Source organism: Caulobacter endophyticus (genome assembly GCF_029543245.1).
GTDB classification, from domain to species: Bacteria; Pseudomonadota; Alphaproteobacteria; order Caulobacterales; family Caulobacteraceae; genus Caulobacter; species Caulobacter endophyticus_A.
The window spans coordinates 1-57671 of the sequence record NZ_JARQWV010000003.1 but is presented as its reverse complement, the minus strand read 5'-3'; the positions used below and the strand labels follow the sequence as shown (position 1 = coordinate 57671).

At 70.1% G+C, this 57671-nt stretch carries 48 protein-coding genes; 29 read left to right on the top strand and 19 right to left on the bottom strand.

Translation table 11 applies throughout. The annotated features are described in order from the left end of the window. Positions 1-141: 141 nt before the first annotated feature. From P7A99_RS03700 to P7A99_RS03640, 13 genes are all read left to right on the top strand, one after another. A complete protein-coding gene (locus P7A99_RS03700; RefSeq protein ID WP_277792590.1) occupies positions 142-1053 on the top strand; it encodes an aldo/keto reductase in 912 nt (303 codons plus the stop codon). A gap of 263 nt (positions 1054-1316) precedes the next feature. Further along, entirely contained in the window at positions 1317-1862 is a 546-nt protein-coding gene (locus tag P7A99_RS03695; RefSeq protein WP_277792589.1) for an RNA polymerase sigma factor, read from the top strand. 58 nt (positions 1863-1920) lie between these two features. After that, positions 1921-2892: a FecR family protein gene (locus P7A99_RS03690; RefSeq protein ID WP_277792588.1), complete on the top strand. Its 972-nt coding sequence runs from the start codon at positions 1921-1923 to the stop codon at positions 2890-2892. A gap of 139 nt (positions 2893-3031) precedes the next feature. Further along, positions 3032-6007: a TonB-dependent receptor gene (locus P7A99_RS03685; protein WP_277792587.1), complete on the top strand. Its 2976-nt coding sequence runs from the start codon at positions 3032-3034 to the stop codon at positions 6005-6007. Positions 6008-6119: 112 nt separating this feature from the next. Next, complete coding sequence (locus P7A99_RS03680; RefSeq protein ID WP_277792586.1) at positions 6120-6884, top strand: Slam-dependent surface lipoprotein; 765 nt, start codon at positions 6120-6122, stop codon at positions 6882-6884. A gap of 47 nt (positions 6885-6931) precedes the next feature. Next, entirely contained in the window at positions 6932-8428 is a 1497-nt protein-coding gene (locus P7A99_RS03675; protein ID WP_277792585.1) for a surface lipoprotein assembly modifier, read from the top strand. Beyond that, complete coding sequence (locus P7A99_RS03670; protein ID WP_277792584.1) at positions 8428-9204, top strand: energy transducer TonB; 777 nt, start codon at positions 8428-8430, stop codon at positions 9202-9204. Before P7A99_RS03675 ends, P7A99_RS03670 begins: the two co-directional genes overlap by 1 nt. A gap of 147 nt (positions 9205-9351) precedes the next feature. Then, positions 9352-9978, top strand: a complete 627-nt coding sequence (locus P7A99_RS03665; RefSeq protein ID WP_277792583.1) for a DUF4129 domain-containing protein — start codon at positions 9352-9354, stop codon at positions 9976-9978. Then, entirely contained in the window at positions 9975-11204 is a 1230-nt protein-coding gene (locus tag P7A99_RS03660; RefSeq protein WP_277792582.1) for a hypothetical protein, read from the top strand. The genes P7A99_RS03665 and P7A99_RS03660 overlap by 4 nt, the downstream gene beginning before the upstream one ends. After that, complete coding sequence (locus P7A99_RS03655; RefSeq protein WP_431307638.1) at positions 11191-12147, top strand: AAA family ATPase; 957 nt, start codon at positions 11191-11193, stop codon at positions 12145-12147. Before P7A99_RS03660 ends, P7A99_RS03655 begins: the two co-directional genes overlap by 14 nt. After that, positions 12144-13457 (top strand): DUF58 domain-containing protein, encoded by a 1314-nt coding sequence (locus P7A99_RS03650; RefSeq protein ID WP_277792581.1) that lies wholly within the window; start codon positions 12144-12146, stop codon positions 13455-13457. The genes P7A99_RS03655 and P7A99_RS03650 overlap by 4 nt, the downstream gene beginning before the upstream one ends. Then, entirely contained in the window at positions 13454-14461 is a 1008-nt protein-coding gene (locus P7A99_RS03645; protein WP_277792580.1) for a stage II sporulation protein M, read from the top strand. Before P7A99_RS03650 ends, P7A99_RS03645 begins: the two co-directional genes overlap by 4 nt. Then, entirely contained in the window at positions 14458-15342 is an 885-nt protein-coding gene (locus tag P7A99_RS03640) for an RDD family protein (protein WP_277792579.1), read from the top strand. The genes P7A99_RS03645 and P7A99_RS03640 overlap by 4 nt, the downstream gene beginning before the upstream one ends. A 4-nt stretch (positions 15343-15346) precedes the next feature. Here P7A99_RS03640 and P7A99_RS03635 read toward each other — a convergent pair whose 3' ends face one another. The 4 genes from P7A99_RS03635 to P7A99_RS03620 form a co-directional block, all read right to left on the bottom strand. After that, positions 15347-16132 (bottom strand): glycerophosphoryl diester phosphodiesterase membrane domain-containing protein, encoded by a 786-nt coding sequence (locus tag P7A99_RS03635; protein ID WP_277792578.1) that lies wholly within the window; start codon positions 16130-16132, stop codon positions 15347-15349. Between the two features lie 108 nt (positions 16133-16240). Beyond that, positions 16241-17707: an N-acyl-D-amino-acid deacylase family protein gene (locus P7A99_RS03630; protein ID WP_277792577.1), complete on the bottom strand. Its 1467-nt coding sequence runs from the start codon at positions 17705-17707 to the stop codon at positions 16241-16243. Between the two features lie 12 nt (positions 17708-17719). Continuing rightward, positions 17720-19003, bottom strand: coding sequence for an amino acid deaminase (locus P7A99_RS03625; RefSeq protein ID WP_277792576.1), 1284 nt, complete (start codon positions 19001-19003; stop codon positions 17720-17722). A 5-nt stretch (positions 19004-19008) separates the two neighbouring features. Then, positions 19009-19398, bottom strand: coding sequence for a RidA family protein (locus P7A99_RS03620; RefSeq protein WP_058347523.1), 390 nt, complete (start codon positions 19396-19398; stop codon positions 19009-19011). A gap of 184 nt (positions 19399-19582) precedes the next feature. Here P7A99_RS03620 and P7A99_RS03615 point away from each other — a divergent pair, with 184 nt between their 5' ends. The 5 genes from P7A99_RS03615 (at position 19583) to P7A99_RS03595 (ending at position 28474) form a co-directional block, all read left to right on the top strand. Continuing rightward, a complete protein-coding gene (locus tag P7A99_RS03615) occupies positions 19583-20521 on the top strand; it encodes a MurR/RpiR family transcriptional regulator (RefSeq protein WP_277792575.1) in 939 nt (312 codons plus the stop codon). A gap of 542 nt (positions 20522-21063) precedes the next feature. Further along, positions 21064-23985, top strand: coding sequence for a TonB-dependent receptor domain-containing protein (locus P7A99_RS03610; protein WP_277792574.1), 2922 nt, complete (start codon positions 21064-21066; stop codon positions 23983-23985). 217 nt (positions 23986-24202) lie between these two features. Then, positions 24203-25534: a GntP family permease gene (locus P7A99_RS03605; protein WP_277792573.1), complete on the top strand. Its 1332-nt coding sequence runs from the start codon at positions 24203-24205 to the stop codon at positions 25532-25534. Further along, positions 25524-26150 (top strand): DUF1349 domain-containing protein, encoded by a 627-nt coding sequence (locus tag P7A99_RS03600; RefSeq protein ID WP_277792572.1) that lies wholly within the window; start codon positions 25524-25526, stop codon positions 26148-26150. The genes P7A99_RS03605 and P7A99_RS03600 overlap by 11 nt, the downstream gene beginning before the upstream one ends. A gap of 23 nt (positions 26151-26173) precedes the next feature. Beyond that, positions 26174-28474, top strand: coding sequence for a beta-N-acetylhexosaminidase (locus tag P7A99_RS03595; RefSeq protein WP_277792571.1), 2301 nt, complete (start codon positions 26174-26176; stop codon positions 28472-28474). A gap of 188 nt (positions 28475-28662) precedes the next feature. Here the strand turns inward: P7A99_RS03595 and P7A99_RS03590 are convergent, their stop codons facing one another. Together P7A99_RS03590 and P7A99_RS03585 are read right to left on the bottom strand one after the other, a co-directional pair. Next, positions 28663-30711, bottom strand: coding sequence for a TonB-dependent receptor domain-containing protein (locus tag P7A99_RS03590; RefSeq protein WP_277792570.1), 2049 nt, complete (start codon positions 30709-30711; stop codon positions 28663-28665). Positions 30712-30812: 101 nt separating this feature from the next. Further along, the gene (locus P7A99_RS03585) at positions 30813-31487 is read right to left on the bottom strand and encodes a GntR family transcriptional regulator (protein WP_277792569.1); all 675 of its coding nucleotides are present in this window, start codon (positions 31485-31487) and stop codon (positions 30813-30815) included. Positions 31488-31631: 144 nt separating this feature from the next. Between P7A99_RS03585 and ribD the strand changes: the two genes are divergently transcribed. The 4 genes from ribD to ribH are packed head-to-tail and all read left to right on the top strand — an operon-like array spanning position 31632 to position 34851. Continuing rightward, positions 31632-32594 (top strand): bifunctional diaminohydroxyphosphoribosylaminopyrimidine deaminase/5-amino-6-(5-phosphoribosylamino)uracil reductase RibD, encoded by a 963-nt coding sequence (ribD, locus tag P7A99_RS03580; protein WP_277792568.1) that lies wholly within the window; start codon positions 31632-31634, stop codon positions 32592-32594. Between the two features lie 9 nt (positions 32595-32603). Continuing rightward, positions 32604-33227: a riboflavin synthase gene (locus P7A99_RS03575; RefSeq protein WP_277792567.1), complete on the top strand. Its 624-nt coding sequence runs from the start codon at positions 32604-32606 to the stop codon at positions 33225-33227. Then, a complete protein-coding gene (gene ribB, locus P7A99_RS03570) occupies positions 33194-34384 on the top strand; it encodes a 3,4-dihydroxy-2-butanone-4-phosphate synthase (RefSeq protein ID WP_277792566.1) in 1191 nt (396 codons plus the stop codon). Before P7A99_RS03575 ends, ribB begins: the two co-directional genes overlap by 34 nt. A 14-nt stretch (positions 34385-34398) precedes the next feature. Further along, positions 34399-34851, top strand: coding sequence for a 6,7-dimethyl-8-ribityllumazine synthase (gene ribH, locus P7A99_RS03565; RefSeq protein WP_277792565.1), 453 nt, complete (start codon positions 34399-34401; stop codon positions 34849-34851). 65 nt (positions 34852-34916) lie between these two features. Here the strand turns inward: ribH and P7A99_RS03560 are convergent, their stop codons facing one another. The 12 genes from P7A99_RS03560 to P7A99_RS03505 form a co-directional block, all read right to left on the bottom strand. After that, entirely contained in the window at positions 34917-35420 is a 504-nt protein-coding gene (locus P7A99_RS03560) for a flavin reductase family protein (protein WP_277792564.1), read from the bottom strand. 4 nt (positions 35421-35424) lie between these two features. After that, positions 35425-36519, bottom strand: a complete 1095-nt coding sequence (locus tag P7A99_RS03555) for an LLM class flavin-dependent oxidoreductase (RefSeq protein WP_277792563.1) — start codon at positions 36517-36519, stop codon at positions 35425-35427. Between the two features lie 28 nt (positions 36520-36547). Continuing rightward, positions 36548-37195, bottom strand: coding sequence for a glutathione S-transferase family protein (locus P7A99_RS03550; protein WP_277792562.1), 648 nt, complete (start codon positions 37193-37195; stop codon positions 36548-36550). 9 nt (positions 37196-37204) lie between these two features. After that, on the bottom strand, positions 37205-38785 hold the full coding sequence (locus P7A99_RS03545) for a rhodanese-like domain-containing protein (protein ID WP_277792561.1): 1581 nt from the start codon (positions 38783-38785) through the stop codon (positions 37205-37207). Then, on the bottom strand, positions 38782-39396 hold the full coding sequence (locus P7A99_RS03540; protein WP_277792560.1) for a cysteine dioxygenase: 615 nt from the start codon (positions 39394-39396) through the stop codon (positions 38782-38784). Before P7A99_RS03540 ends, P7A99_RS03545 begins: the two co-directional genes overlap by 4 nt. 4 nt (positions 39397-39400) lie before the next feature. After that, positions 39401-41584, bottom strand: a complete 2184-nt coding sequence (locus P7A99_RS03535; RefSeq protein WP_277792559.1) for a TonB-dependent receptor — start codon at positions 41582-41584, stop codon at positions 39401-39403. A gap of 132 nt (positions 41585-41716) precedes the next feature. Next, a complete protein-coding gene (locus P7A99_RS03530; RefSeq protein ID WP_277792558.1) occupies positions 41717-42715 on the bottom strand; it encodes an ABC transporter substrate-binding protein in 999 nt (332 codons plus the stop codon). Then, entirely contained in the window at positions 42715-43557 is an 843-nt protein-coding gene (locus tag P7A99_RS03525) for a class II aldolase/adducin family protein (RefSeq protein WP_277792557.1), read from the bottom strand. Before P7A99_RS03525 ends, P7A99_RS03530 begins: the two co-directional genes overlap by 1 nt. Positions 43558-43575: 18 nt before the next feature. Next, positions 43576-44526 (bottom strand): D-isomer specific 2-hydroxyacid dehydrogenase family protein, encoded by a 951-nt coding sequence (locus tag P7A99_RS03520; protein ID WP_277792556.1) that lies wholly within the window; start codon positions 44524-44526, stop codon positions 43576-43578. Beyond that, complete coding sequence (locus tag P7A99_RS03515; RefSeq protein ID WP_277792555.1) at positions 44523-45698, bottom strand: acyl-CoA dehydrogenase family protein; 1176 nt, start codon at positions 45696-45698, stop codon at positions 44523-44525. Before P7A99_RS03515 ends, P7A99_RS03520 begins: the two co-directional genes overlap by 4 nt. Beyond that, the gene (locus P7A99_RS03510; protein WP_347276677.1) at positions 45695-46513 is read right to left on the bottom strand and encodes an ABC transporter ATP-binding protein; all 819 of its coding nucleotides are present in this window, start codon (positions 46511-46513) and stop codon (positions 45695-45697) included. The genes P7A99_RS03515 and P7A99_RS03510 overlap by 4 nt, the downstream gene beginning before the upstream one ends. Then, positions 46510-47235: an ABC transporter permease gene (locus P7A99_RS03505; RefSeq protein ID WP_277792553.1), complete on the bottom strand. Its 726-nt coding sequence runs from the start codon at positions 47233-47235 to the stop codon at positions 46510-46512. The genes P7A99_RS03510 and P7A99_RS03505 overlap by 4 nt, the downstream gene beginning before the upstream one ends. Before the next feature lie 235 nt (positions 47236-47470). On the opposite strand from P7A99_RS03505, the gene P7A99_RS03500 reads away from it, so the two are divergent. Continuing rightward, positions 47471-48307, top strand: a complete 837-nt coding sequence (locus P7A99_RS03500) for a LysR substrate-binding domain-containing protein (protein WP_277792552.1) — start codon at positions 47471-47473, stop codon at positions 48305-48307. 180 nt (positions 48308-48487) lie between these two features. Here the strand turns inward: P7A99_RS03500 and P7A99_RS03495 are convergent, their stop codons facing one another. Next, positions 48488-49849, bottom strand: a complete 1362-nt coding sequence (locus tag P7A99_RS03495; protein WP_277792551.1) for an FAD/NAD(P)-binding protein — start codon at positions 49847-49849, stop codon at positions 48488-48490. A gap of 251 nt (positions 49850-50100) precedes the next feature. On the opposite strand from P7A99_RS03495, the gene P7A99_RS03490 reads away from it, so the two are divergent. The 6 genes from P7A99_RS03490 (at position 50101) to P7A99_RS03465 (ending at position 57248) form a co-directional block, all read left to right on the top strand. Then, on the top strand, positions 50101-50946 hold the full coding sequence (locus P7A99_RS03490; protein WP_277792550.1) for a TauD/TfdA dioxygenase family protein: 846 nt from the start codon (positions 50101-50103) through the stop codon (positions 50944-50946). Between the two features lie 101 nt (positions 50947-51047). Next, complete coding sequence (locus P7A99_RS03485; RefSeq protein WP_277792549.1) at positions 51048-53663, top strand: TonB-dependent receptor plug domain-containing protein; 2616 nt, start codon at positions 51048-51050, stop codon at positions 53661-53663. 12 nt (positions 53664-53675) lie between these two features. Further along, positions 53676-54614 (top strand): ABC transporter substrate-binding protein, encoded by a 939-nt coding sequence (locus tag P7A99_RS03480; protein WP_277792548.1) that lies wholly within the window; start codon positions 53676-53678, stop codon positions 54612-54614. Beyond that, entirely contained in the window at positions 54614-56191 is a 1578-nt protein-coding gene (locus P7A99_RS03475; protein ID WP_277792547.1) for an FAD-dependent oxidoreductase, read from the top strand. The genes P7A99_RS03480 and P7A99_RS03475 overlap by 1 nt, the downstream gene beginning before the upstream one ends. Next, on the top strand, positions 56188-56574 hold the full coding sequence (locus P7A99_RS03470; RefSeq protein WP_277792546.1) for a 4Fe-4S dicluster domain-containing protein: 387 nt from the start codon (positions 56188-56190) through the stop codon (positions 56572-56574). Before P7A99_RS03475 ends, P7A99_RS03470 begins: the two co-directional genes overlap by 4 nt. Beyond that, positions 56571-57248 (top strand): peroxiredoxin-like family protein, encoded by a 678-nt coding sequence (locus P7A99_RS03465; RefSeq protein ID WP_277792545.1) that lies wholly within the window; start codon positions 56571-56573, stop codon positions 57246-57248. Before P7A99_RS03470 ends, P7A99_RS03465 begins: the two co-directional genes overlap by 4 nt. The last annotated feature ends 423 nt before the right edge of the window (positions 57249-57671 follow it).

The following is a 57671-nucleotide window of genomic DNA, read 5'->3' as shown; positions in this document are numbered from 1 at the left end:
TAGCCGCCCGAAAAGCGCTCACGGAGCCCGCCGGGGCGGCCAGCGCGGTGTTCTCAAGGAGGATATTGCCGCCGGTGAAGCTTGCGCGAGACCCGCCCCGTCGGTCATGTCGGCGTCCCGATCAGCCGTGAGTGCGTTTCCATGCTCGACGACCGCAAGCCCCACGAAGACCGCCCGCTCGGCAAGAGCGGCCTGGTCGTATCGCCGCTGGCCTGGGGCATGTGGCGCTTCAAGGGCGAATCCGTCGCCGACGCCCGCCATCTGGTCGAGACCGCGCTGGAGAGCGGCATCACCCTGCTCGACACCGCCGACATCTACGGCGCCGACACGCCCTACGGCTTCGGCTCGGCCGAGGTGTTGCTGGGCAAGGTGCTGCACGACGCCCCGCACCTGCGCGAGAAGTTCGTCCTGGCCTCCAAGGGCGGCATCATCCTGGGCGTGCCCTACAACTCCAGCGCCGACTATCTGGTCACCGCCTGCGAGGCCTCGCTGCAGCGCCTGGGCGTCGAGAAGATCGACCTCTACCAGATCCACCGCCCCGACGTGCTGGCCCATCCGGCCGAGGTCGCCGCGGCGCTGGTCAAGCTGCGCGAGCAGGGCAAGATCGACGCCGTGGGCGTCTCCAACTACCTGCCCAGCCAGGTCGCGGCCTTGCAGGCGCACCTGCCGTTCCCGCTGGCCAGCATCCAGCCGGAGTTCTCGCCCCTGGCCATCGAGCCGCTGTCGGACGGCGTGCTCGACCAGGCGTTCGAACGCGACATGGCCGTGCTGGCCTGGTCGCCCCTCGGTGGCGGCCGCCTGACGGGCGAGGGGATCGACGATCGCGGCCGGGCGGTGATCGACGCACTCGACGCCGTGGCCCGTCCGCAGCACGTCGACCGCGCCGCCGTCGCCCTGGCCTGGATCATGGCCCACCCGTCGCGGCCGATCCCGATCGTCGGCTCCCAGACGCCCGAGCGCATCAAGGCCGCAGCCGACGCCCTGCACGTCCACATGACCCGCGCCCAGTGGTACGCCATCCTGACCGCCAGCCGAGGGGTTCCGCTGCCTTAAGGTCGGATCGACATTCATATGCTTGGGCCAATTTCTCCGTGCTTCCCCGCGAAGGCGGGGATCCAAGCCGAGGCTGGAGTGATCCACGGCCGAGCCGCGTTCTGAAAATCAGCTTGGGTCCCCGCCTTCGCGGGGATCAGCGGATTTGGGGATGCCTGTCCGGCGAATGTCGGTCGTTCCCGCGCGGTCGCCTTTGACGGGCGGCGACGGGATCGCTAGATCATGGCGCGGTAATGAGAATCGTTCTCATTCGGGGTGGCGTGATGCGATCTGGCCAGAGGGGAACGGCTTCCGACCTGACCGGCCTGCTGGAAGCCCACTACGAGGACCTCCGCCGCTTCGCCGCCCGCAAGGCCCGCTCGGCCAGCCTGGCCGACGACGTCATGCAGGACGCCTGGCTGAAGCTGTCGGACCTCGCCCGCGCGCCGGGCTTCGACGGCGCGGCGGTGCGCAATCCGCTCAGCTACCTGCGGCGGATCATCGCCAACCTCGTGGTCGACCGCCAGCGCCAGGCGGCGGCCCAGGCCAGACGGATCTCGCCGGGCGAGTTGCCGCTCGAAGCGAGCAGCGACGCGCCTTCGGCCTTCCAGGTGCTGGCCGGCCGCCAGGAGATCGCCATCGTCCAGGCCGCCATCGCCGAATTGCCCGACAAGTGCCGGCAGGTGATCCTGCTCTATCGCGGCCACGACCTGACCATGCAGCAGGTCGCCGACCGCCTGGGGATCTCGCCGCGCACGGTCGAGAACCACCTGGCCAGGGCCATGAGCCATTGCCGTCGCCGGCTGAAGGAAGCGCGCGGCGATGGATGAGACTAGGGGAAGCGCGGGCGCCGGTTCGTCCTGTCCTTCGGGAGGACCAAAAGCCCACATGAGCGACAAGGACAAAAGCACGGGCGGGGACGAGGCGCTGTTCGACGCGGCGGCGCGCCGTTCGCTGCGCCTGCGCGACGGCGCCGACCCGGCCGAGCACGCCGCCTGGCTGGCCGCTGGGCCGGAACGCGCCGAGGCGATGGCCGAGGCCGACCACATTCTTTCGCTCATCGGCGCGGCCACGGCGACCCAGGCCGATGCGGCGTTCCAGCCGCGCCGCCGCCGCGCCGCCGCCGCTGTCGCCAGCCCGCGTCGGCGGACCTGGAAGATCCCGGCGGCCGTGGCGGCGTGCCTGGTGCTGGCGCTCGGCACGGGCGTCGCCCTCAAGACTCTCGCGCCCGCCAATCCGAACCATCTGGTCGCCGAGGTCGGCGAGGTGCGCCGGCAGGTGCTGGCTGACGGCAGCGCGGTAACGCTGAACACCGGCGCCGTGCTCGACGTCCGTTACGGACCCGAAGGCCGCCGCGTGCGCCTGGTGAAGGGCGAAGCCTTCTTCGACGTGGTCCACGATCCCTCGCGGCCGTTCGTGGTCGAGAGCCGCGCCGGCAGCGCCCGGGTGCTGGGCACGGCCTTCGACGTGCGCTTGCAGGGCGACCGCGCCAAGGTCAGCGTACTGCGCGGCGCGGTTCGGGTCGCGCCGGCGCACGGCGAGGGGGCGGCGGTGCTGCGGGCCGGGCAGGGCGCCTGGCTCGACGATGCGGCGCCCAAGGCCCTGGCGCTGGAGGATCCGGCCGCGGTCGACGCCTGGCGGCAGGGACGCCTTGTCGTCTATCACCGGCCGCTGTCCGAAGTGGTCGACGAGATCAGCCGCTACCGCCGCGGCAAGGTCTTGGTGCGCGGCCAGGCCCTGGCCGCCCGGCCGGTCTCGGGCGTGTTCGACGTCGCCAGGCCCGACGCCGCCATCGACGCCCTGGCCGCCTCGCTGGACCTTCGTACGGCCCGCCTGGGCGGTATCGTGCTGCTCTACTGACCGCCGCATAACGTCTTCGCAAAAAAATCTCCGAGGTCGCTAGGGGATCTCGCCGCCGGGTTTCGTCTCACCATCATAAGATGCAATTGAGTGTCGCTCGCAACAGTGGGCGATCCACGAGACGAGACCGACCGAAGACATGACGACGCCCGTTACCCGCCCCGGCCTGCTGCCCCGTATCCGCCGGCTGTCGTTGTGCCTGGCCCTGGCCTCGGCCAGCCCGCTGGCCTTGGCCGCGCTTCCCGCCGCCGCCCAGAAAGCCTCGGCCTACACGGTCGACATCCCCGCCCAGCCGCTGCCCCAGGCGCTGAGCCAGTTCTCGCTGCAGACCAAGGTCCAGATCGTCTACGCCGTCGAGGCGCCTTACGGTCGCCGCGCGCCCGCCGTGCGCGGCCGTTTCAGCCAGGGCGAGATCCTGTCGCGCCTGCTGGCCGGCAGCGGCGTCAACTGGCGCGAGGTGCGTCCCGGCGTCGTCACCCTGGAAGCCGCGCCCAGCGCCAAGGGCGCGGTGGTCACCGACGCCCTGCGGGTCGAGGGCGCTGCTGGCGGCGGCGAGACGCTCAGCGCCCGCGACGCTCTCGGCTATGACGGGGTCTACGACCTCGACGGCGCCTCCACCTATGCCGGCAAGAGCGAGGTCGAGCGCTACAAGGGCGTCAGCCCGGCCGACGTGCTCAAGGGCATGGTCGGGGTGTTCAGCGGCGACGCCCGCAACAGCGGCGCGCTGGATCCCAGCGTCCGCGGTGTCGAAGGCCCCGGCCGGGTGCCGGTGATCATCGACGGCGGCGAGCAGGCCCTGACCGTCTGGCGCGGCTACAACGGCGCCAACAACCGCAGCTACATCGACCCCAGCCTGGTCGGCGGGGTGCAAGTGCTGAAAGGTCCGTCCCTGACGGCCGGCGTGCACACCTCGGTCGGCGGGGCGGTGGTGATCGACACCCTGGCGCCGCGCGACATCCTGCGCGAGGGCGAGACCTACGGCGCCGAGGTCCGCATCGAGGGCGGCAACAATTCCACCAAGCCGCGCCTGCCGACCCTGTTGACGGGCCAGGACTACCGCAATGTTCCGGGCTTTCCCGGCTCGACCGGAACCACGGGCTTTCCGGGCAGCCCCTACAACGATCCCTATGTGCAGGTGACGCCGCGCACCTCGTCCGACAACGACACCCTGTCGCTTGGCGACCGCGCCGCGCGGCTGGCCATCGCGGGCCGCAGCGACGACTTCGAGTGGCTGGCCGCCTACGCCTGGCGCGAGCGGGGTAACTATTTCGCCGGCGAGAGCGAGGCCGACTACTATCAGCAGACCAATCTGCCGACGCCGTCGGGCCCGCAGGACCTGATCAAGCGCCTGGCGTTCAACTACCAGCCCGGCAACGAGGTCCCCAATACCTCCAGCGAGATGAGTTCGTGGCTGGGCAAGCTGGTCTGGAAGATCAGCGACACCCAGCAGCTGAAATTCGGCGTGCGCGACACCGTCTCGACCTATGGCGAGGTCATGCCCTCGCGGATCATCACCGTGGCCAACAACGGCATGGGCAAGGTGCAGTGGCCGCTCAGCGAGGTCCACGCCACGGCCTGGAACGTCGACTATCGGCTCAAGCCCGGCGGCCGTTGGGTGGACCTGAAGACCTCGCTGTGGCTGACCCGCACCAACAGTCACACCTACAGCGCCGGTGGCTTCCCCAACTGGGCCCAGAACGCCGCCAACCCGATCATCAAGAACACCGCGCTGGCCAACGCCAAGAACGACCGCTACGGCCTTTCGCTCAGCAACAAGATGCGCCTGGCCCCGACCCTCGACCTGGTGATCGCCGGCGACTGGCAGCACGAGAAGCTGACCTCGCCCGACGTCTGGGGCGGCACGTTCGACGGCTGGCGCCAGTATCCCCGGGCCGGCCGGCGCGAGGAATACAACGTCCACGCCAACCTTGAATGGCGGCCTGTCAGCGAACTGACCGTCACGGCCGGGGCGCGTTATTCGCACTACTGGGCGTTCGACGACTTCCTGGCCGAGCAACTGGCCAAGGGCGTGGTGTTCACCAACTATGTCTTCACCGACGCCACGGTGACCTATCGCGCTCTGGTCAACGGTCGTACCGTCACCACCCGCATTCCCTGGGAGCGTGACAGCACCGGCAAGCTGACCCGCGCCACCAACTCCTGCGTCAACGGCTTCCTCAACACCGTGGCCGGCGCGACGGGCTACTGCATAACCACGGTCAATCAGGCGCCGGTCAACGCCGTCGCCCGAACCCAGCGCGGCGACGGCTGGACGCCGGCGGTTTCGGCGACCTTCAACTTCACGCCCAACGCCCGGGCCTATGTCCGCTACGTCGAGGCCTATCGCTTCCCCAGCCTGTTCGAGAGCACGATCGGCTTCTCGGCCGCGATCGATCCGACCCGGCCGCTGAAGCCCGAGCACGCCCGCACCTGGGAGGCGGCCTATGTCCACGACCTGTCGGCCCTGTTGTCGCTGCCGGAAGGCCAGCGCGCCGACGTCAAGTTGACCTGGTTCCGCAACCGCACCAGCAACGTCATCGAGCGCGGCACGCAGTTGCAGCTGTCCAACATGGAAAAGCAGATCATTGAGGGGCTTGAGCTGCAGGCCCGCTATGACAACGGCCGGCTGTTCGCCGACTTTTCCGCCGCCCACAACTTCAAGAACAAGGTCTGCGACCGCCAGCAGGCGATCCTCAAGGCGCCCACCACCGGCATCGTGCCCGACTGCGTGAACTTCGGCTTCGTCGGCGGCTACCTGCTGACCCAGGCCACGCCGGAGAACTCGGCCAATCTTTCGCTGGGAGCCCGCTTCCTGCAACGGCGGCTCGAGGTGGGCGTGCGTGGCGTCTACTACAGCGGCTACGACAATCCCGAACTCGACCGCTTCGTGGGCGGCTCGGGGCCTCGCGTCGATGGTTGGGCGCTGAACACGCCCTATCTCTGGGACGACATCGTCACGGTCGACGCCTACGCCAACTTCAAGCTCAACGAGAAGGTCCGGTTCGAGCTGGTCGGGACCAATCTCAACGATCGCTACTACACCGATCCCCTGACCCGCACGGCCCAGCCGGCCCCAGGGCGCACGCTGAAGCTCAGCATGACCGCCCGCTACTGATCCCCCAATTCACGGCTTTCGGCGCGTCGGCTCCCTACCGGCGCGGCGGCGGCTGCTGGATGAGCCCGGGCCTCGATCGAGGTCCATCAAGCAAAGCATCGGAGAAGACGAGATGTCCCGTTCGACCTTCAAGACGCTGATCCTGGCCTCCGTCACGGCCGTCGCCCTGGCTGGCGTCGCCCATGCCGGCATCGTCGGCGAGTCCACCGACCCCAGCGTCCTTCAAGTGGGGGTGAGCACGATCAACGCCGGGCCGCACACCGCGGGCAAGTCCGGGGTCTCTGTGAAGTCCATCGGCCTGTCGGCCTTCGTCGACTTCCAGGGCCTGCAAGCCGTCTCGCCGTCGTCGGGCGGCGTCAGCACGATCAACAGCCCGTCGACCGCGCCGGGCAGCCACAACGGCATGGGCGTGTTCAACTTCGCCAAGGTCAGCACCGGCGACATCTGGTTCGGCGAATGGTCCGACACCGCCAACGCCAATGACGGCACCCACACCGTCTACTACGTCGGCGACGACACCGGCGCGACGGCGGGCACGGGCACGGCCAGCTATACGGTGAAGGGCCTCAGCGACTACGCCACCAACGGCATCCTCGAAGGGACCTTCAACGCCGACTTCACCGGCAGCACGCTCAGCGGCTTCGTCCAGAGCGCCTCGACCGGCTACAAGGTCGATATCGGCTCGGTGGGCATCTCGGGCCTGAACATCGCCAGCACCGCGGCCAACGCCACGGCGACCCAAGGGGCGACCACCCTGGCCTCGGGCGGCGAGGTCAGCGGCAAGTTCTTCGGCGCCAACGCCGCGGCCCTGGCCGGTGTGGTCACCTTCGGCGGCAACAGCGTCTACGACACCGCCTTCGGCGGTACGAAGAACTGAGGACGCGAGGGGCGGGGGTCGGCTGGCCCTCGCCCCAAGCCCCCGTGATGGCCAGGTCGTCCGTTCCCCCGCGTTTTCCGTTCCGCGCCGCCGCCGGCTGCGCGGCTTTCGTCGTTCTGGCCCTGGCCGGCGCCGCCCGCGCCCAGGTCGACGACGACACCCGTCTGCGCCTCGACCAGGACCTGTCGCGCCGCGCCGCCGAGCGCGAGGCCAGGACACGGCAGGAGACCGCGCCCGATGTGCTGGTCATCGACGGCCAGGCCTACACGGTGGGGCCCGGCGCCGACGATGTCGGCAAGGCCCTCTACCTGTCCCTGGCCCGCCGCCAGTGGGCCGACGCCCGCCGGTTCCTCAAGGCCTATCTGGCGCTGCCCGAGCGCGATCCAATGCTGGTCCACTACGCCCAGGGCCAGCTGGCCCGGCAGGACGGCGACCTGCGCGCGGCCGAACGCAGCTTCCGCCAACTGCTGGCCTTGCAGCCGGACTTTCAGCCGGGGCGCCTGGAGCTGGCCCGGGTATTGTTCGAGAACCAGCGCGACCGCGAGGCCGAGGCGGCCTTCCGCGCGATCCTCGCCGATCTGCCCGAGGCCGACCCCCGCGCGGCGGGCGTGCGTCGCAGCGTCGGAACCTTTCTCGCCGCCCTGAAGCGCCGCCGCGCCTGGACCGGCCAGTTCGCGATGGGGCCCGGCTGGAGCTCCAACATCAACCAGGCCTCGGGCAGCTATGCCTGCCTGCTGCCGGGACCGGAGGGCATCTGTTTCTTCGACCGCAAGACGCCAGATCCGCTGGGGGCGGCGACGGTCAGCTTCGAAACCGTGCTCAACCGCCGCCTGCCGCTGCGGGGCTCGGGCGGCCTGACCTTTCGCGGCATTGCCTATGGCGAGCTCTATCCGGAGGAGGGGCGCTACAACCAGGCCACCTTCGTCGCCCAGGCCGGCTTCGACCGTCGCTCAGCAAAATTGTCCTTCGCCGTCGCGCCTTCGCTTGACGTCGGGACCCTGGGCGCCGAGCGGCTGTACGAGGCCCCCGGCCTGCACGCTGAGGTCAGCCGCGTGGTCGGCGCCTCGACCCTGGTCAAGCTGGAAGGCGACTACAAGGCGATGCGCTATCGCCAGGCCTCGTTCGCCCCGCTGGACGGCGGTCAGGCCTCGCTGTTCCTGACGGCCTGGCGCGGCCTGGCCGGCGGCTGGACGGTGTTCGGCGGCGCGGACCTGCTGGGCAAGGACGCCGACCGCGCGGTCAACGCCTATCGCCAGGTCGGACTGCGGCTGGGCGCGGCGACGCCGACGATGAAGGGCTTCAACGGGACGCTGTTCGCCTCGGCCCGCCGCAAGCGCTGGGACGCCGTCAACGAGACGCTGGAAGCGCGTCGCCGCGATGACGAGCAGACCTTCACCGCCATTGTGCGCGCGCCGCGCTGGAAGACGCCGGGCGGTTTCACCCCCAGCCTGACCGTGCAGTACGCCAAGGTCGCCAGCAGTATCGACTGGCTGTTCTCCTACGAGAAGACGGCCGCCAGCCTGAAGCTGGAGCGGGTGTTCTGATGCTGCAGGCCTTGCCCATGACGGTGCTGGAAATCCCGTACGAGCCGCTCGCCGCCGCGGGGCGCAAGCGGCGCTGGACTCTGGCGCTGTCGGGGGCGGTGGTGCTGCACGTGGCCTTGCTGCTGGGCGCCTATCTGAAGCTCGCCCGGCCCGAGATGCCGCCGGCTGCGCCGATCGAGGCCATTTCCGTGGAGTTCGCCGTCGAGCCCGTAGCTCCGCCGCGCCCCAAGGACGAGCGCCCGCCCGGGCCGGAAGCCAGGCCCAGTCCGGCCGCCGTCGCTGCGCCGGCGCCGCCCAAGGCCACCGACCGGCCGCCCGATCCACGCGGTGTCCTGCCGCCCCAGCAGCGTTCCGCCGCTGAGGCTAAGGAGGCGGACGCCCAGACGCGGCCCTCGACCCCGCGTGAGGCCTCTGCGCCGCCGGCCGTGCCCGCGCCGCCCGCGCCGGCCATGGCCGCGCCGCGCACCTCGTCCGCCAGCGCCCGCGACGTGGCGGTCAACTGGCGCGGCCTGATCCTGGGGCGGCTGAAGGCCTACAAGCGCTATCCCCGCCGCGCGCAGAGCGCCGGGCAGGAAGGCGTGGTGCATGTCGCCTTCACGGTCGACCGGACGGGTAGGGTGCTGAACGCCCGGATCGCCAAGGGCTCGGGCTATCCGCTGCTCGACGACGAGGCCCTGGCCACGGTCCGCCGGGCCTCGCCGATGCCGCCACCGCCCGCCGATGTGGCGGGCGAGCCGGTCGAGGTGCTCGTGCCCGTCGAGTTCTTCGTCGATTGAAGCGAAGGCGCCGTGCGGAATGGTCGGACCCGTTGATAGTCACCGGTTACGGCTAGCCAAGTCGGCCTCACGCTGTAGAGTTGAGTCTAGTGTTCGCGGCCGGGTGATGTCCCGGCGGCGAAGGGGGCGGATGCGGGTTTCCGGCGCGTGACAGTTTCGAGAGGGGCGTCGGACGACGCAGTCGTCGCGGCGCACGCACGGCTGGCGAAAGACGCCGGGTTTCAGTTTGACCAGGCGGCGTTCGTTCCGCCCAAGGTCCCCGAGTGGCTGCGCCTCGTCGGCAAGCTCCTGGAAGCCCTCGCGCCTTACCTGAAGTGGATTTTCTGGATCGCGCTGGCCGCGCTCGCGGCCCTCATCCTCTACGCCATCGTCCGCGAGCTTCTCAGGATCTGGGCCCCGGCGCCGCGGGCGTTGAAGCCGCTGGTGGTCGAGGAGGCCGGCTGGCGTCCCGACGCCGCCGACGCGCGTGACCTGCTGGCCGCCGCCGATGAACTGGCGGCAAAGGGCCTGTTCGTCGAAGCCGCCCACCTGATCCTGCTGCGCAGCGTGCAGGACATCGAAAAGCGTCGCCCCCGCGCGGTCAGGATCTCGCTGACAGCACGCGAGATCGCTGCCCTGCCGGCTATTCCGGAGGCGGCCCGCCCAGCCTTCGTCGGCATCGCCCGCCTGGTCGAGCGCGGCCTGTTCGGCGGGCGTCCGGTCGGCGCGGCCGACTTCGCCGAGTGCCGCGCGGCCTACGAGGCCTTCGCCCTGCCCGATGGATGGCGCGGATGAACGCGACCCCGTCTTCCGGCAAGTCCGCCGGCATGTTCTCGCCGATGACCGTGCTGGTGCTGGTCCTCGTCGGCGTGCTCTCGTTCACGGGCCTGGCCGTGCTGTCGGCCTACGCGCCCGAGCTGCGCAAGGGTGACGACGGGGGAGGGCACGCCCTGTCGCGCTCGTCGTCGGGCTTCGGCGCCATCGCCCGCCTTCTGGGCCTGATGGGAGAGCCGGTGCTGACCAGCCGCGGCGATCTTCCGGCCTCGGCCGAGGAAGGGCTGCTGGTCCTGACCCCGTCGGCGGGCATGTCGCCGATACCGCTGGAACGCAACGACCATATCGGCCCGACGCTGGTGGTGCTGCCCAAATGGGCGACCGCGCCCGATCCGAAGCACCGGGGGTGGGTCACGACCTTCGGCGGCAACGAACCTGGTCAGGCGCTGAACGTCCTGCCGCCGAACCTGCGCAAGGATCTCAAGCTCAAGGTGGCCGAGGGCCGGCGCACCGTTCGCCTGCGTCGCCCCGCCGGCGAGACCTTAGGCGCGCCCGTGGCCGTCCAAAGGGCCCGCACCCTGGTCGGTTCGGGCTGGATCCCCGTACTGCTCGATCAGGATGGCGGCGTGGTCATGGCCATGCGCGAGGACAGCCGGACCTACGTGCTGGCCGATCCTGACTATCTCAACACCCAGGGGCTGAAGACCGCCGAGGGCGCGCTTACCGCCGTCGCGATGCTGGACCTGATCCGCGACGAGGACTCGCCGGTGATCTTCGACGTGACCCTGCACGGTTTCAAGCGCACGCGCAGCCTGATGCGCCTGGTGCTGGAGCCGCCGCTACTGGGCGCGACCCTGGTGGCCGCCGCGCTGGCGTTGCTCGCCGGCGCCCAGGCCTTCGCGCGCTTCGGACCGCCGCTGCGCTCGCGCCGCGCGGTTGCCCTGGGCAAGGCGGCCCTGGCCGACAACACCGCCGGCCTGGTGCGACTGGCGCGCCGCGAGCACCGCATGGCGCCGCTTTACGCCCGCCTGATCCAAGCTTCGGCCGCGCGCGCCATCGGCGCGCCGCGCGGTCTCGACGGCCAGGATCTCATCGACTTTCTCGATCGCGTCAGCCGCATCGTCGGCGCGACCCACACCTATTCGGCCCTGGCCGAGCGGGCGCTGACGGCGACGCCGTCCGACCTGATGGCCGTGGCGCGCGATCTTCATACTTGGAAGCAGGAGCTCATCCGTGGACGTCAGTGAAGTCGGGGCGCTCGCCGCGCGGATCCGCTCGGAGATCGGCAAGGCCGTCGTCGGCCAGGACGGCGCCGTCAACCTGCTGCTGACGGCGCTGTTCGCCGGCGGCCACGTGCTGCTGGAAGGCCCGCCCGGCACGGCCAAGACGCTTTTGGCCCAAAGCTTCGCTCGCAGCGTCGCGTTGGATTACGGCCGCATCCAGTTCACGCCGGACCTGATGCCTGGCGACGTGATCGGCGCCAACCTGTTCAACTTCCAGACCTCGACCTTCAGCCTCACGCGCGGTCCGGTGTTCTGCGAGCTGCTGCTGGCCGACGAGATCAACCGCACCCCGCCCAAGACCCAGGCCGCTCTGCTGGAAGCCATGCAGGAGCGCCACGTCACCATCGACGGCAAGTCGCATCCGCTCAGCCCGCGTTTCACCGTGGTGGCCACCCAGAACCCGATCGAGCAGCAGGGCACCTATCCGCTGCCGGAAGCCCAACTGGACCGCTTCCTGTTCAAGCACGTGTTCGACTATCCCAGCGCCCAGCAGGAGCGGGCGATCATCGTCGGCCACGGCTCGCGCACCGGCCAGATGGATCCCAAGAGCTTCGGCGTCGAGGCCGTCGCCGAGCGCGCGGCCATCGATGCGGCCATCGAGACCGTGGCCAAGGTGCGGCTGAACGATGAGGTGGTCGGCTACATCGTCGACCTCGTCCGCGCCACCCGCGAGTCCACCGATATCGAGACCGGCGCCAGCCCGCGCGCCGGGGCCATGCTGGCCGTCGCCTCCCGGGCCCGCGCCGCGCTGGACGGTCGCGACTACGTTATCCCCGATGACGTCAAATCCCTGGCTGCGCCGGCCCTGCGTCATCGCCTGATCCTCTCGGCCGCGGCCGAGATCGAGGGGCGCAAGGTAGACCACGTGCTTTCGGGCTTGGTCGAGCGGGTGGCGGCTCCCCGGTGATCTATCCCACGCGCCGCGCCGTCGTCGCCGTCGCAGCCGGAATGCCGGCGGCGCTGGTCGTCGGCGTGCTCGCGCCGGCCGGCTGGCTGGCCGGACCGATCTGGATCGGCGTCATGCTGCTGGCCATGGCGGCCGACGCCCTGTCGGGCGGCTCGCGCTCGCGCCTCGTCCTGGACGAGACGCGGCGGCCGTTCCTGTCGGTCGCCCGCACCAGCCGCATCGCCTTCACCACGCGCTTCGGCAAGGGGCCGGTCCCCGGCCGGGCGGAGGCCGCTCTGGACGCCGACGACCGTCTGGGCCTGCAGCCGCGTTTCGCCCGCAGCGGTGTGGAGGAGCGCACGGCGACCTTCGACTTCTCGCTGACGCCGGAGCGCCGCGGGGAGGGGCGGCTGCACCGGCTCTGGGTGCGCTGGACCGGTCCGCTGGGCCTGGTCTGGAAGCAGCAGGCCTTCGCCCTCGAGATCGACGCCCCGACCGGCACGGATCTTCAAGGCGTGCGCGAGGAGGCTGTGCAGATGCTGGCCCGCGACGCCCTGATCGGCAGCAAGACTCAGGTCGATCGCGGCGAAGGTTCCGAGTTCGAGGCGCTCAAGGAGTTCCAGACCGGCATGGACCCGCGGGCCATCGACTGGAAGCAGTCGGCGCGCCACCTGCACCTGCTGGCCAAGGAATTCCGCACCGAGCGCAATCACCACGTCATCCTGGCCATCGACGGCGGCCGGGCCATGTGCGAACCGATCGGCGGCGCGCCCAAGGTCGATCGCGCCATCAACGCCGGCCTGCTGCTGGCCTATGCCTGCCTGCGCGCCGGCGACCGCGCGGGTTTCTATTCGTTCGACTCCGCGCCCCGCCTGCTCACCGGCGTGGTCAGCGGCCTCGACGCCTTCCGCCAGTTGCAGCACGCTGCGGGCCGCATCGACTATTCGGCCGAGGAAACCAACTACACCCTTGCCCTCAACACCCTGGCCACGAAGCTGCGGCGGCGTTCGCTGGTGGTGGTGTTCACCGACTTCACAGATCCCACCGCCGCTGAGCTGATGATCGAGGCCAGCGCGCACCTGCTGCGCCGCCACCTGGTGCTGTTCGTGGTCATGCAGGACGAGGAACTGGAGACCATGGCCGCCGCCGAGCCGTTCGAGCCCGCCGATGTGTCCCGCGCGGTCGTCTCGGCCGGCCTTCTGCGCGAGCGCGAGGCCGTCGTCGCCCGCCTGCGCCGCATGGGCGCCCATATCGTCGAGGCGCCGGCCGCCCGCATCGGCCCGGACCTGATCAACGCCTATGTGGACCTCAAGCGGAGGGACCTCCTGTGATCGACGTCAAGGTCGACGGCCGCCTGAAGAGCCAGCGCTTCCGTCAGGAACGCGAGGCCGATTGGCAGCGCCTGGAACGGCTGATGGAGAAGGTCGAGAAGGGCTCGATGGCCAGTCTCTCCGAGGAGGAGATCCTGGCGGCGCCCGTGCTCTATCGCTCGGCCCTGTCGTCGCTGTCGGTGGCTCGCGCCACCTCGCTCGACCGGGGCATGATCGACTATCTGGAGATGCTCTGCGCCCGGGCCTACTTCTTCGTCTACGGCTCGCGCGAGACCTTGCGCAGCCAGTTGGCCGCCTTTTTCGCCGGCGGCTGGCCTGCGGCCGTGCGCGGCCTGTGGCGAGAGACCCTGGTCAGCGTCGGGCTGATGGTGGTGGGCGCTCTGGTCGGGGCCTGGCTCTTCGGCCAGGACGCCGAGTGGTACTACGCCTTCATGCCCAAGGAGATGGCCGGCGGTCGCGATCCGGCCGCCACCACCGACATGCTGCGCTCGACCCTGGCCGGTGAGAAGTCGGCCGATGGCCTGTCGATGTTCGCCACCTTCCTGTTCACCCACAACGCCCAGGTGGCCCTGCTGGCCTTCGCGCTCGGCTTTGCCCTGTGCGTGCCGACCGCCATGCTGGTGATCTACAACGGCGTGATCCTGGGCGTGTTCTTCTCGCTGTTCGCCAGCCGCGGGCTCGGCGTCGACGCTGGAGGCTGGCTGGCGATCCACGGGGTGACCGAGCTGTTCGCCGTTTGCCTGGCGGGGGCGGCGGGCCTGCGTATCGGCTGGTCGGTGGCCTTTCCTGGCGAGCGCAGCCGCCTCGACGCCGCCTCCGCCGCCGGACGCCATGCCGCCACAGTGATGGGCGGGGTCGTGGTCATGCTGTTCTTCGCCGGCCTGCTGGAGGGCTTCGGCCGCCAGCTGATCGTGGCGACGCCGGCGCGCTATGGCGTGGCGGCGCTGACGGCGGTGATCTGGGGCCTCTACTTCTACGGCCCGCGCCGGAGGGCGAGAGCATGAGCGACACGGCCGCTCTCAAGCTGACCCGGTCCTTCATCACGCCCGAGGGCGTCGACCTGCGGCTGCAACTGGGCGACGCAGGTCAGCGCGCGGGCGCCTTCCTTCTGGACGCGGCGATCATGATGGCCGTGCTCATCGTCGTGTCGATCCTGATCGGGCTGATCGGCATCGGGGCCTGGACCGCCGCCGGCATGAAGGGCGCCGAGGTCATGGCCGTGCTGTGGCTGCTCGGCTTCTTCCTGCTGCGCAACTTCTACTTCATCGGCTTCGAGCTCAGCGCCGCGGCCGCGACGCCGGGCAAGCGGGTCATGGGCCTGCGCGTGGCGGCCCGTGACGGCGGCCGCCTGCGCCCGGGCGCGATCTTCGCGCGCAACGCCATGCGCGAGCTCGAGGTCTTCATCCCGATCAGCATGCTGTTCGCGCCGACCGGCGCCGAAGGCGGCGTCGAGGGCTGGATGTACCTGCTGGGGATCACCTGGGCTGGGATTTTCGCGCTGTTCCCGCTGTTCAACAAGGATCGGCTGCGTGCGGGCGACCTTATCGGCGGCACGTGGGTGGTGCGCGCGCCCAAGCGCAAGCTGGTGCGCGACATGGCCGACGAGGGGGCTGAGAGGCTTCAGCGCTACGCCTTCACCCTGGAGCAGATCGAGGCCTACGGCGCCAAGGAACTGCATGTCCTGGAGGACGTACTGCGTCAGCGCGACCGCAAGACCATGCGGGCCGTGGCCGACCGCATCGCCGGCAAGATCGGCTGGGCCCGCCTGGACGGTGAAGACGACTACGACTTCCTCAGCGCCTACTACGCGGCCCTGCGCAAGCGGCTCGAGGCGCGCCTGCTGATGGGCGTGCGACGCCGCGACAAGCACGACGTCGCACGTTGATGCATCAGTCGAAGATCGCCGCCGTCTCGTCGGGCGCGGCGCCTTCCTTGGTGGTGCGCAGTTCGTAGTACAGCGCCGCGACGCCGGCGGAGCCGACGACGGCCTGGACGCCGTTCATCACCGCCGAGACCACCACGAAGACGATCAGGCCGGCCGACATGTTCAGGCCCTGGATGCCGAACATGTTCCCCGAGGCCACGCCCAGCGGGGCGCCGATGGCCTGGGTGACCACGCTCAGGATCAGGCTGAGGATCATGTAGACGATGAACAGGCCGAAGATCGCCCAGCGGTGTCCGCGGGTCAGGTCTCGGCTGCGTTGCAGACTGGCGAACACGCCCTTCTTCTCGACCACCAGCGACGGCGCGGCCACCGACCACATGATGCTGACGATGATGCCGGGCACGATCAGAAGCAGGAAGCCCAGCCAGATCCCGAGGGCCGAGACAATGGCCAGGCCGATCAGCGGCAGCAGCACGCGCAGGCCGGAGGAGAAGGCTTCGCCGGGCGCGACCGACGCGCCGTTCAGCGTCCCGACGGCGGCCCGGGCCACCATGCCCTGCAGCACCAGATTGCCGATCACCGACAGGATCGAGCCCGCAGCGATCCAGCCGATGTAGCGCGGATCGCCCAGCGACGGCAGGCCGATCAGGGCGCCGAGCAGAACCGGCGCGCTTACCAGCACCAGGGCGCCGACGCCGAACAGCATCGCGTTGGCGGTGATTACCGTGAAGGTGCGCTGGATCACCCGCCCGAAGTCGAACGTTCCGCCGACGGGTTCTTGAGTTGTCATATGAGAAAGCCCCAGAAGCTGAAATCGGCAGGAGCTTAGGGGCTGGCGCAGGCGGCGCAACCTCCGCTTTCCGCGCCATGAATCTCTCTTGTGGGTGTCTCCTCGGCGTCAGGCGGCCGAGCGCAGGAAGCGGCCGGCGCGATCGCCGACGACGGCTCCGCCGCTCCAGGTCAGGGCGCCGTTAACGAACACCTGCTCGATCCCCTTGGCCGGCCGGGTCGGGGCCTCGTAGGTGGCCTGGTCGATGATCGCCCCGGCGTCGAACACGGTCAGGTCGGCTTTCATGCCTACGGCCACGCGGCCTCGGCAGGCCAGGCGGAAGGTGTCGGCGGCCAGGCCGGTCATCTTGTGCACGGCGGCTTCCAGGCTGATCAGCTTCTCGTCGCGAGCGTAGTGGCCCAGCACGCGCGGGAACGCGCCCCATAGGCGCGGGTGAGGGCGCTTGTCGTGGGGCAGGCCGTCGGAGCCGACCATGCAGCAGGGGTGGGCCAGGATCGAGCGCATGTCGGCCTCGGCCATCTGGAAGTAGCTGGCGCCGCCGGGCATCAGCCGCTCGGCCGCCTCTGGTTGCGACAGCCCCCAGTCGGCGGCGATCGCCGCCAGGGTGCGGCCGGCCATTTCCGGATGCGGCTCGGACCAGTTGACCAGGATCTCGACCTCGCCGTCGGCCAGGTCGGGGCGGATGATCGTCGAGCCGGCGGTGTAGGGATAGCAGTCCAGGTGCACCGGCTGGCTCTGGCGGGTCTTGTCGATCAGGCCCAGGGTCTCAGCCGCCCGGCCCCAGTTGCGCACGCCGGCGCACTTGTGGTGCGACAGGATCAGCGGCGCGCCGCTGGGCGCGGCCACGGCGAAGGCCTCCTTCAGGGCCTCGATGATGCCCTCGCGCTCGTCGCGGATGTGGGCGGTGTAGACGCCGCCGGCCTGCGCCACCGTGCGGGCTAGCGCCTGAAGCTCTTCCATGTCGGCCGCCCAGGCCGGCGCGTAGAACACGCCCGAGCTCATGCCCAGGGCGCCTTCCGAGAGCGCTTCGCGCAGCAGGGCGTCCATCGCCTCGCGCTCGGCCGGTGTGGCGGGGCGCTCCAGGTCGTCCATGCACAGCACGCGCAGGGTCGAGTGGCCGACCAGGGCCGCGACGTTGACGCGGGGGCCGGCCGCCTCGATGGCGCGGCGATAGTCGGCGAAGGCGGCGTAGGCGAAGTCCTCGCGCGCGCCCAGGAGGTTGAACGGCTCGGCCACCGCCTCGTCGAAGCGCAGCATCGGGGCCGAGATCCCGCAGTTGCCGGCGATCACCGTCGTCACGCCCTGGCTGAGCTTGGGCAGCATGTCGGGCTGGGTGATGCAGACGAGGTCGTCGTGGGTGTGCACGTCGATGAAGCCTGGCGCCACCACCAGGCCCGAGACGTCGATCACCCGGGCCTCGCCGGCCGCCAGTGCTGGGCCGACGGCGACGATCGTGTCGCCGGCCAGGGCGACGTCGGCGATGAAAGCCGGAGCGCCGCTGCCGTCTATGACCGTGCCGCCCTTCAGGACGATGTCGGCGGCGGTCAGGGCCATGTCGTTAGTCGGGCTGCTCAAGGAACGCTCGCTTCAGAAAAAGGTCTTCAGGCCGCCCAGCACGCCGTAGGTCTCGTCGACCTCCAGCAGCACCGACCACTTGTCGAAGGTCGTGCAGGGGTGGGAGATCTCGAAGCCCAGCAGGTCGCCGACCGCCAGGTCGGCGTCGGGGGCGATCGTGAGGAAGCCGTGCTGGTCGGCCAGCTTGGCGGTGACGACGCCGTCGATGCTCTGCGCCTGCTGGTGCAGGCCGGGGCGGAACCAGCGGCGGGCCGTCGGCAGGTGGATGTCGAACGAGACGTCGCGCTTGCCCATCATGACGATGGCCATGTCCGGCTGCGGGCGCGAGATCACCCGGGTCCAGACCTCCAGCGCCGGCTTCAGGCGCGGAGGGGCGCCGACGGCCTCGCGGGCGTCCATGCGGCTCAGCAGCTCGCGATAGAAGCCGCTGTCGTGGGTGACGTAACAGCCGCTGCGCAGCACGATCACGGCGCCCGGCGCCTCGCCGGCCAGGGCCCGGGCCACCAGGTCGTAATAGGCCGAACCGCCGGCGGTCAGCACCACCTCGTCCGGGGCGTAGAGGCTTTCGGCGCGCAGGGCGTGGTGCAGGCCGATCAGGCCGTCGAGATAGGCGTCGACCTGCGTCGCGTCCTGCACGGCGTGGTCGCTGAAGACCAGGCCCTCATAGCCCTCGACGCCGTGCAGCTCGACGCCCGGCAGGGCGTGGACCAGGCGGCCAAGGGCCAGACCTTCGCTCGCCGAGCGCACGCCGCAGCGGCCGTTGCTCATGCCCAGCTCGATCAGCAGGCGGGCGGGCGGCGCGCCCGCCGCGGCGGCGAAGATCTCGGAGATCGCCCGCACGCCGGCCTCGCCGTCGACAAGCACGTAGACCGGGCGGTCGGGCGCCTTGGTCGTCAGGTCGCGCAGGCATTCGATCTCGGCGCGGCCGACCAGCTGGTTGGCCAGGATCAGGCGCGGCGCGCCGATCTGGTGGCACAGCTTCAGCTGGGTCATGGTCGCCGCCGTCAGGCCCCAGGCGCCGCCCTCGATCTGGCGCGCCAGCAGCTGCGGGCACATGGTCGTCTTGGCGTGGGGGGCGAGCTTGGCGCCGGCCGCGTCGACATAGGCCTGCATGACCGACAGATTGTTGTCGATCGCGGCCCGCTTCAGCACCGCGGCCGGCATCGGGATGTCGCCGCCGAGCAGCGAGAGGCCCCGTCCGGAGAGGTCTCCGAGCGTGCGCACCGAGCCGTCCAGCGGGACGGCCTTGGTTCCGGGCGCGAGGACCAGCATGTCGAGATCGGCGGGCGACATCATCGGCGTCAGGCCTGCGGAACCAGGGCGATGACCTCGATCTCGACCTTGCAGTCGACCATCATCGGCGACTGCACGCAGGCGCGGGCGGGCAGGGCGTCGCCGAAATAGCTGTTGTAGACGCGGTTGAAGGCGTGGAAGTCGCGGGCGTCGTCCAGCCAGACATTGGCTTTCACCACGTCCTTCAGGGTGCAGCCGGCCTTGGCCAGGATGCCGACGATGTTCTCGATGACCTTGTGGGTCTGGGGCACGACCCCGCCGTCGACCAGCACGCCGTTCTCGTCCATCGGCACCTGGCCCGAGACGAAGACGAAGCCGTTGGCGACCGTGGCCTGGCAGAAGGGCAGGGCGTTGCCGCCGGTGCCCGTGGTGGCCGCGCCGATGCGTTGGATGGACACGAAATTCTCCTGACTCAAGGTCGAGTTCCGATGCTCAGGAGCCATGCCGGATGTAGCGGTGTCAACGAAAATGTAGCAAAACTATCATTCTTGATGCTGGTGAGGCGGCGGCCTTGATTGCGGCGCGACATCGTTGTCGGTATCAGTCGTTGGGCGTGCGCCGTTTGGTGAAGGGATCGGGGGGATGAGTCAGTCTGAGAACGCCGTCGACGACGGCGACATCCTGCCGCGCATCGAGGCGATGATGGAGGCGATGACGCGCTCCGACCTCAAGATCGCCAAGCTGATCCTGAAGTCGCCGCACGAGTTCGTCCGCGCCAGCGTCAAGTCGGTGGCGACCGACCTGGGGGTCAGCGAGCCGACGGTCCTGCGCTTCTGCCGAACGGTCGGCTGCGAGGGCTTCAAGGACCTGAAGTTCCGCCTGATCCAGGAACTGGCCCATGCCCAGGCGGTGACCGACCAGCGCGAGCGCGCGGCTCGTCCGGCGCCGGCGAGGCCTGAGCCGCAGGCGCCTCTGGGGGCCGACGCGGCAGTCGCCGACCGTCTGTTCGACACCATCATCGACGCCCTGGGCCGCACCCGCGAAACCTTGAACGAAAAGGACTTGCAGGCCGCGGCGCTTGCGGTCGCCAAGGCCGCGCGCGTGGTGATCTACGGCATTGGCGGCAGCTCGGCGGCCCTGGCCAGCGAGATCCACAACCGCCTGTTCCGGCTCGACGTGCCAGCCATGGTGTTCACCGACGGCTACGCCCAGCGCATGTCGGCCGCCATCCTGTCGCCGGGCGATGTCGCCTTGTTCCTGTCGTCAACGGGCCGTCCGCGCGAACTGCAGGAAAGCATGGAGCTGGCCAAGCACTACAAGGCCACCTGCATCGCCATCACCGACGCGGATTCGCCGCTCGGCCGCGACGCCGACATCTGCCTGCACGTGGGGCTGTCGCCGTCGGGCGTCGAGGAGTTCCAGCCCAACCCCATGCGCTTCGCCCAGCTGTTCGTCATCGACCGCCTTGCCTACGCCGTGGCGTCGTCCCTGGGTGAGCGAGCGCACCTGATGCTGCGCCGTGCGCGCGGCAGCGTGGCCTGGCTGCACGGGATCGCGCCCCAGCAGCCGATCGGCGACTAGGTTCGCCGCTGGCCGGCCTGCCGGCGCGGCTTGATGGGGATTTTCTGATTGTCGTGTCGGCCTATGCTTGGCTGTCTCGATGTATCGCCTATTCCGGCGCTCGGAATTCAGCTTTTTCCTGATAGCGGTCTCAAGCGTCAAGCGTGTGTGCATGGGGCTGCTCGCGCCGCTATGAAAGCGTATCCTTCATCGGCGCCGCATTTGTGGGCGCCGCCTTGTACGCTGAAAAATATGACGATTTCCCGTTTCGTCCATGCTCCCTTAGGCAATCGTTTTATGATTGCTACATAAATGAATGTTTTGTGATTGACGTTATATGGGGCCTGTGACAATCCTTCCTGCGTCCTGAACAGGGCGGGAAATGAAGGCGTCGGCGCGGTTCGCAACAGTATCCGCGCGTGATTGTCCGACATTCTAAAACATAAAGAGCGTCCCTGCGTTAGCGGGGAAGTAATAACACTTACCTGGAGTCGGGTTCAGTGAGCGCCACCAGTGCGCCCGGGCTTGAACTCCTCGAGCAAGGGGGCTGGAAGTTGTTGAAATTGAATCGCCGTACCTATGCCGGCACGGTCTCGGCTCTTGCGCTGCTGTCCTGGGGGGCTGTCGCGCACGCCGGAGGCCAGGCCGAGGCGCAAGCCGCCGAAGCCGACGCCACCGTCTCTGAAGTCGTCGTCACCGGGTCGCGCATCGCCTCGCGCGGCTTCACCCAGCCGACGCCGACCACCACCGTCACCGCCGAGGACCTGGAAAAGGCCTCGCAGCCCAACGTCTTCCAGGCCATCGTCCAGATGCCGGCCCTCCAGGGCAGCACCGGCAAGACGGTCTTCGTCAACAGCACCAGCAGCGGCATGCAGGGCCTCAGCTCCTTCAGCCTGCGCGGCCTTGGCCCCATCCGCACCCTGACCCTGCTGGACGGCCAGCGCGTCACCCCCGCCAACATCAACGGCGTCTCCGACGTCAGCCAGTTCCCGCAACTGCTGATCAAGCAGGTCGACGTCGTCACCGGCGGCGCCTCAGCCTCCTACGGTTCGGACGCCATCGGCGGCGTGGTCAACTTCGTCACCGACAAGACCTTCGAAGGCTTCAAGGCCCGCCTCGAAGGCGGCGAGAGCAAGTATCGTGACAACGACACCTTCGTGGCCCAGGCCGCGTTCGGCGACGCTTTCATGGATGACCGCCTGCGGGTCATCGGCAGCGTCGAATACAGCCGTGAAGCCGGCGTCCTGGCCGGCGGCTTCGGCGAACAGCAGGCCGGCGGCCGTGACTGGTACGAGACGCCCGCCATCCAGGTGCGCCCGCTGGCTTCGACCACCGACGGCCGTCCGCAGTACCGCGTCATCAAGGGCGCCCAACAGATCCAGTACGCCAAGTATGGCCTGATCACGAACGGCCCGCTGCAAGGCATCGCCTTCGGTCCGGGCGGCGCGCCCTATCAGTTCCAGTACGGTTCGGGCGGCACGCCCAACGGCGCCGGCGGCGTCACCGGCTGCTTCGCCCCGTTCTGCGTCGGCGGCGACCTGTCGGGCGGTATCGGCGCTTCGCCGACCCTGGCCGCGCGCCTCAAGCGCAAGGTCGCCTACGGCCGCGTCAGCTACAAGTGGGGCGACGACGACGAGATCTACCTGACCACCAACTTCGCTCAGGTGAACTCGCTCAACCAGCCCAACGTCGGCGCCGAGCGCACCGGCCTGACCATCCAGTGCGAGAACCCGTTCGTGCCGGCCGCCATCCGTTCGGCCTGCGTCAGCAACAACATCACCAGCTTCCAGATGGGCACCAGCAACGGCGCCTTCGGTCCCATCGACGTCAACGTCAAGCGCGAGCAGGAACGCTTCGTGCTGGGCGCGATCGGCAGCCGCGAGGTGCTGGGCACGTCGTGGAGCTATGACGCCTACTACGCCTACGGCATCAACCGCATCAGCATCGACGTCGACAACATCACCCTGACGCCGCGCTACAACGCCGCCATCGACGCCATCGCCGGCCCGAACGGCACGGTGATCTGCCGTGACCCGATCGCCCGCGCCGCTGGCTGCGTGCCGCTGAACATCATCGGCAACGTGACCCAGGATCCGGCCGCCCTGGCCTATGTGATGCCCGGGAACGGGCCGCGCCAGCGCTCCAAGCAGAACGAGTCCGTCGCCGCCTTCAACGTCACCGGCGAGCCCTTCCAGTCGTGGGCCGGCCCGGTGGCCATCGCCGCCGGCCTGGAATGGCGCGAGGAAAAGTACCGCACCGTCGGCGACCCCTACGGCGACGGCGTCACGGCCGATAACGGCTACACCGGCGACTATCCGGCCGATCCGCTGCTGCGCACGGCGGGCAACAACTGGTACGCCGGCAACTATCACGGCGGTCACGGTTCCTACAGCGTGACCGAAGGCTACCTGGAAGCCAACGTGCCGGTGCTGAAGTCGGAAACCCTCGGCGAGGCCAACATCAACGGCGCTGTCCGCCAGACCAAGTACAGCACCTCGGGCAACGTCACGACGTGGAAGCTGGGCGGCGTCTGGAAGACCCCGGTCCAGGGCCTGCGCCTGCGGGCGGTCACCTCTCGCGACATCCGCGCCCCGAACCTGGGCGAACTGTTCGCGCCGCCGGTCGTGACCAACGCCACCGTCCTCTATCGCGGCACGGCGGTGAACGTCCTCCAGGAGATCGTCGGCAACAGCAACCTGCGTCCCGAAAAGGCCCGCAACACCGAGATCGGCGTCGTCCTGGCCGAGCCGGCCTGGCTGCCGGGCTTCAGCTTCTCGGCCGACTATTTCGACATCAAGGTCGATGGCGCCATCAACTCGCTGGCGGCCCAGGACCTGGTCGATCTGTGCGTCGCCGGCAACCAGGAGATCTGCGGGGCGATGCTGCTGACCAGCACCCAGCCCAACACCAACTTCGTTCGGGTGCAGGCCTTCAACGTGGCCACCATGCGCACCAAGGGCGTCGACCTGGAGGCCATCTATCGCAAGAACCTCGAGGACTGGGGCCTGCCGGGCACGCTGTCGATCCGCGCGCTGGCCACCCACGTCATGAGCTTCAAGACCACATCGGGCGTCTTGGGCACCATCCCGGTCGAGAGCGCCGGCGTGAACCTGTCGAACACCCCTGACTGGAAGGCCACCTTCAGCCAGACCTGGGCGCTCGACCGCCTCAGCCTGACCCTCTACCAGCGCTGGATCAGCGACGGCGTCTACAACAACGAATACATCGAGTGCCAGACGACGTGCCCGGTCTCGACCGTGCAGCACCGCACCATCGACAACAACCACATGGAGGGGGCGACCTACGTCGACCTGGGCGGCACCTACGACGTCAACGACAACGTCACCGCCTACTTCAAGGTCGACAACCTGTTCGACGAGGACCCGGTCGCCGCGCCGACCACCAACGTCAGCCCGGGCGTCAACCCCTACCTCTACGACACCATCGGTCGGATGTACCGCGCGGGCGTTCGCCTGCGGTTCTGATCGCCGTGCTCGGGCGCGCTTCTGCGAGCGCGCCCTTCACCGGCCGCGAAGCCACTCCCTCCCCGGTAAGCGGCCGGGCCTCAGCCCCAAGGCGGATCCCCTGCCTTGTCCGGCTTTAGATTCCTCGGCGCCACAAAACCCCACGGCGCCGGGGAATCGCTCTTTCCTTCCACCCGCGGAGCGAAACGTCGTCCGCGGGGCTTAGGGTGGTCCGATCATGATAGTGCTCGCCGTTGTCGCGCTGATCGCGCTGCTGGTCGTGCTGATCGCCTGGGGCAAGGTCCCGCCGTTCCTGGCCTTCCTGGTCGTGGCCCTGGGCGGCGCGGTGCTGTTCGGCATGCCGCTGGCCCAGATTCCCAAGTCGCTTGAGAAGGGCGTCGGCGACATGCTGGGCGGCCTTGTCGCCATCATCTGCCTGGGGGCCATGTTCGGCCGCGCCATCGCCGACAGCGGCGCCGCCCAGAGCATCGCCCGCGCCCTGATCGGCGCCGTGGGCCTGCGCTTCATCCTGCTGGCCATGGCCATGACCGGGCTGATCGTCGGCATCCCGCTGTTCTACAGCGTCGGCTTCGTGGTCATGATCCCGCTGATCTTCTCGATCGCCAAGCGGGCCAACCTGCCGCCGGTCTATGTCGGCCTGCCGCTGCTGTCGGGCCTGTCGGTGGCCCACGGCTACCTGCCGCCGCACCCGTCGCCGGCGGCCCTGGTCACACTGTTCGGGGCCAGCACGGGTCTCACCCTCGGCTATGGCCTGATCGTCAGCCTCGTCGCCCTGATGGTCGGCGGCCCGCTGCTCACGCTGGTACTCAAGCGCGTGAACCTGCTGCCGCTGGGCGGACCGCCCGCGGACTCGCCCTTCGCCGCCGAAGAGGCCCAGGAGGCCAAGGCACCGGGGCCGATCAACAGCTTCTCGACCGCTCTGCTGCCGGTGGTGATGATCGCCGCCACCACGGCGCTGCTGGTGGCCTTCAAGAGCCCGTCGCCGACCCACGACCTGATCGGCTTCCTCGGCAACCCCGCCGTCGTCCTGACCCTGTGCCTGATCTACGCCACCTTCAGCCTGGGCGTGCTGCGGGGGATCGGCTTGTCGGTGCAGATGCAGCGCTACGGCGACGCCCTGAAGGATGTGGCCTCGATCCTGCTGATCCTGGCAGGGGCGGGGGCCCTGAAGCAGGTGTTCGTCGATAGCGGCGTCAGCGCCACCCTGGGCGGCTGGCTCGGTTCGCTGCCGCTGCATCCGCTGGTCCTGGGCTGGCTGATCGCCGTGGTCATCCGCGTCGCCCTCGGCTCGGCCACCATCGCGGGCCTCACTGCCGCCGGCCTGATCCAGCCCGTGATGGCCACCAGCGGCGTCGATCCCAACCTGATGGTCCTGGCCATCGGCGCCGGCAGCCTGATGTTCTCGCACGTCAACGACCCGGGCTTCTGGCTGTTCAAGGAGTACTTCGGCCTGTCCCTGAAGGAGACCCTGCTGTCCTGGACGGTGATGGAGAGCCTGGTCGGCATCGTCGGCCTGATCTGCGTGCTGGGGCTCAGCCTTGTCGTCTGATCGCGCCCTCGACCGCCGAGCCTTTCTCGCGAGCGCGACCGCCGCCGCCGTCGCGCCCACCCTGGCCCGAGCCGCCGACGGCTGGTCGTGGCTGAACACGCCGCAGACCTGGGCGTGGAAGGACGGGGCCCTGGCCTGCGAGGCCGGCCCCGGAACCGACTTCTGGCGGCGCACGGCCGGCGGGCCGCTGATCGACAACGGCCACTTCTGGTTCCGCCGCCAGTCCGGCGACTTCGAGATGACCGCCGTCCTGGCCGGCGACTACGCCGCCGACGCCGACCAGACCGGCCTGATGCTCCGTCTTGCGCCTGACCTCTGGATGAAGACCGGCGTCGAGCGACTGGGTGGAGAACTGCACTCGGCCACCGTCTTCACCCGTGACTGGTCGGACGGCTCGTCGCTGGTGATCCCCACCACGCCGGCCGTGCGGGTCAAGCTGCGCCGCTCGGGCCAGACCCTGTTCTGCGCCCATGCGGTAGGCGAGGGCGCCTTCGTCGACACCCGCCTCGGCCATCTGCCGATGCCGGAAACCGTTGACCTCGGCGTCATGGCCGCTTCGCCGGCCGGCAAGGGCTTTGCGGCCCGGATTTCAAACATAACGATCAAGAGCCTCTGAAAAGAGGCCGCTGGGAGCTGACCATGCCTTTCGCCCTCCGACCCATCGCGGCCGCCGTCGCGCTCGCCGCCGTGCTGCCCGCGCCGGCCTTGGCCGCGCAGGCCTTCGCCGTCACGCCGGCCCCGGCCAAGATCGCGCCGGCCAAGGGTTCGCTGGCCCTGCGCGGCGGCGACGCCGTGTGGATCGCGGCGGGCGACGCCGAGGCCCGGGGCGCGGCCCAGTGGCTGGTCGACACCCTGGCCGCCACGCGCGGCGTGCGCCTGGCGATCAAGGAGGGCGCGCCGACCGGTTCGGGCGGCGTGGTGCTGTCGCGCGGCGGTCCGGCGGGCGAGGCCTACGCGCTGGACGTCTCGTCCCAGCGGGCGCAGATCCGCGCCAAGGACAAGGCCGGCCTGTTCTATGGCGCCGTGTCGCTGTGGCAGCTGGCCGGTCAGGAGAAGGCCGGCGCGCCGGTCCGCGTCCAGGCCGTCAGCATCGAGGACGCGCCGCGCTTTTCCTGGCGCGGCCTGATGCTCGACAGCACGCGCCACTACCAGAGCCTGCCGACGATCAAGCGGATCATCGACGGCATGGCCAGCCTGAAGCTCAACACGCTGCACTGGCATCTGACGGACGACCAGGGCTGGCGCCTGGAGATCAAGAAGTACCCCAACCTCACCGACCACGGCGCCTGGCGGCGTCCGGCCGGGGCGGCGGGCTACAAGGCCTCGGGCGAAGAGGTCCGCTACGGCGGCTTCTACACGCAGGACCAGGCGCGCGAGATCGTCGCCTACGCGGCCGCCCGCAGCATCGTCGTCGTGCCCGAGATCGAGATGCCCGGCCACGCCCAGGCGGCGATCTCCAGCTATCCGCAACTGGGCACGCGCCCGGCGTCCGACCGTGTGATGGCCGACTGGGGCGTCTATCCCGACATCTTCAACGTCGACGACGCCACCTTCGCCTTCCTGGAGGACGTGCTCGACGAGGTGATGGCTATCTTCCCGTCGGAATACATCCACGTCGGCGGCGACGAGGCGCTGAAGGCCCAGTGGGAGGCCAGTCCCAAGATCCAGGCCCGCATGAAGGAACTGGGCCTGGCCGACGAGCACGCCCTGCAGAGCTACTTCATCCAGCGCATCGAAAAGCACCTCAACGCCAAGGGCCGTCGCCTGGTCGGCTGGGACGAGATCCTCGAAGGCGGTCTCGCGCCCAACGCCACGGTCATGTCCTGGCGCGGGCTGGAGGGCGCGGTCGCCGCCGCCAAGCAGGGTCACGACACCGTGCTGGCGCCGGGACCGGTGCTCTATTTCGACCATCGCCAGAGCACCTCGCCCGACGAGCCGCCCGGCCGCGGCAAGCTCTCGACACTGAAAAGCGTCTACGCCTTCGACGCCGAGCCGTCGGAGCTGACGCCCGAGCAGCACAAGCACGTGCTGGGCATGCAGGCCACGATGTTCAGCGAGCACATCCGCACCGACGAGCGGGCCGTGACCATGCTGTTCCCGCGTCTGGCGGCCCTGGCCGAGAACGCCTGGACCCCGCGCGACAAGCAGGGCTGGGCGGGCTTCGAGGACCGCCTGCCGGCGACGCTCGGCCGCCTGTCCGACCTGGGCCTGGCCTACGACACCGTGCCGTTCGAGCCGCAGGCTTCGTTCGATTGGCCCAAGGGATCCGAGATCGGCGCCAGCCTCGACACCGGCCTGCAGGTCGGCGAGGTGCGCTACACCACCGACGGTTCGGAGCCGACGGCGGCCTCGCCGCGCTATGCCGCGCCGCTGAAGCTGTCGGCCGGATCGCAGCTGAAGGCCCGCAACTTCCAGGGCAAGCATCCGCTGGGCCGCGTGCGCGCCTGGAACGTCACCGCCGACACGGCCCTGACGCGCCGCTCGCACCAGCTGACCCGCTGCACCGAGGGCCTGATCCTCAATCTCGAGGACGATGGGGCCAACGAGAAGGGCGAGCGCGCCACCTTCCTGCTCGACATCCTCAACCCGTGCTGGATCTGGAAGGACGCCGACCTCTCGGCGGGCGCCAAGCTGACCGTCACCGTCGGCCAGCTGCCCTACAACTTCCAGCTCGGCAACAAGCTGGAGCCGCTGCCGGTGCGTCCGCCCTCGCGGCCCGAGGGCGAGCTGGAGGTGCGCTTCGGCTGCAAGGGCCCGCGCCTGGCCACCGTGCCGCTGACGGAGGCGGCCAAGAACTCGGCCCTGACCGAGATCGTCGTCGACGCCCCGCCGCGCGGCAAGGGCGACATCTGTTTCACCTTCGCCAGCAAGGCCATCGAGCCGATGTGGGCCGTGCACAGCGTGCGGATCACGCCGGGGGCGGTGGCGAAAGCTGACTAGGTTGGGGCGGTAATCCACCGCCCCTTCAACTCTTCACCGTCCTTCCCCGCCTTCGCGGGGAAGGACGGACTAGAAGGTCAATATCGATCTGACTTGGCCTCTGGCTCGTCATCCCGGGCGAGGGCCAGGATGACGAGCCTCTGGAGACGCCGGGGAGGGGGCCGCGGCGTCTCCGAGCCGGCGCCGTCCTAGAACAGCGCCCGCAGACCCAGCACCACGTTGCGCCCGCGCAGCGGGGCCGAGGTGCTGACGAACGAGGCGTGGTTCAGCGCGCGCTCGTCCAGAAGGTTGGCGCCGCGCAGGAACACCTGGCCGATCACCGGGCCCATCGGCAGGTCGTAGGCGACGGTGGCGTTGACCATGTTGTAGCCCGGGGTCTCGTTTTCGAAGGTCGCGATGCGGTCCTGGTCGAAGACCCGCACGTACTCGACATTGCCGCTCCAGGCGCCGCTCTTCAGGTCGCTGCGCGCGCCGAGGCGCCCGGCCGGAACGCGCGGCAGGTTTCCACCGCCGTCCTTCAGCTTGGCCCGCACATAGTCGCCGAAGGCCGTCACCGACAGCCAGGGCTTCAGCTTCTGGGTCACCTGGCCCTCGAGGCCGGTGAAGGTGGCGTCGTCCTGGCTGTAGCGAACCAGGCGGAAGTCTTCGTAGCGGTCCAGGGTGTCGGCATAGATGTAGCCGTCATAGGCGTAGCGGTAGGCGCTGGCCGAGAAGGTGGTGGCGCCTTGCGTCTTGCGCAGACCCAGCTCCACCGAGGCGGCGGTCTCAACATCGAGGCCGGCCGAGCCGATCTCGTAGGTGTTGGTCGCCAGGTGCACGCCGCGGGCATAGAGCTCCTGGGCGCTGGGGGCGCGCTGCGAGCGGGCCACCGACAGCGAAGCCACATAGCCGGGCGTGAAGGTCCAGCTCGCCGCCGCCGAGGCCGAGAACGGCTTGTGGTCGGTGTCCACGCGACCTTCGGCGCTGGCCTCCTGCCACTCCTGGCGCAGGGCGCCTTCGAAGCGCCAGTCGCCGGCCACGTATTCCTCGACCACGAACAGCGCCGTGGTCTTGGTGCGGCTTTGCGGGATGAAGGCTTCCTCGCCGATGGCCGAGAAGTCGCTCTTGCCCACCTGCATGCCGACCACGCCGCGCACCCCGCCGATCGGCGCATGCTGCACCTCGACCCGCGCGTCGTAGCCCTCGTTGCCGAAGGTGGTGGCGATGACGCCCTCTTCCTTCTCGTGGTGGCGATAGTCGGTATAGCCGGCCCGCAGCCTGATGCGCTCGACACCGGCGAACGGGTCGTTGATCTCGCCGCGCACGTCGAGCCGCTTGCTCAGCAGGTCGACGATCGGAACGCCGTGGTCCTCGTGCTCGTGATCATGGTCTTCCTCGTCGCCGTGATCGTGGTCGTCATGGCCGCCGCAATGCAGGCTCGTGCCGTGCGGATGGCAGGACTCGTATTCGTGGGTGTGGCCGGGCAGGCCGTACTTGCTGTTCTGCTGGGTATAGGCCGCGCCGAGATAGCCGCGCGAGCCGATCCAGGAGAGGCCCAGCGTCGCCGTCGAGGTGCGGTTGAACGAACCGGGGACGGTCGAGCTCTCGAAATCGGGAACCTCGTAGTCATCGGTCTTGCGTTCGGCCGCCTCGATGCGCACGGCGAACTGGCCGACGCCGGCCGTCAGGCCGACCACGCCGGCTCGCTCGTTGTCGCCCGAGCCGAAGCGTACCTCGGCGACGCCGTCGCCGCCCAGCGGCGGAACCTGCGTCGGGATCTTGCGGTCGATCAGGTTGACCGCGCCGCCGATCGCGCCGCCGCCGTAGAGCAGGGCGCTGGGGCCGCGCAGGATCTCCACGCCCTCCAGCAGCAGCGGTTCGCCGGAGACGGCGTGGTCGGGCGACACTTCCGAGGCGTCCATCAGGGCCGCGCCCTCGCTCAGCACCTTGACGCGCGGGGCGGTCTGGCCGCGGATCACCGGCCGGCTGGCGCCGCCGCCGAAGGTGTCGGAATTGACGCCGGGCAGGCCGTTCAGCGTCTCGCCCAGGGTCGCCTGGCGGCGCTGCACGAACTCCTCGCCGGTCAGCACCGCGACGCTGGAGATGACGTCCTTGCCCGACCGGCCCAGCGGGTCGGCGGTCACCACCACGCCTTCGATATCGGTCCCGCCCGGTCCCGATTGCGCCGCCAGCGCCCAGGTCGGAGCGGCGAGGGCGGTAAGGCTGCCGGCGGCGAGAAGGATGCTTCGAAGTTGCATGGAACGCTGACCCCATCTGAAAACGATCGCAGGTCAACTATGTTATAACGTAACGATGTGCAACCCGAAGTCGGCCCATTTTTCGCCCAAGCTGGGTGATGTCAGGCGCGTTGGGCGCTGGGCGGCTCGCCGATCAGGCGAGCGCAGATGGCCTCGGCGGTCTCCGGATCGCGATCGACTATGGCCTGGGCCAGCGCCCTGTGCAGCACCACGTCGGCCATCTGCTCCTCCGGCGTCTGCTTCTCCATCTGCCAGATCCAGAACCGTGTCGCGACGTTCTGCAGGGCGATGACGAAGCGGGCGAGGGTGGGGTTCTGGGCGGCGAAGGCCACGGCGCGGTGAAAGGCGTGGTCCATGGCCAGCATCGCCCGGAAGTCGCCGGCCTCGATCGCCGTTTCCGCCCCCTCGAAAGCGGCGGTGATCGCCACAAGATCCGCCGGCCGGCGGTTGCGGGCGGCAAGGGCGGCGGTGCGCCCCTCCAGCATCCGCCGCACCTCGAAGGCGTGCTCGATCTCGGCGACGTCCATCGGCGCGACGATGGTGCCCACGCGCGGCCGGCGTACGACCAGGCCCTCGATGGCCAGCCGGCCGAGCGCCTCACGCACTCCCGCCACCCCGCCGGCATAGCGGGCGGCCAGGGCCTTTTCCTCCAGCACCTGCATCGGCGGCAGTTCGCCCAGGATGATGTCCTGCAGGATCAGTTCGTAGAGGCGCGCCTTCTGCAGTCCCGGCGCCCAGTCGCCATGGGGCTCGACGCTGTTCAGGGGGCCCTTCATGGCCGGCTCGGGGGCTGCGCGCGCATGCTCACGCTCGTAGGCGCAAAACGCGCCGCCGTCATTTCCCATGGGCTGTAACATGTAAGAGTTTCGAAAAGCGACCAACGCTTGGCGAGGGTGAGGATCGCGGCCTAACTCACTGGCATGACGGCTCTTTCGCCTCCATCGCCGGCCATCGCCCGGGCCTTTCGCCTGACCCTCGACGCCGCCGCCGCATGGGCCGGCGCCACCGCGCCCAATCCGCCGGTGGGCTGCGCCGTGCTGGCCGCCGACGGGCGGGTGCTGGCGGTCGAGGCCCACCAGGGGGCGGGCCTGCCGCACGCCGAGGCCGCGGCGCTCGCCGCCTGCCGCGACCGCTGGGACGAGGTCCACACGCTCGTGGTCACGCTCGAGCCCTGCAACCACCACGGCCGCACCGGTCCGTGCAGCGAGGCGATCCTGGCCAGCCCCGCCCGCGCCGTCTGGATCGGCGCCCGCGACCCCAACCCGGCCGTCGCCGGCGGCGGGGCCGCGCGCCTGTCCGCCGCCGGCCTCGACGTCGCCTTCGTCGCCGGACCCCTGGCGTCCGAGAGCGCCCGCCTGATCGCGCCCTTCGCCATGCGCGCCGTCCACGGCCGTCCCTGGCTGACCCTCAAGCAGGCCTTCACTGCCGACGGCTCTATGATCCCGCCGCCGGGCTCCAAGACCTTCACCTCGGAGGCGTCGCTCGACCTGGCCCACGCCCTGCGCCGCCGCGCCGACGCGGTGATCACCGGCTCGGGCACGGTGCTGGCCGACGCCCCGCTGCTGACCGTCCGCCACGTGCCCGATCCGCGTCGCGCGCCCCGCCGCCTGGCCATCCTCGACCGCCGGGGCCGCACGCCGCAGGCCTATCTCGCCGCCGCCCGCGAGCGGGGGCTCGACCCTTCCGTTCACGCCGACATCCCCGCGCTGCTGGCCGACCTGGCCGATGGCGGCGCGCTGGAGGCGCTGGTCGAGGCCGGCCCGACCCTGTCGACCGCCTTCCTCGCCGCCGACCTCTGGGACGAGCGCGTCGTCATCACCAAGGCCGCCCGCGCCGGCGATCCCGACACCGTCGAGATCTTCTCGCGCGTCCCGGCCGCCTGAAGGAGCCCCATGTTCTCCGGCATCATCGAAACCCTGGGCGAGGTCGTCGCCGTCGCCCCCGAGGACGGCGCCCTGCGCCTGTCGCTCGCCACCGGCTTTGCCGACCTGGCTCTGGGTGAAAGCGTCGCCGTCAACGGCGTCTGCCTGACCGTCGTGCGCCACGACCCCAGCGGCGGGGCCGACTTCTTCGTCAGTCCCGAGACCCTGGCCCGCACCAGTCTGGGCGCGGCCGGCGTCGGAACGGTGCTCAACCTCGAACGCGCCGTGACCCTGTTGACCCGTCTGTCGGGTCACCTCGTCCAGGGCCATGTCGACGGCGTCGCACGCCTTGCCGAGGTGATCGACGACGGCGGTTCGCGTCGGCTGACGCTCAGCCTGCCGGGCGCCTTGCGCGCCTTCTGCGTCGAGAAGGGCTCGATCGCCCTCGACGGGATCAGCCTGACCCTCAACCACGTCGGCCCGGCCGACTCCGAGGGACGCTTCCCGGTCGGGATCACGATCATCCCCCACACCTGGACCCACACCAACCTGCAGCACGCCGCCATCGGCGCCCCGATCAATGTCGAGGTCGATGTACTGGCCAAATATGTGGAGCGGCTATGTCACGCCTATCTGACGCCCTCGAACGCCTGAAGGCCGGCGGCATGATCATCCTCGTCGACGACGAGGACCGCGAGAACGAGGGCGACCTGGTGCTCGGCGCGCAGTTCGCCGATGCGCCGGCCATCGCCTTCATGGCCAAGGCCGCCAGCGGCCTGATCTGCCTGGCCATGGAGCCCGACGCGGTCGACCGCCTGGGCCTGCCGCCTATGGTCGCCGACAACAAGACCCGCCGCAGCACCGCCTTCACCGTCTCGATCGAGGCGGCGGTGGGCGTCGACACCGGCATCTCGGCCTTCGACCGGGCCCTGACCATCCAGGCCGCCGTGGCGCCGGACGCGCAGCCCGCCGACATCGTCTCGCCCGGCCACGTCTTCCCGCTGCGGGCCGTGCCCGGCGGCGTGCTGGCCCGCGCCGGCCACACCGAGGCCTCGGTCGAACTGATGCGCCTGGCGGGCCTCGTCCCCGCCGCCGTGATCTGCGAGGTGATGAACGACGACGGGACCATGGCTCGCCGCGACGACCTCGAGGTCTTCGGCGCTCGCCACGACCTGCCGATCCTGACCATCGCCGAACTGGCCGAGCACCTGCGCGCCCAGACGGTCGAGCCGGTCGCCACGTCGTATCTGCCGTCCGCACATGGCGGCCAGTTCGAGGTCCGCGCCTTTCGCGATCGGACCAGCGGCGTCGAGCATCTCGTGCTGCTGAAAGGGCCGCTGGGTGAGGCGCCGCTGGTGCGGGTGCACTCCGAGTGCCTGACCGGCGACGCCCTGGGCTCCCAGCGCTGCGACTGCGGCGCCCAGCTGCAGGCCTCCATGCGCCGCATCGGCGAGGAGGGCGGGGCGATCGTCTATCTGCGCGGCCACGAGGGCAGGGGTGTTGGCCTCGCCAACAAGATCGCCGCCTACGCCCTGCAGGACGAGGGGCTCGACACCGTCGAGGCCAACCGCGCCCTGGGTTTCGCCGACGATCCGCGCGACTACGCCGCCGCCGTCGCCATGCTGAAGAGCCTGGGTGTGGATCGCCTGCGCCTGCTCAGCAACAACCCGCGCAAGGCCGCCGCCCTGCGCGCCGGCGGGATCGAGGTGGTCGAGCAGGTTCCGCTGCTGGCCCCCGTCACCCCGCACAACGCCGCCTATCTCGCCGCCAAGCGCGACAAGCTGGGCCACGGCCTGGCCCGCGCCTCCTGACCTGGACCCGTTTCATGACCCATTCCGAAACCCGCATCGCTGTCGTCGTCAGCGGCTTCAATCCCGAGGTCACCGGCGGCCTGCTGCGCGGCGCTCTCGCCGAACTTCAGGAGGGCGGCGCGCCGGTGGCCGAGGGCGACGTCATCGACGCGCCGGGCGCCTTCGAGCTGCCGCTGCTGGCCCAGGCCCTGGCCCGCACCGGTCGCTATGACGGCGTCGTCTGCCTTGGCTGCGTGATCAAGGGCGACACCGCCCACTTCGAGTTCATCAGCCTGGGCGCCAGCATCGGCCTGATGCAGGCTGGGCTGGCCACCGAGACCCCGATCACCTTCGGCGTTCTGACCACCTACGACGACGACCAGGCCATCGTCCGCAGCCGCGACGACGCCGCCAACAAGGGCCGCGAGGCCGCCGCGGCGTGCCTGGGGGCGATTGCAACGCTGCGCAGGATCCGGACGGCGGCGTAGAGCCCCCTCAGTCGCTCCGCGACAGCTCCCCTAGAGGGGGAGGTGGCCCGAAGGGCCGGAGGGGGTCACCCCACCGCCGTCAGCCCCCGGTTCCACGCCACCAGCGCCGGTCCGGGCGAGAAACCCACGTGATCGGCCTCGACGATGAAGATCGAGTGGCTGCCGGCGTCGACCACGGCGTCCACGCGGCACACCGCCCGCGCCACCCCGCCCGCGAACACCGGCGGGGTGGGGCGATGCAGCCGCCAGCGGGACGGATCGAACCGCTCGTGCGCCCGCGATCCCGAGGCGAAGCGCAGGGCTTCCTCCTCGTCGGCCGCGCCCAGCAGCGCCACCGACAGGTCGGGGCGCGCCAGCAGCGCGTCGTGGCAGCCCGCCTCCTTGCGCACGCAGAACAGGAAGCGCGGCGGCGCGACCGACAGGCCGGTGATCGAGCTGACCAGCAGGCCGCGCGGGACCTCGCCGTCCCAGCAGGCGACGATGGCGACGCCGCTCGCCAGGTGGGCCAGCACGTCGCGGAAGTCGGTCTCCGGTTGCGGGGCTGGCGCGCCGGCGTCGTACGGGGCCATGGCGTCAGCTCGCCGCCGCTACGGCTTGCGCCTCGCGCTCGGCCACCAGTTTCCGCACCAGCGGGATCAGGTCGCGCCCGTAGGCGACGGCGTCCTCGACCGGATCGAAGCCGCGGATCAGGAAGGTCGTCACGCCCAGGTCGTAGTAGTCGAGCAGGGCCTCGGCCACCTGCTGGGGCGTGCCCACCAGGCCCGTCGAATTGCCCGCCGCGCCGGTGACGGCCGCCACGCCCGTCCACAGCCGCTTGTCGAGGCGCGAGCCTTGCGCGGCCGCGTCCAGCAGGCGCTGCGAGCCGGCGTTGGGCGGGCGGTGGCCGCTGGTCGGCAGGCCGGCGGCCTCGCGCAGGGCCTTGGCCTTGGCGACGATCGCGTCGGCGCGCGCCCAGGCGGCCTCTTCAGTGTCGGCGATGATCGGGCGCAGCGACAGCGAGAACTTCACCTGGCGGCCGTGCTTGGCGGCGGCGTGACGCACCCGGGCGATGGTCTCGGCCACCTGGGCCTGGGTCTCGCCCCACAGCGCGAAGATGTCGGCGTGCTTGCCGGCCACCGGGATCGCCGCGTCCGACGAGCCGCCGAAATAGACCGGGATCTGGGGCGTACGCAGCGGTTTGACCGCCCCGAAGCCCTGGTCGACCTGATAGTACTCGCCCTTGTAGTCGAACGGCTTTTCGCTGGTCCATTCGGCGCGGACGATGTCGAGATACTCAGCTGTGCGGGCGTAGCGCTCGTCCTTGGTCAGGTGGTCGCCGTCCTTGGCCAGTTCCTCGTCCGAGCCGCCGGTGATGATGTGCACCGCCACCCGCCCGCCGGTGAAGTGGTCCAGCGTCGCCAATTGCCGCGCCGCCAGGGTCGGCTGGGTGAAGCCCGGACGGTGGGCGATCATGAACTTCAGGTTCTTCGTCACCGACGCGGCATGCGCCACCACCAGCTGGCTTTCCGGACCCGTCGAGTGGAAGGCCACCAGCGCGCGATCGAAACCGCCTTCGTCATGGGCGCGGGCGATCGTCTCGACATAGTCGACGTCGATCACCGGCCCGGCCGGCGGATGGATCTCGGAAACGTTCTGGGTGTGGATGATACCGATGAATTCGACGCTCATGGGATGGTCCTCGATGTGCGGATGAAGGTCAGTGGGCGTGGGTCGGCGCCTGGGCCGTCTCCTTGCGCAGGGCGCGCACGACGGAGGGGCGGGCGAAGGCGCGGGCGGCCTTGGCGCTCCAGGCGGGATAGGCGGAAAGGTCGATCTGCCGGCGCTCGGCCCAGCGCCAGATCACCAGGGCGTAGGCGTCGACGACGCTGAAATGCTCGCCCAGCAGCCAGGGGCCTGGGTCCTGGGCCAGCCGCTCGATGTCGGCCAGGGTGCGGGCGAAGCGGGCTTCGCCGGGCGTGGCCAGCGCGGCCTTCACCGCCTCGTCGTCGGCATAGCGTTCGGGGCGGGCGATCTGGGCGAAGGCCACGTGCACGGTGCTGGCGAACCAGCTCATCACCTCGTAGGCGTGGGCCAGCTTCAGCGGCTCCAGCAGCGGCAGCAACTCGCTGTGCGGGTAGCGGTGGGCCAGATAGGTCAGGATCGCCAGCACCTCGGTGACCGGCTCGGCGCCGACCAGCAGGGTGGGGATCCGTCCCTTGGGGTTGACCCGCAGGTACTCCGGCCGCCGCTGGTCGCCCGCGGCCAGATCGATGCGGCGCACGTCGTAGGCGACGCCGATCTCTTCCAGGGCCACCAGCGGGGCGAGGGAGGAACTGCCGGGCGCGATGTAGAGGGTCAGGGTCATGGCGGAGCCTCAGATCACGTAGAAGCCGTGCGACCCGTCGCGGGCCAGCTGGTCGACCAGGCCGAACTCCCAGTCCAGATAGGCCTGCATGGCCTCGGCGGCGTTGTCGGTGCCCTCGTAGGGGCGCTTGTAGACGTCGGTGGGATCGCTTGCGGTGCGCGGCAGGCCCGTCTCCAAGGCGCGCCCGGCAGCGACCCAGGCGGCGGTGCCGCCGTCGAGCACCCGCACGGGCTGGTCGGCGATCTCCTCCAGCTCCGGCGCGGCCAGCCGGGCCAGCACGCCGTCAGGCGAGGTCAGGACGATCGGCCTGCCCTCGGGGATACGCTCCAGCGCCTCGGCCAGTTGGGCGCGGATCGCGAACCAGGCGCCGGGAATGTGGCCCTTGCGGTGGGCGGGGCTGGGCGCGAGGTCCAGCACCACCACGGCCTCATTGGCCAGGGCTTCGGACAGCGCGCGGGGCAGGATGGTCTCGACCACCGGCAGGTGCGGCGGCTCGCTCGGCGTCCAGGCGCCCGTCGCCAGCTCGCCCTCGAACCCGCCCTCCAGCACGTAGACTTCCCAGCCCAGCTGGGCCAGCCACGAGGCGGTCATGTCGGCGCGGGGGCCAAGGTCGTCGGCCAGCACGATGCGTCCGCCGCGCACCGGAGCGAAGACGTCGGTCTCCTGCACCAGCTGGCCGCCGGGCGCGCTGCGGAAGCCGGGGAGGTGGCAGCTCGCATACTCGTCGGGCGTACGCACGTCGAAGCGATAGAGGGTGCGCTTGCGGTCGGTGGCCAGGTCGGTCAGCCCCTCGGCGTCGATCCGGCGAACCCCGGCGCGATAGGCCACGTCGCGGGCCTTGGCGCGGGCCTCGTCCAGGGTCTGGGTCGAGACGTCGGGGAACTTGCGGCTCTGGCCGGTCTCCAGGCTCTGCTGGGCCAGGGTCCAGCCGATGGTGCCGTTGCGCAGGGCGAAGACCGGGTTGGGCACGCCGGCGTTCACCAGCGACTGGGCGCCGATCAGGCTGCGGGTGCGGCCGGCGCAATTGACGATGATGGTCGTGGCCGGATCGGGCGCCAGCTCTCGCGCCCGCAGCACCAGCTCGGCGCCCGGCGTGCTGACTCCGCCTGGGATGCTCATGGTGGCGTATTCCTCGAACCGGCGGGCGTCCAGGATCACCTGGTCGGCCTTGGCGTCGATGCGGGCCTGCACCTCCTGGGCGGGCAGGGACGGGGTGTGCCGCCGCGCCTCGACCAGTTCGCCGAACGCCTTGCTGTAGGAGTTCACGTCCTGGAACAGCTCGTAACCGGCGTCCGTCCAGCCCTGAAGGCCGCCGGCCAGCGCCCGGACGTTGCTGTAGCCCAGGGTCGCCAGCCGCTTACCGGCCGGCGAAACCAGGCCTTCCCCATTGTCGTACAGCACGATCCGCGTCTCCTTGCGCGGCACGCGGTCGAGGATCTCGACCTCCAGCCGGGAAAGCGGCAGCTGCGAGGCGAACAAGGGGTGGGCCTTGGCGAAGGGATCCTCCTCGCGCAGGTCCAGAAGGGCGATCTCGCGGCGGGCGATCAGGTCCTGGCGGACCTCGCGGGGCGTGACGACGGGCAGGGTCATGGCGCGGCCTCGACGGGGACCGGCCGGGACCGGTCCCACAGGTTGGGAAGGGTGTCGTTGGAGTAGCCGGAGACGAAGGGCTTGCTGCGTCCGTCGGCGTCGTAGGTGGAGCGGCGCACCGCCCCGATATTGGCCCCGTAGACGTGGATGCTGATCGAGGCCCGGTCTTCGAAGGCGTTGGTCACCCGGTGCACGTCGCCGACCGTGGGCGAGACGGCCTCGACCTGGCCGCGCTCCAGCCGGTGGACCGGGCCGTCGGGAATTAGGACCTCGCCGTCGCGGCGATAGGCCTGCGACAGCTCGGCCCCGCGCAGCACGCCCACCAGGCCCCAGACCGTGTGGTCGTGCACCGGCGTCGCCTGGCCCGGGCCCCAGACGAAGCTGACCACGCTGAACCGCTCGCGGCTGTCGCAATGCAGCAGGTACTGCTGGTAGCGGGCCGGGTTCGGCTGGGCGTAGGCCTGCGGCAGCCAGTCGTCCTTCGCGATCAGACCGGCCAGCAGGGCCTCGCCCTCGCGCAGGATCTGCGCCTCGTCGCCCGTGCGGTCGAGCAGGGCGCCGAGGTCTCCGACGAACTTGGCCAGGCGGTGAAGGTTGGGCGCGCTGCTCATGACGTCACAGCGCGTATTTCAGCGTGACCAGCCAGGTCCGCGGATCGGGGAAGTTCAGGTAGTAGACCCCGGTCGAGGGCGTGTAGGTCGAGCTCACCGGCTTGTCGCTATCGAGGATGTTGCGCGCTGACAGCTGCACGGCCCAGTGAGGATCGGGCGCGGTCCAGGTGATCGTGCCGTTCAGGAAGCCCTGCGACGGGATATTGTTCTGGCCGCCGGCCGCCGGGGTGGCGCTGCTGACCACGCCGCTCTGCCACTGGGCGTCGAGGCCGGCGCGCACCGATCCGGGAACCGAGACCGGTACGTCCCAGGTGACGCCGCCCGACAGGTTCCAGCGCGGCGAGTTCAAGAGGCGGTTGCCGTCGGCGTTGACGCCCGCGCCGCCGGCGCCCTTGTAGTCGTCATAGACCGCGTACAGCCAGCCGACGTTGAAGTTCAGGCCCACCCGATCGGTCGGCCGGGCCTCGGTTTCCAGTTCGACGCCGTAGGTGTGGGCCTGGCCGGCGTTGCCGCGGCGGCTGCCCACATAGGCCGGGTCGTAGAACGACACCTGCAGGTCCTGGTAGTCGTTGTAGAACGCCGCCAGATTGGCCCGCAGGCGGCGGTCGAAGGCTTGGGTCTTGAGGCCGGCCTCGAAGGTGGTCACGTCCTCGGGCGCGAAGGGCAGGGTGGCCAGGTCGAGGCGCGTGGCCCGGTTGTCGAAGCCGCCCGACTTGAAGCCCTTGGAATAGCTGACGTACTGCGAGACGTCGGGCGTCCACTGGTACTGCGCCGTCAGCTTGGGCGTGATCGCCGACCAGGTCTTGTCGGCCGTGCCCGCGATCGACTGGCCGATCACCTGGCCCGCCAGGTTCAGCACCTTGTTGTCGAAGGTGAATTCCTTCTCCTCGTTGGTCCAGCGCAGGCCGCCGGTGAGGCTCAGGCGGTCGGTCACCGCATAGGTCGCCTCGCCGAACAGGGCGTAGGCGTCGGTGTTGGTGATGTTGTGGGCGCGGGCGAAGTTGTAGTTGCCGGGCGTGGTCGCAGGATTGGTCGCCTGGGCGTTGCGGCGGCTGTAGCCGTCGCGCTCCACGAAGAACCGTTCGTGCAGGTAGAACAGGCCGCTGGTGAAGGTCAGGCGGCCGTAGTCGCCGTTCAGCTGGACTTCCTGGGTGACGTACTGGTCGTTGTAGTGGATCAGGTTCTTCTGGATCAGCGCCGCCTCGCCGTCGTTGTCGTAGTTGACGGGGTTGAGGTTGAAGCCGCCATAGGCGGTGATCGACTTGATCTTCAGTTTGTCGTTCAGCGCGTACTGCACCCGGATCGAGCCGCTGATCTGGTCCAGGTCCTGGGTCGGCTCGACCTCGGAGTAGGAGCGGCGCTTGTCGAACCCGCCGCCCGGCTGGTTCACGGGGATGTAGCTGCGGGTGTCGCTACGGTCGCGCAGGGCGTTCAGCGTGAGGAGGACGTCCAGTTTCTCAGTCGGCGTCCAGCGCAGCTTGGCGCGATAGGCGTCCAGATCGATGCGGTTGACGTCGTGGTTCAGCGTCGGGTCGAAGGTCACCCCGTCGCGCTTGTGGTGGATGTAGGACAGGCTGCCGGCCAGCTTGCCCTCGACGATAGGCCCCTCGACCAGGGCGCGCACGTCGACGGCGCCGTAGCTGCCCAGGCCGACCTCGGCCTTGGCGCGGAAGTCCTCGCCGGGATCGCGGGTGATGATCCGCAGCGCGCCGGCGCTGGAGTTGCGGCCGTACAGCGTGCCCTGCGGCCCGCGCAGCACCTCGATCCGTTCCAGGTCGTTGAACTCGATCATCGAGCCGATCTGGCGGGGCACGTAGACGTCGTCGACATAGACCGCCAGCACCGGCTCCTGGATCGGGTCGGCCTCGCCGACGCCGCGCAGCGCATAGGTCTGGGTGGTGTGGCTGATGGTGACGCGGCTGATCGACAGGTTCGGGATCTGGCCGGCCAGATCGCGGATGTTGTCGACCTTGCGATCGGCCAGCACCTGCGGGCCGAAGGCCGAGATGGCGATGGCGGTCTTTTGCAGGTCGGTGGCGCGGCGCTCGGCGGTGACGATCACCTGCTCGACGGCGGCCGACCCGCTGTCGTCGGTATTGGTGGCCGGCGCCGGCTCGGCCGCCAAGGCCCCGCCGGTGACGGCGAGGCCGGAAGTGAAGGCGAGAAGTTGAAGCTTGAAGGTCTGCACGTCTTTATCCCCGACTTGTTCGATGGGGATTTGCCGTCGCGAGGCCGCTTATCTCAACGAATATAAAATGATCGAGCGGATAGCTCTGCTCATATCGTCCGAAATCATCGGATATATTTGCAGAACTCGACATCATTTCAGGAATGATGAGAGGCGATCATCCCACAGCGGGCGCACGTCGACCCGCGCTGGGATGATCTTGGCGGCGGCGAAGGTGTCGGCCACGGCCTGCTCCGAGGCGATCGCCGCCTCGCTGATCGGGCCGAGGATGCTGGGCGACGACTTTTCGCGGAACTCCTGGGCGTAGTATTCGGCCTTGACGCCCGTGGCCTTCTCGCGGGCTCTCGCCCAGCGCTCGCCGTCGGCGTTGATCCAGTCGAACACCCGCTTGTAGCGGCTGACATAGTCGCCCAGCGCCTGGAAGCGGACGGGATCGTCCAGCGCCTCCTTGGCCGCGGTGATCAGGTAGTTGCCCGACAGTATGCCCAGCGCGGTGCGCAGCACCCGCGCCCCGGCCTCGCGGGCCTGGTAGACGATAACGCCGTAGATCACCCAGGCGTCCAGCGCCCCGCTCTGGAAGGCGGCCAGGCCGTCCTGCGGGCTCAGCGCCACAGGCTGGATGTCGCTCCAGGCCAGACCCGCCTCCTGCAACAGGCGCAGCAGGATGTAGTGCGAGGTCGTGGCCTTCACATAGCCGACGCGCTTGCCCTTCAGGTCCTTGAAGTCCTGGGCCTGGGAGCCCTTGGGCACGAGCACGACCTGATTGTTCACGTCGCCTTGCAGCACCCCGACGATGCGGACCTGGTTGCCCGGCTGGGCGGCGACGAAGATCGGCGGGATCTCGCTCATGCCGCCGAAGTCCAGCGCCCGGGCGTTGATCGCCTCGGCGATCAGATTGCCGCCGGCGAACTGGGTGCGGGCCAGCCTGTAGGGCGGATCGGCGATGCCGGCCTCGCCGAAGAAGCTTTCGGGATTGCCGCGATAGGTGGCGACCCGCAGCGTCAGGTCGGCCAGCGAGCCGGCCTTGTCGTCGCCCTTGGGGGAGCAGGCGGTGAGGCCCGCCAGCGACAGGCCCGCGATCGAGATGCCGCCGACCATCAGGTCGCGGCGGGACAGGGAGAGGCCGGCCATCAGTCGAACAGGTCCGGCTCTTCTTCGGTGACGATGTCCCAGTAGGGCTGGAAGGCGTAGATCCCGCCCAGTTCCGTCCCCACCTGGCCGGCGGTGTGCTTGGCCACCTCGGGCGGCATCGGCTTGGTCGGGCCGGCGGCGTCGGCGAGAAGCTGGGCCTGGCAGGCGTTCTCCAGCGCCAGATAGCGCCAGACGGCCGCCTCGACCGACTGGCCGACGGTCAGGATGCCGTGGTTCTGCAGGATCACGGCCTTCTTGGGGCCCAGCGCCTTGGCGATCTTCTGACCCTCGCTGGTGTCGAGCACCACGCCCGAAAACTCCTCGAACAGGGCGTGGTCGTCGTAGAAGGCCGCCGAGTCCTGGGTCAGCGGGTCCAGCAGCCGCCCGAGCGCCGACCAGGCCTTGCCGTACAGCGAGTGGGAGTGGGCCGCGGCCACCACATCGGGACGGGCCTCGTGCAGCTGCGAGTGGATGGCGAAGGCGGCGCGGTTCAGGCGGGCGGGCGCCTTCTCCGGCGGCTGAATGATCTCGCCCGCGTGGCTGACCAGCATCAGGTCGCTGACCTTGATGCGCGAGAAGTGCACGCCCAGCGGATTGACCCAGAAGTGGTCGGTCAGTTCGGGATCGCGGGCGGTGATGTGGCCGGCGCCACCCATGTCGAAGCCATGGCGACCGAACAGCCGGTAGCCGGCGGCCAGGCGCTGCTTGCGATAGAGCCGCTCCAGTTCCAGCGTCGGCTGTTGCGGGATCTCGCGCGCGCCGAACGGCGGCAGCACGGTCTCGATCTTGGCGGGATGCGGGCCCGTGGCGGCGAAGCCATGCGGGGCAGGGATCGCGGTCATCGCGAAGGGTCCTTGTTCTCAATAGCCGCGCGACAGGTCGACGACGTCGGCCAGGGGCGCGCCGGCGCGAAAGCGGGCGAGGTTCTCGGCGAACTGGGTCGCCAGGTTGATGCGGGTGTCGGGCGTGTGCACCGAGGTGTGGGGCGACAGCCGCACCTTCGGATGGCCGTAGAACGGGTGCCCGTCGGTCAGCGGCTCGGGGAAGGTGACGTCCAGGCTGGCGCGGCCGACCCGGCCGTCGTCCAGCGCCGCCAGCAGGGCGTCGTCGTCGATCAGGGCGCCGCGGGCGATGTTGATCAGGTGCAGGCCGGGCTTGGCGTGGGCCAGCACCTCCCGGCCGATCAGGCGCTGCGTCTGCGGCGTCGCAGGGGCGGCCAGCACCACGTGGTCGCTGCGGGAAAACAGGGTCTTCAGGTCGGCGACGCGCTCGACGCCGGCCACCGGGATCGGCTTGTCCGAGCGGCGGGTGGCGATGACGTTCAGGCCCAAGGCCTGGGCGCGCGGCGCCAGGGCCTCGCCGATGGCGCCGAAGCCCACCAGGCCCAGGGTCGTGCCGGCGATCAGCTTCAGCGGCTGGGGCGTCCAGCGCTCGGCCCTGTCGATCCAGATCTCGGGCAGGCGCTTGGCGTCGGCCAGGATCGCCGCCAGGGCGAACTCGGCCAGGGCGACGGCCGACGATCCACGCGCCGAGGTCACGACCGGGCCGTCGAACAGCCAGTCCGGATAGAAGTCGATGCCCACCGACACCAACTGCACCCAGCGCACGTCGAACGGCCAGCCGGGCGGCGGGGTCTTGGGCAGCACGCCGCCGGCCTTGCGGAACGGCGCGGCCACCAGGATCTTGGCCGAGGGCGGCAGCGGCGCGGTCAGGCCCGGCGGCACGGCGATGATCTCGGCGCCTTCCGCATGCTGGGCGAAGACGCTGTTGAACACCTCGGGCAGCTGGCTGGCGACGACGAGACGGCTCATGCCAGGGCCTCCCGCTCGGCAAAGGCCGCGCGGCCCGCGCCGGTCAGCACCACGTCGGCCTGGGGCGTGTGCACCCGGCCGCACAGCACGTCGCGGTGATGCCGCTCCAGCGGGTTGGCGCGCGTCAGGCCCGGATTGCCGGTCAGCTTCAGGGCCTTCTCGACCACGGTGATGGCGTTCTCGGTGACCAGGTGCTTGACCAGACCGCTCTCGCTCGCCGCCGTGTCGCCCTTCGCCGCGCTGTCCAGCAGCACGCGGCTCGACAGCAAGAGGCCGTCGATCTCGCCCAAGGCCTCCTGGAAGCGGGGCAGGGTCGAGAGGCTGGCGCCCAGGTTGGCCGGCTTGCGGCTGATCAGGAAGTCGGCCAGCCAGTCGCGGGCCGAACGTGCGACCGCGTCATAGATCGCTGCGGTCAGCACCGACGACCAGGTCCCGAAGCTGGCCGGATAGGGCGGCGGCGCACCCAGGGGCTGCGGGTCCAGGGCGTGGTCCAGCGGGACCAGCACGTCCTCGAAGATCACGTCATGGCTGGCGCTGGCGCGCAGGCCCAGGTGATCCCAGGTCTCCTCGATGACCACGCCGGGCGTGTCGGCCCGCACCAGCCAGCCGCCGACCAGGGGCTCTGCGTCGTCGCTGCGGGCCCAGACCACGAACCAGGTCAGGGCCGACGAGCCCGTGGAGTAGATCTTGCGGCCGCTGATCCGCCAGCCCTCGGGCGTGCGCCGGGCGATGGTGGCGGGCAGGCCGCCGCGGGCGGGGGTCCCGAGGTCGGGTTCCACCCGCAGGGCGTTGATCAGGGCGCCGTGCGTGATGGCGTCGCCGATGACCCGCTGCTTCAAGTGCTCGGGCCAGCCCGAACGCCCCTCGACCGAGGCGTGGAACAGGTACTGCATGACCAGGACCAGCGCCGTGGCCGGCTCGCCCCGGGCGACGGCCGAGGCCACTTTCAGGGCGGTCGGCAGGTCGCTTTCCAGGCCGCCGAGGCGGGCAGGCGCGGTCAGGGCCAGCAGGCCGGCCTCGTGCAGGGCCTGGAAGTTGGCGAACGGAAAGCTGGCCTCGCGGTCGTGACGGCCGGCGGTGGCGGCGAAAGCCTCCGTCAGGCGCGGCAGCACCGCGTCGAGGTCGGGCAGGCGCGGCGCGGGCTCCAGCTTGCGGGCGGCGGCGATGCTCACTGCACGGCCTCGCCGGTCGGGAAGGCGACGAGCGCGGCCTCGTGCGGGGCAGGGGCCTCGACGCCCAGGTGCCCGAGCAGACGACGGCGGATGGCCTGGAAGCGGGTGTCCGGCGCGCGCGGGCGCTCCAGCGTAATCTTCTCCTCGGCGGCGATCCTGCCCTTGTTCAGCACCAGCACCCGGTCGGCCAGCGAGATGGCCTCGTCGACATCGTGGGTGACCAGCAGGACGGCGGGCCTGTGCTCGTTCCAGAGGTTCAGCACGAGATCGTGCATCTTCAGCCGGGTCAGGGCGTCCAGCGCCGCGAACGGCTCGTCGAGCAGCAGCAGGCCCGGCTCGCGCACCAGGGCTCGGGCCAGGGCCGTGCGCTGGGCTTCGCCGCCCGACAGCGTGGAGGGCCAGGCGTCGAGGCGGTGGCCGAGGCCCACCTCCTTCAGCGCCGCCTCGGCCCTGGCCCGGACGCCTTTGTCCTTCAGGCCCAGCGCGACGTTGCGCCAGACCTTCTTCCACGGCAGCAGGCGGGCGTCCTGGAACACCACGGCGCGCGTGCTGGGCGTGGTCACGTCCTGGTCGCCGACCGGGTCGAGCCCGGCCAGGGTGCGCAGCAGGGTGGTCTTGCCCGAGCCGCTGGCGCCCAGCAGGGCGACGAACTCGCCGGGGGCGATCGACAGGTCCAGGCCGTCGATGACCCGATTGGCGCCGAACTGGCGGACGAAGCCGGTCAACTTCACGGCCGGGGCGACCGGTGCGGTGGCTGGCGCGGGCGATACGGCGTCGAAGGCGCGGCTGCGGATGCGCGGCTGGACCATGGTCATTGCTCCACGAGGCTGGGCCGCCAGGCCAGAGCGCGGCGCTCCAGCGTGCGGACGAGGGCGTCGGCGCCGAGGCCGAGCAGGGCGTAGACGAGCAGGCAGACGACGATGATATCGGTCCGCATGAAGTCGCGGGCGTTGTTGATCAGGTGGCCCAGGCCCGCCTGGGCGTTGATCTGTTCGGCCACCACCAGCACCAGCACCGAGACGCCCAGGGCGTAGCGCAGGCCGACGAAGAACGAGGGCAGGGCGCCGGGCAGGATCACTTCGCGCACCAGGCTCCAGCCCGACAGGCCGAAACTGCGAGCGGCCTCGACCAGCCGCACGTCGATGCCGCGCACCCCGGCGAACAGGTTCAGATAGATCGGGAAGGTAGTGGCCACCGCGATCAGCACGATCTTGGGCGTCTCGCCGATGCCGAACCAGACGATGAACAGCGGGGTGAGGGCCAGGGACGGAATGGTCCGCTTGATCTGCATCAGCGGGTCGATCGCCGTCTCGCCCAAGCGCGACAGGCCCGCCGCCAGGCCCAGGGTGACCGCCACGACCAGGGCGATCGACAGGCCTGCGGCCGCGCGGGCCAGCGACACCAGAAGGTTGGCGGGCAGCTCGCCCGACACGGTCAGCGCCCAGAAGGTTTCGGCCACCGTCGAGGGCGCGGCCAGCACCCGCTCGGGGATCACGCCGAGGCGCGACCCCAGCTCCCACAAGGCCAGGAGCAGCACGGGGGAGAGCCAGCGGGCGCGGGAGAGGCGAGGCCATCGAAGCAGGTTGGGCCATGGCCTGGCTGAAGAAATTCTATCGGCGATCGCCAAAGACATCGGGTCGCTTCCATCGCTGTGACCGTTGCGGCGGGGGCGCCGTTGCTTCACAGAGATGGACGCTGAATTCCTACTCGATCAATAGACTTATCCTCAGGGGTCTTATTAGAGTTCCTCAACGGGATAGACGGGACGCCAGATGCCGACCAACCTTCCGACCGAATTGCTCCGCAGCTTCGTGGCCATCGTCGACAGCGGCTCGATGCTGCGCGCCACCGAACGGGTCTTCGTCACCCAGTCGGCGCTGAGCCTTCAGATGAAGCGCCTGGAAGAGACGGTGCTGACGCCGCTGTTCCACCGCGAGGGACGGCGGCTTTCGCTGACCCCGGCCGGCCAGACCCTGCTGGGCCACGCCCGCGAAATCCTGGCGCTCAACGACCGGGCGGTGGTGGCCCTGACCGGAGACGCCCTGGCAGGGCCGGCGAGGGTGGGGCTGGTGCAGGACTTCGCCGAGACCCTGCTGTCTGGCGTGCTGGCCCGCTTCGCCCAGCTCAATCCCGACACCCAGCTGCAGGTGAGGGTGGCCGGCTCGCCCGAGCTCCTGGAACTGCTGCGCAGCGACCGCCTGGACGTGATCCTGTGCATGGGCGCCTATGACGACCCCGCCGCCGCCCGCACCGTGCCGATGGTCTGGCATGGCGATGCGGATCTCGCCCAGCTCGACGTCCTGCCGCTGGCGATCCTGGAGGCGCCGTGCCGCTTCCGCGATGCGGCCCTGGCCGCGCTGGAGCGGGAAGGGCGGCCCTATCGCGTGGCGCTGGAGACGCCCAGCCTGTCGGCCCTGCGCGCGGCCGTGCAGTCGGGCCTGGCGGTCACCTGCCGCACCAGCCTGTTCCGCCCCGACGCCCAGCCTATCGCTGAGGCGGCCCTGCCCAGCCTGCCCAAGGTGGCCTATGTGCGCCGCACCGGCCCCGCGCCGCATCCGTCGATCGGCAAGCTGTCGGAGCTGATCCACACAGCGGCTCTGGAGCTATAGGTCGCGGATCGATGTTCAGCAGCTCTGACCTTTTCTCCGAGCATCGCCGCGAAGGCGGGGATCCAAGCTGAACTTCAGGACAAGGCGCGTCCGTGAGCGACCCGCAGACTCCGCTTGGGTCACCGCCTTCGCGGGGAAGGACGGTTTGGGGGCGGCCCTACGAGTGAATGCCGATCCGACCTAGCCGCGCCGCGTCGCCGCCCGAACGGCCGCCGCCACCTGCGCGGCCTGGCCGCGAATATCCGGCACGGCGTTGATCTCCCACCAGGCGCCGCGCGTCACTGGCCCGACCGCGAACAGGGTGCGGCCGGCGCAGCCCGACATGTCGAGCAGGCGGTTGTCGGCGTCCACGTCGAGACCCAGGCGCAGCGGATCGGGACGCGCCAGGCCTCGGCGGATCAGGTCCAGCACCAGCGGATCGGTGGATCTCGTCACATCGCCGGTCGGACCCGTGGCGTTGATCACCGCCGACACCGAAAACGGCTGTGAGGCGGTTTCGCCGCGCGGCCGCCAGGCGCCTTCGACCCGACCATCCTCGGCTTCGGCCAGGCGCACGACCTTGCCGGCGGCGACCTTCAGCCGGCCCGAGCGACGCAGGCTGGCGACCCGTGAGGCGACCTCGGGCGACAGGCGGTGGCGATGCACGTCCCAGAAGGGCCGCGCGTGGCGCAGGAAGGCCTGCTTGTGGGCCACGCTCCAACCGCGCCAGAGATCCTGGGTCGCCGGGCGCAGGGCGTCTACGGCGGTTCGCCAGCCATGCTCGGCCGCCGTGCGCCGCAGCCAGGCGAGGGCGGCCAGGGGCGGAATGTCGGACGCCGGTGGCGAGGGCGGCCAGGCCGGCGGTTCGCCCTCGTGCTCGCGGGGGATGAGGCCGCGTCGCGACAGGGCGATGATCGAGCGGCCCGGCGCTGTGTCTTCCAGGCTCAGGGCCACATCGACCATGGTCAGGCCCGTTCCCAGCAGCAGCACCGGGCCTGGCGGCAGGCCGGCGGGATCCCAGCGCCAGGGATCGGCGACATAGGCGGGCGAGGCGGCAAGGTCTTGCGTCACGCCGTGCGGACGACAGGGCGGGGGATTGCCAAGCGCCAGCACCACGGCGTCGGCCAGGATCGGGCGGCCCATGGCGGTGGTCAGCCGCCAGCCGTCGCCGCCGGGTTCGAGCCCGACCACGGCGTCGGGTGCGATCACCAGGCGGCCGGCGGCTTGCGGCCCTTCGACGATGTCGCTCAGCAGGCCTTGCAGGTAGCGGCCATAGTCGCCGCGCGTGGCGAAGTCGCCGGGGCCGACCTCCAGGCCCAGGCCCCGCATCCAGGCCACGAAGTCGCCCGGACGGTCGGGCCAGGCGCTCATGTTGCCGGCGCGGACGTTCAGCCGATGGCTGGGATTATGGGTGGCGTAGGCCGCGCCCAGCCCGACCGGCGTGTTGCGCTCGAGCAGTATGACCCGCGCCGCCGCGCCGTCCCGCAGCAGGTGCAGGGCGGTCATCACGCCGCTGAAGCCGGCGCCGACCACGGCGAGCACGGGCGTTGATGGCGAGGCCATGATCATGAAACTCTACAAAACCTGTAGGAGTTTCTTCGGCGATCCTCGAGCGGTGCGCAAGCCATGTGTCGAGGATGGCTGATCCTGCTCATTGACGCTGCTGAAATATGCGCGCCGCCAATGCCGTTTATTGCGGTTCGCGATATATAAATCTCTGAATTCTTTCTGAGAAATACTCGTTCGCGCCGTTTGGGCGTGCTGGCCATGTTCGCCTCCGCCGACCGCATCGCGTCGGCTGCAAGGAGGTTCCCATGAGCGCCGTCCTCGACCAGGTCCGCAAGGCCGCCGGCCTGACCATCACGCCCGTCAGCCCGACCATCGGCGCGGAAGTCGCCGGCATCGACCTGCGCCAGACCCTTTCGCGCGAGCAGCGCGAGGCCCTGAAGGCGCTGCTGCTCGACCGCAAGGTCCTGTTCTTCCGCGACCAGGACATCACCCGCGACCAGCAGCTGGCCTTCGCCGCCAATTTCGGCGAGGTCTACGCCCATCCGACCGGCGGGGTGGAGACCCATCGCGCCGTGCAGCCGATCTCGGCCGAGGCCTTCAAGAAATACGACATCCGCGAGAACCACTGGCACACCGACACCAGCTGGCGGGTCAATCCGTCGTTCGGCGCGGTGCTGAAGGCCGTGCACATCCCCGAGGTCGGCGGCGACACCATCTGGGCCGACGGCCACGCCATCTGGAAGGGCCTGCCCGACGACCTCAAGGCCGCCGTCGACGAGCTCTATGTCATCCACGACTACCAGGACGCCCTGAACCGCTCGGGCGAGCGCTATCCGCTGACCGCCCACCCGGCGATCCGCACCCATCCGGAGACGGGGCAGGAGATCTTCTGGATCAATTACAGCCTCAAGCCGCGCTTCGTGGATCTGGCCCCGGACGAGAGCAGGGCGCTGCTGGCCCGTCTCTATGACGAGGTGAAGAAGCCCGAGCACCACGCCCGCTTCCGCTGGCGGCCCAATTCGGTGGCCCTGTGGGACAACCGCGCGGGCCTGCACTACGCCGTGCGCGACTACGGCGATTTTCCGCGGGTGATGGAGCGGGTGCTGATCGGCTCCGACGACGTGCCGTACCGCGACCGCAAGCCCGCCTGATCCAGCCGGCGCGGCGCGCCGAAGCCGCGCCGCCGACCTTCTGATTTCTCGAGACCAAGTAACGACGCGGGGCCGATGCGCCCCGCGCGGGGGATAGACTTTTGACCTTTGTTTCCTCGTCCAAGACCCTGAAACGCTCGGCCTTCGCGGGCCTGCTGCTGGCCTGCGCCTCGGGCGCGGCCCTGGCGGCCGAGCCGATCCCCAGCGTCGAGGCGCCCGACGCTGCGGCCGACGCCCTGGACGGCGTGGTCGTCACCGGCGTGCGCGGCGTGCGCCGCACCGTGGCCGACAGCCCCGCGCCGATCGACGTCATCTCGTCCGAGCAGCTGACCGCCACCGGCAAGGTGGGGCTCAAGGAAGTGCTCAACACCCTGATCCCGTCGTTCAACCTGCCGGGCGTCAATGGCGGCGGCACCTCCTGGACGGTGCGGGCCATCACGCTGCGCGGCCTCAACGGCGACCAGGCCCTCTTTCTGGTCAACGGCAAGCGCCGTCACACCACCTCGCTGATCAACAACCTGGCCCGGGTGGGCCGCGGCGGCGTGCCGGTGGATCTCGATTTGATCTCGGCCTCGGCGATCGAGCGCATCGAAGTGCTGCGCGACGGCGCCTCGGCTCAGTACGGCTCGGACGCCATCGCCGGCGTCGTCAACATCATCCTGAAAAAGGACACGGAAGGCGGGGCCTTCTCCTACACCGGCGGCCAGAACTATCTGGGCGACGGCGACACCCGCGCCGCCAGCCTGAACTTCGGCCGCGCCCTGGGCGAGGACGGCGGCTTCCTGCAACTGGCCATCAACTGGAAGAACAACGAGGCCGCTTCGCGCGCCGTGCCTTCCCGCGCCCAGTACCTCTACCAGCCGACCGTCACCACCGTCGGCGGCGTGACCACCGTGACCCCCGACCCGCGCGACGCCACCGCCGACCGCTATTTCTGGGGCGCCAGCTATGGTCCCGGCGAGGAAGACATCATCGCCACCGCCTACAACGCCGAACTGCCCTGGCGTGACCTGACGCTCTATTCCAGCGGCACGGTCAGCCACCGCTCGTCCAAGAAGGTGACCGGCAGCTTCCTGCCGAACCTCGCGCCCGTGGCGGGCGTCACGGCGGGCCGGCCGCTGAACCGCAACTCGCTGCCCGAGGTCTATCCGAACGGCTTCAACGCCCTGCGCCGGATCTTCGAGCTCGACTGGCAGACCAGCCTGGGCGCGCGCGGCGAGAAGGCCGGCTGGGCCTGGGACGCCTCGACCACCTTCGCCCAGGACCACGCCCAGCTCGACGGCCAGAACACCCTGAACGCCACTCTGGGCCCCGACAGCCCGACCTACTTCCACCTGTCGACCCACCAGTTCCAGCAGTGGACCAACAATCTCGACCTCACCCGCTCATTCGAGGGCGTGCTGCCCCGGCCGCTGCAGGTGTCGTGGGGGCTGGAGCACCGCTACGAGCGGTTCCTGATCGAGGCCGGGGACGAGGCCTCCTACATCGTCGGCGACTACGTGATCCCGGCCGGCCAGCCGTTCGCCGGCCTGCGTCCCAATCCCGGCCTGTCGTCCTATGCCGGCACCGCGCCCGAGGACGCCGGCTCGGCCACCCGCCATTCCTACGCCGCCTATCTCGATGTCGGGACCGATCTTACGGAAAACTGGTACGTCGGCGCGGCCGTCCGCCACGAGCGCTACACCAGCGACGTGGGCGAGACGACCAGCGGCAAGCTGACCACCCGCTGGGAGTTCCTGCCCGGCTACGCCCTGCGCGCCACGGTCAGCAACGGCTTTCGCGCCCCGTCGCTGGGCCAGACGGTGTTCGCCACCTCGACCATCTCCGGCAGCCTGTGCCCGGCCGCGCCCAACAACACCTTCCGCGGCGCAGCCTGCACGCCCGGCGAGTACCTGACCTTCCCGACCAAGGTGCTGCGCACCGACACCGCCGAGGCCAAGGGCCTGGGCGCCACGCCGCTGAAGCCCGAGACCTCGACCAACTACAGCTTCGGGATCACCGCCGAGCCGCTGCCGCGCCTGCGCCTGACGCTCGACGCCTACCAGATCGACATCGACGACCGCATCGTCGACACCAGCAACCTCGACCTGTCGGTGACCCAGCTTTCGTCGCAGCCGGCCCTGGTCGGCCTCTTGGCGCGCTTCCCCCAGGGGCTGACGGCGACCTACTACACCAACGCCGTCTCGACCCGGACCACGGGGATCGACTTCGTGGCCGAGTACGGCTTCGACCTGGGCGGCGCCGGCCGCCTCAACCTCAACGCCGCCTACGCCTTCAACAAGACCAAGGTCCGTGAGGTGGCCGAGACCCCGGCGATCCTCAAGGCGGTCAATCCAAACCTCGTCCTGTTCGATCGCCAGAAGATCTCCGACCTGACCGTCGGCACGCCGCGCGAGAAGGTGGTTTTGGGCGCGGTCTGGAGCCGCCAGACGGTCAGCGCCAGCCTGCGGACCACGCGCTATGGCGAATACACCGAGGCCGGCACGTCGGTGAGCCTGGACCGGACCTACAGTCCCAAGTGGGTCGCCGATCTCGACATCGCCTGGGACGTCAGGCCCGACACCAGCATCGCGATCGGGGCCAACAACCTGTTCGACCAGTATCCCGACAAGATCGGCATCGTGAACGCCGACCAGGGAACGCTGCAGTACGGCCTGTTCTCGCCCTTCGGCATCACCGGCGGCTACTACTACGCCCGCCTGACCCAACGCTTCTAAGGGGAGGGCGGCATGGATCGACGCCAACTCATCATCGGTTTCGGCGCGCTGGCCGGCCTCTCGGCCTGCGGCAAGGGCGAGGCCCAGGCGCCGCTCAAGGTCGGCAGCCAGCGCGGCGGCACCAAGGCGGTGCTGATCGCCTCGGGCGCCCTGGAGGGCGTTCCCTACAGGATCGAATGGAGCGAGTTCCCCGCCGCCCAGCCGCTGCTCGAGGCGCTGGGCGCGGGCGCGGTCGACCTGGGCGAGGCCGGCGACGCGCCGTTCCTGTTCGCCTATGCCGGCGGGGCGAAGATCAAGGCCGTGCAGGCCGGCCGCAGCGGGGGCCGCTCCACCGCCATCCTCGTGCCCAAGGACTCGCCGATCCGTGACGCCGCCGGCCTGAAGGGCAGGAAGGTCGCCACGGGGCGCGGCTCCATCGGCCACTACCTGCTGCTGCGGGTGATCGAGCAGGCGGGGCTGTCGCCCGGCGATGTCGAGGTGGTTTTCCTCAGTCCCGGCGACGCCAAGGCCGCCTTCACGGCCGGCTCCATCGACGCCTGGGTGACCTGGGGCTCTTACGTGGCGCTGGCCCGGCTGCACGACAGCGCCCGGGTGCTGGCCGACGGCGAGGGCGTGCTCAGCGGCAACGGCTACGAGGCCGCCAGCGTCAAGGCGATCGAGACCAAGCGGCCCCAGATCGAGGACTTCCTGCGCCGCCTGGCCAAGGCCCGCCGCTGGGCCGCCCAGAACCCCGACGTCTTCGCCGCGGTGCTGTCGAAGGAGACGGGCCTGTCGCTCGACATCGCCCGCTGGACGGTCGGCAACTACAGGGCCGTGCCCGTGCCGATCGACGAGACCTCGGTGGCCGAGGCGCGCTCGGTGCTCGACCACTTCCGCGCGGCCGGGGCGATCAAGTCGACGCTGGATCCGGCCGGCGCCTTCGACGCCTCGTTCAACGCGGCGATCGCCTGATGGCCGACGACTTCGATACGCCTCACTGGGAGGCCGATGTGCTGGTCATCGGCGGCGGCCTGGCCGGAACCTGGGCGGCCATCGCCGCGGCGCGGGAGGGCGCGCGGGTGATCCTGGCCGACAAGGGATACTGCGGAACCAGCGGCGTCACCGCCACGGCCGGCCCAGGCCACTGGTGGGTTCCGCCGGAACATCGCGAAGCCGCCGTCGCCGATCGGCTGAAGCGCTCGCTGGGCCTGGGCGATCCCGACTGGATGGCGCGGATCCTCGACCTTACCTGGACCAGCCTGCCGCAACTGGCCCGCCACTACGCCTTCTCGACCGACGAGCAGGGGCGCGTCCAGTATCGCGGCCTGCGCGGTCCCGAATACATGCGGGCCATGCGCGCCTTCGCGCTCGAGGCCGGGGCGACCATCCTCGACCATCATCCGGTCCTGGAACTGCTGACCGACCCCGACGGCGTGGTCACCGGCGCGGCGGGGATCGCCCTGCGCGGCGAGCGGCCGTGGACGATCCGGGCCGGGGCGGTGGTGCTGGCCACCGGCGGCTGCGCCTTCGCCTCGCGCCTGCTGGGCTCGGCGACCAACACGGGCGACGGCCTGCTGATGGGCGTCGAGGCCGGGGCCGACCTCTCGGGCATGGAGTTCACCAACTACTACACGCCCATGCAGGCGGGCACGAACATGGCCCGCTCGATGAGCTTCGCCTTCGCCCGCTGGTTCGACGAGGCCGACACCGAGCTCGACATTCCCGCTGGCCCCGACGTCAGCCCGCACCTGGCCCGCGCCCTGCTGAAGGGCCGCCTCTATTGCCGGCTCGACCGCGTCCCGCAGGACATCCGCGAGGTGATGCCGCAGGTCCAGCCCAACTTCGTGCGCCCCTTCGCCCGCATGGGGATCGACGCCTATGCCGAGCGGTTCGAGGTGACCCTGGTGTCGGAGGGCACGGTGCGCGGCATCGGCGGGCTGAGGATCGCCGGCGCGCTCTGCCAGACCGCCGCGCCGGGCCTGTTCGCCGCCGGCGACGCGGCCAGTCGTGAACTGGTCACCGGCGCGATCTCGGGCGGCGGGGCCGTGAACTCCTCCTGGGCGCTGTCGTCGGGCCAGTGGGCTGGACAGGGGGCGGCGGCGTTCGCCCGTGAGCGTCGAGGCGTGGCCGACCGCCTGCATCACATCGGCCAGGCAGGCCTGCGACCGACCAGTCGGTTGGCGAGTGTCGACCTGCCCAGCGCCGTCCAGCTCGTCCGCGACGAGATGGGCGCCTACGACCGCAACATCTTCCGCACCGGCGAGGCTCTGGCCGCCTCTGGCGAGCGGCTGGACGAGGCCTGGCGCGAGATCGCCGCCCATGCCGGCGGCTGGGGCAGGGGCCTGCTTCGGGCGCGCGAGGCGGCCGCCCTGGTCGCCGCCGCCCGCTGGAGCAAGGCCAGCGCCCTGCAGCGCCGCGAGAGCCGGGGCATGCACCGCCGCGAGGACGCGCCGGGCCCCGATCCGCGCCTGGCCTCTCGCCAGCGCTCGCATGGCCAGGATCGCATCGTCACCCGCTTCGAGAGCCCGCAGCTGGAGGAGGTCGCATGATCGAGGTCGTGATCGACGACCGCTGCGGCGGTTGCGGCTCGTGTGTCGAGGTCTGCCCCAGCGACGTGCTGACGCGCGGGCCGGGCGGCAAGGCGGTAATCGCCCGCCAGGCCGACTGCCAGACCTGTTACCTGTGCGAGCTCTACTGCCCCGAAGACGCGCTGTTCGTCTGGCCCGAGACTGACCGTATCGCCGGCGTCACCGCGGGGCAGGCCCTGGCCACCGGCGACGTCGGCGGCTTCCGGCGCGACAGCGGCTGGGATGAGCACGCGGCCACTCACACCAACCAGCACTGGCGCATGGGGGCGATCTTCGAGCGCGCCCGCCTGATGGCGATCGACGCCGCCAAGACCGCTCGAACCGAGGACGGGAGGACCAAATGAGCCAAGACACCCTGCGCGAGCGCCTGGCCGCTCTGCATGCCGAACGCGTCCGCACCTGGGATCCGGCGGCGCTGAAGATCAATATCGACCAGCGCGCCCGCCTGGTCGAGGCCGCCGATCCGGACGAATGGGTCAAGGTCGGCGACAAGGTCGCGCCCTTCGTGCTCAAGGACGTCGAGGGCGGCGATCTGACCCTGGAAGGCCTGACCGCCAAGGGGCCGGCGGTGCTGATCTTCTTCCGCTTCGCCGGTTGCCCGGCCTGCAACATCGCCTTGCCCTACTACGAAGAACATCTGGCGCCGGCCCTGGCGGCGATCGGCGCGACCCTGGCGGCCGTCAGCCCGCAGGTTCCCGAACGGCTGGGCGAGATCCGCGTGCGCCATGGCCTCAGCTTCAAGGTCGCCTCCGATCTCGGCAACGAACTGGGGCGACGGTTCGGGGTGCTCTACACCGCAGATCAGGCCAGCCAGGACGCCCAGCGCGCCAAGGGCAGCTTCATCGGCGACGTCACCGGCACGGGAACCTGGGAGCTGCCGCAGCCGGCCGTGGTGGTCATCGACCGCAAGGGCGTCGTCCGCTTCGCCGACGTCAGCCCCGACTGGCTGGTCCGCACCGAAGCCGACCCGATCATCGCCGCGGTCCGCGCCCTGACCCCGGCGCCGGCGGCGGTGTAAGAACAAAAGATCCTCCCCCTCTGGGGGAGGTGGCCCGAAGGGCCGGAGGGGGGACGTTCTCAGCTTCCGAGACGCTGGCCTCGCATTTCGCTCCTTCCCCACCGCAACAAACTCCGCCTCCCTCGCCCTTGTGGCGAGGGTCCATGCCGGCGACCGCTCAGGCTTGGGCCGTCCAGCAAAGGTCTGAGCGGCTGAACAATGGATCCTCGCCACAAGGGCGAGGAAGGCGTGAGTTGGGCCCGGACGGGGATAGAGCAGCGTGGATCCCCGGCATTCACCGAAAACTCCTCAACCAATCCAACCCCTTGCAACTTTCTCATCCAATTCGATCAGACGCGCCGAAACCCGCCGCATAATCAAAGCCGTCCCCGCCATGGGGAGGGCTCTTGGTACCGGCCCAAGCGTGGCGAGGACCGCATCGAG

Coding starts and splice junctions, on each gene's coding strand:
- P7A99_RS03510 (WP_347276677.1), bottom strand. CDS start 46,513: ATGACCATGGTCCAGCCGCGCATCCGCAGCCGCGCCTTCGACGCCGTA.
- P7A99_RS03685 (WP_277792587.1), top strand. CDS start 3,032: ATGACGACGCCCGTTACCCGCCCCGGCCTGCTGCCCCGTATCCGCCGG.
- ribD (WP_277792568.1), top strand. CDS start 31,632: ATGACGGCTCTTTCGCCTCCATCGCCGGCCATCGCCCGGGCCTTTCGC.
- P7A99_RS03525 (WP_277792557.1), bottom strand. CDS start 43,557: ATGACCGCGATCCCTGCCCCGCATGGCTTCGCCGCCACGGGCCCGCAT.
- P7A99_RS03615 (WP_277792575.1), top strand. CDS start 19,583: ATGAGTCAGTCTGAGAACGCCGTCGACGACGGCGACATCCTGCCGCGC.
- P7A99_RS03625 (WP_277792576.1), bottom strand. CDS start 19,003: ATGATGTCGCCCGCCGATCTCGACATGCTGGTCCTCGCGCCCGGAACC.
- P7A99_RS03465 (WP_277792545.1), top strand. CDS start 56,571: ATGAGCCAAGACACCCTGCGCGAGCGCCTGGCCGCTCTGCATGCCGAA.
- P7A99_RS03475 (WP_277792547.1), top strand. CDS start 54,614: ATGGCCGACGACTTCGATACGCCTCACTGGGAGGCCGATGTGCTGGTC.
- P7A99_RS03490 (WP_277792550.1), top strand. CDS start 50,101: ATGAGCGCCGTCCTCGACCAGGTCCGCAAGGCCGCCGGCCTGACCATC.
- P7A99_RS03590 (WP_277792570.1), bottom strand. CDS start 30,711: ATGCAACTTCGAAGCATCCTTCTCGCCGCCGGCAGCCTTACCGCCCTC.
- P7A99_RS03585 (WP_277792569.1), bottom strand. CDS start 31,487: ATGAAGGGCCCCCTGAACAGCGTCGAGCCCCATGGCGACTGGGCGCCG.
- P7A99_RS03495 (WP_277792551.1), bottom strand. CDS start 49,849: ATGGCCTCGCCATCAACGCCCGTGCTCGCCGTGGTCGGCGCCGGCTTC.
- P7A99_RS03480 (WP_277792548.1), top strand. CDS start 53,676: ATGGATCGACGCCAACTCATCATCGGTTTCGGCGCGCTGGCCGGCCTC.
- P7A99_RS03470 (WP_277792546.1), top strand. CDS start 56,188: ATGATCGAGGTCGTGATCGACGACCGCTGCGGCGGTTGCGGCTCGTGT.
- ribH (WP_277792565.1), top strand. CDS start 34,399: ATGACCCATTCCGAAACCCGCATCGCTGTCGTCGTCAGCGGCTTCAAT.
- P7A99_RS03640 (WP_277792579.1), top strand. CDS start 14,458: ATGAGCGACACGGCCGCTCTCAAGCTGACCCGGTCCTTCATCACGCCC.
- P7A99_RS03700 (WP_277792590.1), top strand. CDS start 142: ATGCTCGACGACCGCAAGCCCCACGAAGACCGCCCGCTCGGCAAGAGC.
- P7A99_RS03680 (WP_277792586.1), top strand. CDS start 6,120: ATGTCCCGTTCGACCTTCAAGACGCTGATCCTGGCCTCCGTCACGGCC.
- P7A99_RS03670 (WP_277792584.1), top strand. CDS start 8,428: ATGCTGCAGGCCTTGCCCATGACGGTGCTGGAAATCCCGTACGAGCCG.
- P7A99_RS03520 (WP_277792556.1), bottom strand. CDS start 44,526: ATGAGCCGTCTCGTCGTCGCCAGCCAGCTGCCCGAGGTGTTCAACAGC.
- P7A99_RS03605 (WP_277792573.1), top strand. CDS start 24,203: ATGATAGTGCTCGCCGTTGTCGCGCTGATCGCGCTGCTGGTCGTGCTG.
- P7A99_RS03550 (WP_277792562.1), bottom strand. CDS start 37,195: ATGACCCTGACCCTCTACATCGCGCCCGGCAGTTCCTCCCTCGCCCCG.
- P7A99_RS03540 (WP_277792560.1), bottom strand. CDS start 39,396: ATGAGCAGCGCGCCCAACCTTCACCGCCTGGCCAAGTTCGTCGGAGAC.
- ribB (WP_277792566.1), top strand. CDS start 33,194: ATGTCACGCCTATCTGACGCCCTCGAACGCCTGAAGGCCGGCGGCATG.
- P7A99_RS03530 (WP_277792558.1), bottom strand. CDS start 42,715: ATGGCCGGCCTCTCCCTGTCCCGCCGCGACCTGATGGTCGGCGGCATC.
- P7A99_RS03545 (WP_277792561.1), bottom strand. CDS start 38,785: ATGACCCTGCCCGTCGTCACGCCCCGCGAGGTCCGCCAGGACCTGATC.
- P7A99_RS03500 (WP_277792552.1), top strand. CDS start 47,471: ATGCCGACCAACCTTCCGACCGAATTGCTCCGCAGCTTCGTGGCCATC.
- P7A99_RS03595 (WP_277792571.1), top strand. CDS start 26,174: ATGCCTTTCGCCCTCCGACCCATCGCGGCCGCCGTCGCGCTCGCCGCC.
- P7A99_RS03660 (WP_277792582.1), top strand. CDS start 9,975: ATGAACGCGACCCCGTCTTCCGGCAAGTCCGCCGGCATGTTCTCGCCG.
- P7A99_RS03695 (WP_277792589.1), top strand. CDS start 1,317: ATGCGATCTGGCCAGAGGGGAACGGCTTCCGACCTGACCGGCCTGCTG.
- P7A99_RS03560 (WP_277792564.1), bottom strand. CDS start 35,420: ATGGCCCCGTACGACGCCGGCGCGCCAGCCCCGCAACCGGAGACCGAC.
- P7A99_RS03555 (WP_277792563.1), bottom strand. CDS start 36,519: ATGAGCGTCGAATTCATCGGTATCATCCACACCCAGAACGTTTCCGAG.
- P7A99_RS03675 (WP_277792585.1), top strand. CDS start 6,932: ATGGCCAGGTCGTCCGTTCCCCCGCGTTTTCCGTTCCGCGCCGCCGCC.
- P7A99_RS03690 (WP_277792588.1), top strand. CDS start 1,921: ATGAGCGACAAGGACAAAAGCACGGGCGGGGACGAGGCGCTGTTCGAC.
- P7A99_RS03635 (WP_277792578.1), bottom strand. CDS start 16,132: ATGACAACTCAAGAACCCGTCGGCGGAACGTTCGACTTCGGGCGGGTG.
- P7A99_RS03575 (WP_277792567.1), top strand. CDS start 32,604: ATGTTCTCCGGCATCATCGAAACCCTGGGCGAGGTCGTCGCCGTCGCC.